Source organism: Streptomyces sp. CNZ301 (genome assembly GCF_004217425.1).
Genome location: NZ_SHLG01000001.1, coordinates 630,400 through 688,070 on the forward strand (window position 1 = coordinate 630,400; position 57,671 = coordinate 688,070).

Here is a 57,671-nt window from a genome sequence, read left to right on the forward strand (position 1 = left end):
GCCAGCCGCAGCGCGGTGAGCGGTGTGGTCTCGGCGGGCTTGAGCACGACCGCGTTGCCCGCGGCCAGCGCCGGTGCCGTCCCCCACGCCGCGACCGGCATGGGGAAGTTCCAGGGGGCGATGACGGCGACGACGCCGAGGGGTTCCGCGAAAGTGACGTCGATGCCTCCCGCGACCGGGATCTGGCGGCCGGTGAGCCGCTCCACGCCGCCGGCGGCGTAGTCGAGGAGATCGCGGACGTTGCCCGCCTCGAAGCGGGCATTGCCGACGGGGTGTCCGGCCTCCTGAACCTCCAGGGCGGCCAGTTCCTCGAGGTGTTCATCGACGGTGACGGCGAACCGGCGCAGCAGCCGGGCGCGTTCGCCGGGAGCCAGCGCCGCCCACGCGGTCTGCGCGTTCGCCGCCCGCCGCACGGCCGTGTCGACGTCGACCGGGCCGGCAGCGGTCACAGTGGTGATCAGTTCCTCGGTCGCGGGGTTGATGACCGGGAGTTCGTTCGTTTGGTGCTCGTCCTGCAAGACTCGTTCCTCACATGCGCTCGAAGGAGCGGAAGCGCTCCCAGTCCGTGACCGCCGTGTCGTACGCCTGCTGCTCGATGCGCGCCATGTTGAGGTAGTGCGCGACGACCTCCTCGCCGAACGCCTCGCGCGCGATGGCGCTTTGCTCCCACAGTTCGGCCGCCTCGCGCAGCGTGGCGGGCACGTGCGCGGCGTCCCCGGCGTAGGCGTTGCCGGTGCAGGCCTCCTCCAGCTCCAGCTTCTGGTCCACCCCGTGGAGCCCGGCGGCGATCATTCCTGCGGTCGCCAGGTACGGGTTGACGTCGCCGCCGGGGACCCGGTTCTCCAGCCGGTGGCTGTGCCCGTGCCCGATGATGCGCAGCGCGCACGTGCGGTTGTCGGGGCCCCAGGCGACGGCGGTGGGCGCGAACGAGCCGGGCTGGAACCGCTTGTAGGAGTTGATGTTCGGCGCGTAGAGCAGCGTGAACTCACGCAGGGCCGCGAGCTGTCCGGCCAGGAAGTGCCGCATGGTGTCGGACATGCCGTACGGCGCTTCGTCGTCGGCGAGGACGGGAGCGCCGTTCTCGTCGCGGAGCGAGAGATGGATGTGACAGGAATTGCCCTCGCGCTCGTTGAACTTGGCCATGAAGGTGAGCGCCTGGCCCGACTGCGCCGCGATCTCCTTGGCGCCCGTCTTGTAGACGACGTGCTGGTCGCACGTCGTGAGCGCCTCGTCGTACCGGAAGGCGATCTCGTGCTGGCCCAGGTTGCACTCGCCCTTCGCGGACTCGACCTTCATCCCGGCCGCGCCCATCTCGTTGCGGATGCGGCGCAGCAGCGGCTCGACGCGGCCGGTGCCGAGCATCGAGTAGTCGACGTTGTACTGGTTCACCGGGGTCAGGTCCCGGTAGGCCCTGTCCCACGCCTGCTCGTAGGTGTTCTGGAAGACCATGAACTCCAGCTCGGTGCCGGTGTACGCGCTCCAGCCGCGCTCGGCGAGACGGTCGAGCTGGCGGCGGAGGATCTGCCGCGGGGAGGCCACGACGGGAGAGCCGTCGTGCCACGTGAGGTCGGCGGTGATCATCACAGTGCCGGGGTTCCAGGGGACGACGCGCATGGTGCTGGTGTCGCCGTGCATGGCGAAGTCACCGTAACCGTGCTCCCAGGAGGACATGCTGTAGCCGTCGACGGTGTTCAGCTCGACGTCCACGGCGAGCAGGTAGTTGCAGCCTTCGGTTCCGTGCTCCAGTACCTCGTCCAGGAAGTGGCGCGCCGCGAACCGCTTGCCCTGCAGCCGCCCTTGCATGTCGGTGAAGGCCAGGGCGACGGTGTCGATCTCCTCCCGTTCGACGAGCACTCGCAGCTCGTCGACGGAGAGCAATGGTGTGCGTTCTGCCACGTCTGGCCTCCTGTCGGTCCTCCGGAAGTCATAAGGTAGTCCCGAAGACCATTGGTTCGGAAGGGGTTCGATGAGGGAGGGGCAGTGAGAGCCGAGAGCGCCCAACCGGAAAGCTCCGGCGGCCGGGCCGGGAACGACCCGCTCGCGGCTGTGCTGCGCCCCGTGCGGGCCGGCAACGGATTCGAGGAGGCTCTGGAGCAGATACTCCAGATCGTCCGGCTGGGCCTGGTCCCCGACGGCGAACGGCTCCCCGCCGAACGTGAACTGGCCGAACGCCTCGGTATCAGCCGCGTGATGCTCCGCGAAGTGCTCAAGGTACTCGCGGAACAAGGACTGGTGATCAGCCGGCGCGGCCGCTACGGCGGCACCTTCGTCCAGTATCCGCAGTCGCACTCCCCCGGTGCGGAGACACCGGAGACGGCGGAGTCACCGCCCCGCGGCGCGGCGGCGCACGAGGACGTGGACGTACAGGACACGCTGCGCTTCCGCGAGGTGCTCGAGACGGGCGCGGCCGAACTGTGCGCCTCCCGCGGCCTGGAGAAGGCCGAGGCCGCACAGTTGCGGGCGGCCCTGGACGCCACGCGGAACGCGGCCCTGGCCGACTACCGCCGCAGCGACACCCTCTTCCACCTCACCCTCGTCGAACTGGCGGGCTCCCCCACCCTCACGACGCAGTACGCGGCCGTGCGGGCCAAGGTCAACGACCTGCTGGGGCGCATCCCGCTGCTGGTGCGTAACCTGGAGCACGCCCAGCGCCAGCACGCGGAGCTCGTCGAGGCGGTCCTGGCCGGTGATCCGGAGCGGGCCCGCCGCGTCAGCCGCGAGCACTGCGCGGGCACCGCCGCGTTGTTGCGGGGCTTCCTCGCATGACCTCCGGCATGACGCCGCACGCACCCGTAATCCCCGCGTAACTCACCAGGGGTTGCGCTGCGGCCCGACTCGGGGCAAAGGTATGTAGCCACACCAATGCCGAGGGTAGGAGCGGTCATGGCCGATGGAACCAAGTCCTCGCAGTCGTCCTCCGATACCGGCCCGGAGAGCGCGGAGGCCTATCTCCAAGCCCGTTCTCTCCGGCGGGGCAGCGCCGGGTGGCTGCTGCTGACCGGGCTGGGGGTCGCGTACGTCGTCTCGGGCGACTACGCGGGCTGGAACTTCGGCCTCGCCGAAGGCGGTTTCGGGGGCCTGGCGATAGCCACCGTGCTCATGGGCGCGATGTACACCTGCCTGGTCTTCTCCCTCGCAGAGCTCTCCTCGATCCTGCCGACCGCGGGCGGCGGCTACGGCTTCGCCCGCCGGGCTCTGGGGACTTGGGGCGGTTTCCTGACCGGCACCGCCATCCTCATCGAGTACATCCTCGCCCCGGCGGCCATCGCCGTCTTCATCGGGGGCTACGTCGAATCGCTCGGCCTCTTCGGCATCGAGGCCGGCTGGCCCGTCTACCTCGTCTGCTTCGCGCTCTTCATCGGCATCCACCTGTGGGGCGTCGGTGAGGCGCTGCGCTTCAGCTTCATCGTCACCGGCATCGCGGTCGCGGCCCTGCTGGTCTTCTGCCTCGGCGCCTTCACGCACTTCGGCGGCGGTTCGGTCAACGACATCGCGGTCGACGGCGACGCCTTCGGCTCCAGCGCCTGGCTGCCGCTCGGCCTGCTCGGCATCTGGGCGGCGTTCCCCTTCGGCATGTGGTTCTTCCTGGGGGTCGAGGGAGTCCCGCTCGCCGCGGAGGAAGCCCGCGACCCGGTCCGTGCCATGCCCAAGGCGCTCGCATGGTCGATCGGCATCCTGGTGCTCCTGGCGCTCCTGACGCTGATCCCCGCTGCCGGAGCGGCCGGTTCGGACGCCATCAAGGACGCGGACAACCCCCTCGTCGCGGCTCTCCAGGCAGCGACCGGCGGCGAGCCCACGATGCTGAGCAGGATCGTCAACTACGCAGGGCTGGCGGGCCTGGTGGCCTCCTTCTTCTCCCTCATCTACGCGGGGTCCCGGCAGTTGTTCGCTCTCTCGCGCGCCGGGTACCTCCCCCGCTTCCTCTCCCTGACCAGCCGCCGCAAGGCCCCCTACCTCGGCCTGCTGGTGCCCGGCGTGATCGGCTTCGGTCTGGCCGCCTACACGGGCGACGGTGCGCGGATGCTGAACATCGCCGTCTTCGGCGCGGCCATCAGTTACGTGCTGATGTCCCTCTCGCACATCGTGCTGCGCCGCCGTGAGCCGGAGCTGCCCCGTCCGTACCGCACACCGGGCGGGCTGCTCACTTCTTCGGTGGCCTTCGTGCTCGCCTGTTCGGCCGTCGTGGCCACGTTCCTGGTGGACCCGACCGCGGCCGGGATCGCGCTGCTCCTGTACGTCGTGGCCGTCGCCTACTTCGCCTTCTACAGCCGTCACCACCTGGTGGCCGCTGCCCCCGAGGAGGAGTTCGCGGCGCTCGCGGCCGCCGAGGCGGAGCTGGAGCGGGACGCCGACGGCGGCGATCCGTCCCCTGCGCCGCACGCACGCTCCTGACACAGGTCCAGGTCCAGGTCCAGGTACGGGCCCGCTCCCGGCCCTGGCGGCCGCCGGCCCGTACCGGTCGGGCCGTGCCCGCTCGGCGCGCTCACCCCGGGAGCCGTGCGGGCACGCGGAAGCCCGCGCGGCCACGGGCACGTCACGCCCGTAGGCTGGAGGACCGGACAGGACCGGGTCCCAGGGCCCGATGCCGGGCACCGCGGCAGACGGGACGCCCGGAGACGACGAGATCCGCAGCCGGAGGCCTTACGCCATGCAGAGCCCGCTGATCGGCGTCAGCACGTACATGGAGAACGACGTCCGCTGGGGCGTCTGGCAGCACCGGGCCGCGGTGCTGCCGGCCGGGTACCACCGGCTCGTGCAGCGAGCGGGCGGATGCGCGCTGCTGCTGCCGCCCGACGCGGACGAGCAGGCCCACCGGATCGTGAGCAGGCTGGACGGGCTGGTGGTCTCCGGCGGGCCCGACGTCGAACCCGCCAGGTACGGCGCGGAGCGCGGCCCCGACTGCGGCCCGGCCGATCCCGAGCGCGACGCCTGGGAACTCGCCCTGACCCGGGCCGCGCTGGAGCAGGGCGTACCGCTGCTGGGGATCTGCCGGGGCATGCAGGTCCTCAACGTTTCGCTGGGCGGCACTCTCGTCCAGCACATGGAGGGTCACCGCGGCAGCCCGGGCACCTTCGCCGAGCACACGGTCCTGCCGGTGGCCGGTACACGGCTCGCGGAGGTGCTGCCGGAGCCCGTGTCCGTGCCGACGTACCACCACCAGGCTGTGGCACGGCTGGGCGACGGGCTCGTCCCCGGCGCGCATGCCGAGGACGGCACCGTCGAGGCGCTCGAACTGCCGCGCGGTGAGCACCCGTTCGTCCTCGCCGTCCAGTGGCACCCCGAAGAAGGCCGGGACGTGCGTGTGATGCGCGCCCTGGTGGAGGCGGTCCGGGCGGCGCCGGCGGAGCGGACGGCTCCGGCGGCAGGCTGAACCGGCGGCAGGCCGGACCGGCGGCAGGCTGAACGCGACCCCGTCCCGGCCCCCGCCGAAGCGCCCGGCGCACGGCCCGTCAGCCGAGTGCGGTCCGCAGCGCCCCCGCCAGTGCGGCAGGTGCCTCGGTGAGCGAGGGGCCGTACCAGGTCAGGAACCGCCCTCCGACGAGGGCGGCGGGCAGGCCGGGAAACGCCTCCGGGCCGTCCTGCGCGGTGAAGCGATAGGGCTCGTCCGGCAGTACGACCAGATCCGCGCGGCCGGGCTCGTTCAGCTCGCCGATCGGCACGCGTGGGTAGCGCTCGCCGTGCTGCCCGTAGACGTTGCGCACCCCGAGATGAGCCAGCAGCGCGCCCGCGAAGGTGTCACGGCCGAGCACCATCCACGGCTTGCGCCACACCGGCACGACGGCGCGCGCTTCGAACTCCGCACGCACCCCGCGCCAGGCGGTCTCCGCCTCGTCCAGCCAGCCGGGGCGCGCGAGCCCGCAGCCCCCGGTCAGTACCCGGTCCAGCTCGGCGAAGGCCTGCGGCAGCGTGCGTACTTCGGTGACGAGAACGTCCAGGCCCGCGGCGCGCAGCGCGGCGAGATCGGCCTCACGGTTCTCCTCCTCGTTGGCGACGACGAGGTCGGGTGCGAGGGAGACGATCTGCTCGACGTCCGGATTCTTGGTGCCGCGGACGCGGGGCACGTCCAGCCCGGGCGGGTGGCTGCACCAGTCGGTGGCGCCTGCGAGGATTCCGGGTTCCGTCACCGCCAGCGCCTCGGTCAGGGAGGGGACGAGGGAGACGACGCGTCGTACGGTGCCGGTACGTCTGTGCGCCATACCGGCACCGTACGCCCCCCGTGCGGCTCAAGGTGCCGCTGCCCCGTACGGCGGCCCCGCCAACCGGTGGTCGTCCGCCGGGTGTTCGCCGACGGGCCGGAGGCGCGTTCCTCGTACGGAGAAGAGAGTAGACCGGGCTCGGCCGATGAGGCAGGCCAATTTGCGCCACCCGTAGCCGTGGGCTGCGGGCGGTGCATCACCCCGGCCGCAGTGCCCCGCCCGTACGTCACGGCCCCGCCCGGTGCCCGCCCGGTGCCCTCTTCCGCGTCCGCTGTCGGAGGCGTACGGCATCATCGGGGCGTGACTACGACGACGGCACGACGCCTGATGCTTCTGGACACCTCGTCCCTCTACTTCCGTGCGTACTTCGGCGTGCCGGACTCGGTGAAGGCACCCGACGGCACCCCCGTCAACGCGGTGCGCGGACTGCTCGACTTCATCGCACGACTGGTGAGCAACCGTCATCCCGACTCGCTGGTGGCCTGCATGGACTTCGACTGGCGTCCCCAGTGGCGCGTCGACCTCATCCCCTCCTACAAGGCGCACCGCGTGGCCGAAGAGGTCGCCGCAGGTCCGGACGCCGAGGAGATCCCGGACACGCTCAGCCCGCAGGTGCCGGTCATCGACGAGGTGCTCGACGCGGTCGGTATCGCCCGCGTCGGCGCGGCCGGATTCGAGGCGGACGACATCATCGGAACCCTCACGGCCCGCGCCGACTCGCCCGTCGACATCGTCACGGGAGACCGTGACCTGTTCCAGCTGATCGACGACGACCGGGGTGTACGGGTGCTGTATCCGGTCAAGGGCGTGGGCACGCTCGACGTCTACGACGGCTCCGCCCTGCGCTCCAAGTACGGCGTGGACGGCTCGGGCTACGCCGATCTGGCCACGCTGCGCGGCGACCCGAGCGACGGGCTCCCCGGAGTGCAGGGCATCGGCGAGAAGACCGCCGCGAAACTGCTGGAGCGCTACGGCGACCTGGCCGGAATCGTCGCCGCCGCCGAGGACCCGGGGTCGGCGATCACCCCGGCCCAGCGCAAGCGTCTGGCCGAGGCCCGTCCGTATCTGGCCGTGGCACCGAAGGTGGTGCGGGTCGCGGGCGATGTGGCCCTTCCGGAGTTCGACGCCTCCGTGCCGTCGCGCCCGCGTGCCCCGCAGGCCCTCGACGCCCTCGCCGAGCGGTGGGGTCTCGGCGGCTCCCTGGAGCGGCTGCTGAACGTGCTGGCGGAGCGGGAAGGCTGACCGCGGCAGGGGTGGTGCGGGCCCGGGAGTCCCGAGAGCCCTGGTGGGCGGGCCGAGCGGTGCCGTGCGAAAGCCGGAGTGGTACGTTGACAACTTAGGCAACCCTAACCGCTCTGTCCCCATTGCTTCCGCGTATCTCCTGGAGTCCCACGTGGCAGACCGCACGGCCCGCACCAAGAACCAGGTCCACCACGCGCGCGTGGTCCGCACCGAGCAGCTGACCCCCCACATGGTGCGCGTCGTGCTCGGCGGTCCCGGTCTGGCCGGGTTCGAGGCCGGCGAGTACACGGATCACTACGTCAAGCTGCTCTTCCCCGTCCCCGGCGTGGAGTACCCCGAGCCGTTCGACATCGCCGCCGTACGCGCGGACTTCCCGCGCGACCAGTGGCCCGTCACCCGTACGTACACGGTGCGCTCCTGGGCACCCTCGGCGCGGGAGCTGACGCTCGACTTCGTCGTGCACGGTGACCAGGGGCTGGCCGGGCCGTGGGCGCGCGGTGCCCGGCCGGGCGACGAGATCCGCTTCCTCGGTCCGGGCGGCGCCTACTCCCCCTCCCCGCAGGCCGACTGGCATCTGCTCGCCGGCGACGAGAGCGCCCTCCCCGCCATCGCCGCGGCGCTCGAGAGCATGCCCGCCGACGCCACCGTGCGGGCGCTGATCGAGGTCGAGGGGCCCCAGGAGGAGCAGAAGCTGAGCGTGCCGGACACAGCCTGCGTGACATGGCTGCACCGGGGGGCGGCCCGGGTCGGCGAGAAACTGGTGGGGGCCGTGCGGGCACTGGAATTCCCGCCGGGAACGCCGCAGGCGTTCGTGCACGGCGAGGCCGGCTTCGTGAAGGATCTCCGCCGCCATCTGCGTCTCGAACGCGGCCTGGAACGCGAGCAGTTGTCCGTCTCCGGCTACTGGCGGCTCGGCCACGACGAGGACGGCTGGCAGGCGTCGAAGAAGGACTGGAAGGCGCAGGTCGAGGCCGAGCAGGAGTCCGCCACCGGCTCGCGACCCTGACCCGGGCGACCGGTTCCCTCCGCGCCGGGGGCCGCAGAGGAGAAGTTCACCTGCGGCCCGGCACACGGGCCGGGTCACGGTACGGGACGTGGGACGCAGTCCCGTCGCGGACGGACCGCTCGGAGCGGTACGCACACTCGGCTCACCCGCGGCACCGTCGCTCCGCGAGTTCCGTCGGAGAACGAGACGTCAGCGCTCCACCGGTCCGCGCGGGCACTCCGGTCCCGGCGCAGTGACCGGGTTGCACCTCACCGGCCCGCTGCCGCGCGGGAGTTCGGCCACGTAGTCGGAGCCGTAGCGGGCCGCGAGGCCCGGGGCGGGGAAGTCCGTCGAGACCATCTGGGCTCCTGAGGCCAGAGCGTCGCGGAGCATTCCCGTGTCGCCGCTCGAGGCCTGGTCGAGGGGCACGTCGGAGCGGGTCCGTACGAAGTATCCCTGCTTCACCAGGTTCCGGATGACGGTCCTGTTGGTGCCGGTCGGGTCGTTGACCTTCATGAACGCGGCGTCCGCGCGGCCCGGACCGGAATCGGTGAAGAGCGCCCGGCCCTGGAGGCTCTCCCGGCCGCCCGCCCGGTAGGCGTCCTGGAGTTTCCGGTCGTCGTTGTCCATCAGGAACATCACCTTGCCGCGGGCGGCGGACAGGCGCGGCCAGCCGTGCTTGCGTACGGACTCCCCCAGTGTTTCGCCGGGACGGCGGATGTCGTCGGCCGTGACGGTCGCCTCGTCGGGGAAGACGGTCCGGATCTCCGCGTCCAGCGCGTCCAGCGCGTCCAGCATCGCGGTGTCCCACGGCGGGCTCTTCGCGCCGCCGCGGGCCTCCATGTCCGGGTCCGTCTCCTTCAGTTCGAGCAGGATGGGGAGCGGCACATGGCCGGGGTGCCGCTCGGACCACGTCTTCACCTGCGTCAGGCAGCGCCTGAGCGTGACGCAGCTGCTGCGGTAGTCGAAGTCGGCCCAGTGCAGCACCTTGAAGCCCGCCTCGCGCAGATCCGGATCGTCCTGCGGCGGCAGACCGGCGTCCTTGCGGATCAGTGGATCTGCGTACAGACCACCGTCCGGGTCGGGGAAGACGTCCAGTTCGATGCCGCGTGCCTGCTGACGGGTGAACTGCACGGGCAGCGAGGCGTGACTGTAGAGGAGCGTACGGAAGTTCGGGTCGTGCTCCGCCATCAACTGCTGTTCGGCGAACGGCGCTTCGCGGTGGTAGCTGTTGTGGGTCGCCATCGCCTGGATCTGGGTGACACGCAGTCCGTCCGTCGCGGACCGCCCCTCGGCGGGCTGCGGGGCGGGGGCCGCCGACGACAGGGCGACAGCCGCGGCGAGGGCGGCGGCGGAGGCCGCCCATCGCCGGGCCCTCGCCCCGGGCGGGAGGACGGAGCCGGGACGGGGTCCGGCAGCGGATCCGGACGTGGTGCGCACATCGGCCTCCCGCGGGCATGAGAACGTCGGCGCGGTGTACATGCCCACGCGGCGCCCGAAGCCAACACGCCGGGCAGGCACGGCCGTTGAGCGGTGACGACGGTGCGTTCGGGGGCCGGGAACGCGGCCGGCCCCGGAACGCGGCGGCCGTCAGCCCACGCTTGTGTACGCGACGACCCCTCGCCGCATCGACTCCAGCGCCCTGTGCGCGTTCTTCGCCACATCGCCGCCTTCGGGCGCCGCGACCGCGATCTGCCCGAGCACGTCGATGCACTGCTTGCACCAGCGCACGAAGTCACCGGCCGGCATGTCGGCGTCGCGGAGCACCGAGTCCAGGCTGTCGCCCTCGGCCCACCGGTAGGCGGCCCACGCGAAGCCGAGGTCCGGCTCGCGCTGGCCGACGCCCTCGGTCTGGTTGATGCGGTGCTCCTCCTCAAGGGCGTCCAGGCGGCCCCAGATGCGCACCATCTCCTGGAGCGCGCCACGGGCCCCGCCGCCCGGCAGCTTCGGTGGCAGCGCATCGTCGGCAGCACGCGACTCGTACACCAACGCCGAGACGCAGGCGGCCAGTTCGGAAGGCGGCAGGCCCTCCCACACGCCGTCACGGAGACATTCGCTCGCCAGCAGGTCCAGTTCGCCGTAGAGCCGTGCCAGGCGCCGCCCGTCCTGCGTCACCTCGTCACCGCGGAGATAACCCAACTCCGTCAGCAGCGCGGAGACACGGTCGAAGGTGCGGGCGATGGTGTTGGTGCGGCCCTCGATCTTGCGCTCCAGCTGGCGCGTGTCCCGCCTGAGGCGGTGGTACCGCTCGGCCCAGCGGGCATGGTTCTCGCGCTCGTCGCATCCGTGGCACGGGTGGCGGCGGATCTCGGCGCGCAGCTGTGCGATCTCTTCGTCGTCGGCGGCGGCCGCGCGCTGCTTGCGGTGCCGGGGAGACGCGTGGTGCCCGGCCTTCGTACGCAGCGCGGAGGCCAGATCGCGGCGCGACTCGGGGCTGCGGGCGTTGAACGACCTCGGGATGCGCATCCGCTCCAGCGGCTCCACGGGCACGGGGAAGTCGATGGAGCCCAGCCGCTTCACCTGCCGCTGCGCCGTCAGCACGAGCGGACGCGGCCCGTCGTGGTGCCATCCCCGGCGCTCGGCCGGGCCCCGGCCGCCCGCGCCCGTCCCCGGGTCGAGAACGAGCGCCAGCCCTGCGAACTTGCCCGTCGGCACGTGGATGACGTCGCCGGGCTTCAGCTTCTCCAGTGCCGCGGCAGCCTGCGCCCTGCGCTGCACCGCGCCCTGCTTGGCGAGTTCCGTCTCACGGTCCTTCAGGCGCCGGCGCAGCCGCGAATACTCCTCGAAGTCGCCCAGGTGGCACGTCATGGACTCCCGATAGCCCTCCAGGCCCTCCTCGTTGCGCTGGACCTGCCGGGAGATGCCCACCACGGAGCGGTCGGCCTGGAATTGGGCGAAGGACGTCTCCAGCAGCTCACGCGAGGTGTGCCGCCCGAACTGCCCGACGAGATTGACCGCCATGTTGTACGAGGGCTTGAAGGAGGAGCGCAGCGGATACGTACGGGTCCCGGCCAGGCCGGCCAGCGCGGCCGGGTCCATGCCGCGCTGCCACAGGACCACCGCGTGGCCCTCGATGTCGATGCCGCGGCGCCCGGCCCTGCCCGTCAGCTGCGTGAACTCGCCGGGCGTGATGTCGGCGTGCTGCTCACCGTTCCACTTGACGAGCTTCTCCAGCACCACCGACCGCGCCGGCATGTTGATCCCGAGGGCGAGGGTCTCCGTCGCGAAGACGGCCTTGACCAGGCCCCGCACGAACAGCTCCTCGACTACCTCCTTGAAGGTGGGGAGCATGCCCGCGTGGTGCGCGGCGATGCCCCTCTCCAGGCCCTCCAGCCACTCGAAGTACCCCAGGACGTGAAGGTCGGTGTCGGGGATGTCGGCCGTGCGCTCCTCCACGATCTCGCGGACCCGTGCCCGCGCGGCGCTGTCGTTGAGCCGCAGCCCCGCGTAGAGGCACTGCTGAACCGCGGCCTCGCAGCCCGCGCGGCTGAAGATGAAGGTGATGGCGGGCAGCAGCCCCTCCGAGTCCAGCCTGTCGATGACCTCGGGGCGGCCCGGCGTCCATACGCGGGAGCGCTGCCGCCGCTCCCGTTCCCGGTCCGCTTCCCGGCGCGGGCTGCCGCGGCGGCGGTCCCGGGGGCCGGACAGGCGGCTGTTCTCCATGCGGGCCATGCGCACCAGGTCCGGGTTGACCTCGCGCTTGTCGCCCTTCTCCTCGAACAGGTCGTACATGCGCCGGCCGGCCAGCACGTGCTGCCAGAGAGGCACCGGGCGGTGCTCGGAGACGATCACCTCGGTGTGGCCGCGGACCGTGTCGAGCCAGTCCCCGAACTCCTCGGCGTTGGAGACCGTGGCCGAGAGCGAGACCAGCGTGACCGACTCGGGCAGGTGGATGATCACCTCTTCCCAGACCGCGCCGCGGAACCGGTCGGAGAGGTAGTGCACCTCGTCCATGACCACGTATCCGAGCCCGGACAGCGCCTGCGATCCCGCGTAGAGCATGTTCCGCAGGACCTCGGTCGTCATGACGATGACGGGGGCGTCGGCGTTGACGCTGTTGTCCCCGGTCAGCAGGCCCACACGGTCCGCACCGTGCCGTTTGGCCAGGTCGTTGTACTTCTGGTTGGAGAGGGCCTTGATCGGCGTCGTGTAGAAGCACTTGCGGCCCTGTGTGAGGGCGAGATGCACGGCGAACTCGCCGACGATCGTCTTGCCGGAGCCGGTCGGCGCCGCGACCAGCACTCCCTTTCCGGCTTCGAGGGCTCGGCACGCCTCGATCTGGAACTCGTCGAGATCGAAGTCGTACAGGTCACGGAACGGGGCGAGAGCGGTGGCCTGCTCGGCGGCGCGCAGCCGCGCCAGTGCATACCGCTCTGCGGGGGACAGGTCCTCGGTCATCGTGACTACGAGCCTACCGGCCACCCCCGACACCGCTCACGATCATTACTCCCCCACGAGCAGCCGGACCGCTCCCGGGACCACCCGCGCCGTCAGCGGCAGCGGGCCGAGCGGTTCGCCGTCCGCGTACCCCGTCACGTCCGGGGCCTCCAGCCGCACACTCCGGGCGCGGTACGTCGTGACGACGGGATGCGACAAGTGGGTGCCCTTGTAGACGCGGGGGAAGACGCGCAGCAGCGTCGCGCGGCTGCACTCCCCCACGACCGTGACGTCGAGGAGTCCGTCGTCCATCTCGGCACCGTGGCAGATGCGCATGCCGCCCCCGTACGAGGGGCCGTTGCCCACCGCCACGAGTGTGGCCGCGGTCTCCAACGGCTCGCCGTCGTCGAGCGTGATCCGGTACGGGAGGGGCTTGAAGGCGGCAAGTTCGGCGAGTATCGCCAGGTCGTACTTGATCTTGCCCGCGGGCCACCGCATCCGGTTGCCGCGGTCGTTGACGCGCGAATCGAAGCCCGAGGCAAGCACCGATCCGAACCAGCGTTCCCCGGCTCTGCCCAGGTCGATGCGTCGTTCGTGCCCGGCTTTGAGGGCCTCGGCGACGAGGCGTCCGGCCTCGGCGGGCTCCCGGACCGGCAGGCCGCTGGCGCGCGCGAAGTCGTTGCCGGTGCCCACGGCGACGACGCCGAGCGGGGTGTCCGTCCCGGCGACCGCCTGGAGCGCCAGGGAGGACATGCCGTCACCCCCGACGGCTATCAGCGCTCCGGTGCCCGCCTGTACCGCATCGCGCGCTCTCGCGAGCGCGTCGTCGGCGTCGTTGCCGACGACGGTGCGTACGGCGAACCCGGCCCGGCGCAGGGCGTCAGCGGCGGGCTGTGCGGCGCCGGCGCCACGGCCGCGACCCGCGGTGGGATTGACGAAAAGAGTGATCTCGCTGGTCACGCGCGGACCATACCCGCTCAGGTCGCGTCGCCGTAACCGTCCCGTCCCTGCGGGCCGTTTCCGTTCGCGCCCGGGCCGCCGCCGGACTCGGACTCCGGAAGCGCACGCGGCGCGGGGACGCTCTCGCCCTCCTCGATGGCGTCGGGGGCATCGATCCGGGCCGCCTCGTCGTCGTCCAGCCCCGCGTAGGGGTCGCTGCGCCCGCGGCGGCGGTCGTTGAGGAGACAGATCCCCACGGCCCCGAAGTAGAGCAGCACGATGGGCGCCGCCAGCGCCCCCATGGTGAGCGGGTCGCCCGTGGGCGTGGCGATGGCGGAGAAGACCGTGATGCACAGCACCATCACCCGCCACCAGCTCAGCAGCCGGCGTCCGCTGAGGATGCCGGTGAGGTTGAGCATCACCAGCAGCAGCGGGAGTTCGAAGGCGAGACCGAAGACGATCACGAGCCGCGTGACGATGTCGAGGAAGTCGTCCAGCGGGATCAGGTTGCCTGTCCCGTCGGGGGTGAAGTCGAGGAGTGTCGCGGCGGCCTTGGGCAGGATCAGGTACGCGAGATAGGCACCGCCGAGGAAGAGCGGGGCACCGGCGCCGACGAACGCGCGCGCGTACCTCTTCTCGTTCTTGTGCAGCCCGGGCGCGAGGAAGGCCCACAGCTGGTGCAGCCAGACCGGGGAGGCCGCGACCACGCCGACGGTCAGCGCGACCTTGAGCATGATCGTGAAGGGGGCGATCAGACCGTTGATGGTGATCTCGGCGCACGCCTCGCCGTCTTCTGCGGCGCGGCCGAAGCCCTCAGCGCAGCCCACGGACTCACGCACCGGATCGGTGAGGAAACCGGCGATGGGCTTGTAGTAGATCATCGCCACGACGGTTACGGCGAGGATCGCCAGCACCGCCTTCATCAGCCGGTTGCGCAGCTCCCGCAAATGCTCCGCGAGGGGCATCCGCCCCTCGGGGTCCTTCTCCCTCTTGCTGCCCTGTCTACGGGCCGACTTGAGCAACCCAGGTCCTCGTTGTCTGAAGTGTCCGGAATATCTGGAATGCCGGTCGTGCCGTGCGGCCGGAGGCCGGCGGCCGGCGGCGTCACACGGCGGTCAGGACTGGCTCTGCTGCTGGTTCTTGGTCGGCTCGGTGACGGGCCGTGAGCTGGCGACGTCCCCGGGGGCGGCCTGGATGGTCTTCGGTGCCTGCTGGGAGTCGGAGGTGCCGGCGTCGCTGTCGTCGCCGCCGTCCTTCTTCATCTGCTTGGCCTCGCTCTTGAGGATGCGGGCAGACTTGCCCAGTGAACGGGCCATGTCCGGAAGCTTCTTGGCGCCGAACAGCAGCAGGATGACCAGGACGATCAGAACGATCTCCAGGGGCTTCAGGTTGCCGATCATGTGCCACTACCTTCTCGCCGGGGCCGGCGTGTGTTCTTGCCTGCCGTATGAATCGGACGGACTGCGTCAAGCGAGTGCTCCAGCGATCGTAACCCTGGGCCGTGAACGACGGGCAATGCCCGTACTGCCATGAGGTTGCGCTCACCGGCCGCCAAGACGCGGCTCCGTGCAGCTTACCGCTCAAAGGTACGGGCCAGGCAGGGCGCCTGCGGCGCCCTCGCACATCACGGCCGTCGCCGGTCCGTTCGCGGTGCTGCGGCCTCCCCGTCTGTTGGCAGGTCACCGCTCACGTCGTCCGCGGGCCTCCCCGAGCGGGTCTCCGTGCACGTCACGCGCCGGACCCGCCCGTTCCGCCAGCGGTACGGCGGCGCGTTCGAGGTCCTCGGTTGCGAGGGTGATGCGCTCCGAACAGTCGCCCACGGCACGGGAGAACCGGCGCACCTCCAGCCCGACCCGGACGGCCAGCACACCGAGGACGGTGATTCCGCAGAAGGCGAGTGCGAGAAAGAACATGGGCCAGAGCATGGGCCGAGCCTAGTGGGAACAGCGGAGATGCTCCGCGCGCACTCTCACTCCCCGTACGCCGCGAGCGCCGTGCGCGCGGCCTCGCGCGCGCTGTCGGCGAGTTCGCGCGGAGCCACGATCCTCCCGTCGCGGCCCAGCCGCAGCGCCAGCCGCCGCAGCGAAGCCGGGTCGGGCGTGCGGAGGGTGACGCGCAGCCCCCCGTCCGGCAGTTCCACGGCGCTGTCGTACGGGTAGTACTCGGCGACCCAGCGGCCCCCCGGGCCGACCTCGACGACCACCTCGGGGTCCTCCGCCGAGGGCTGGACGAGTCCTTCGCTCAGATCACGCAGCTCCACCGGAGGCGGGTTTGCCGGTTCCTCCAGCAGACGGATCTCAGCGACCCTGTCCAGACGGAAGGTGCGCCGCGCCTCCGAGAGACGGCACCAGGCCTCCAGATAGGTGTGCCCGACGGCGAACAGACGGATGGGGTCGACCTCGCGCTCCGTGAGTTCGTCCCGCGCCGGCGAGTAGTAACGCAGCCACAGCCTGCGCCGCTCGGCGATGGCGCGGTCCACGTCGGCGAAGACCCCGCCCTCCGACTCGAACGTGACCGACAGCCGCGAACTGGCGCCCGCGCTCTCCCCCGCCGCCTCCTCCAGCTTGGCGGTGGCGCGCCGCAGCGCCTCCCGGTCGCTCTCCCGCAGCCCCGGCAGGGTGGCCACGGCGCGGGCCGCGACGAGCAGCGCGGTCGCCTCGTCGGAGGCGAGGCGGAGCGGCTGCGCGGTGTCGCTGCCGAGGGCGTCGGCGTTGCGCCACCAGATGCGCTCGCCGTCCGTGTCGATCTCCAGAAGGTCGCCGCCGCGGAAGCTCGTGCCGCACATGGGCAGGACGTCGAGATCGGAGATCAGCTCGTCGGCCGTGATGCCGAAGGCGCGGGCCACGTCGTCGATGCGGGCACCCGGGCGGTCCCGGAGGTATGTGACCAGGGACAGCATCCGGCGGGTCTGGTCGATGGCATTCGGTGCCATGGTCTGTGCTCCCCCTCAGCCCTTGGCGACGGCGCGAAGACGGTCGACGACTTCGGCCCGTAGTTCCGCAGGCTCCAGCACGATCACGTCAGGCCCGAACTCCACCAGCCAGGCGTCCAGTCCGTGACCGTACGGGATCTCCAACTCCTCCCATCCGTCCGGCAGTTCCCGGACCTCGGTGGCGCGGGACCGCAGCGGGTACCCGGCGCCCGCGCGCAGCCGGATGCGCGCGCTGCGCGAAGCGCTCTCCCCGGCCCAGCGCTCGACCGTCTCCCGTACGGTCACCTGGTCGGGTACCGGGGCGGTGAACGCGGCGGCCCGGGAGCGTACGGGCCCCGTGATGCGGGAGAGGCGGAAGACCCGCTCGGCCTGCCGCTCGCGGTCGAAGCCCGCGAGATACCAGTGGCCGCGCCAGCACTCCAGCGTCCAGGGCTCGACCTGACGTCGCTCGGGGCGGGCCGCGTTGGACTTGCGGTAGTCGAAGACGACGGGACGGCGGTCCCGGCAGGCCAGCATCAACGGCTCGAACGCGGCCTCGCGGACGGGGATGTGAGGCTCCAACGTGCTGTGTGCGACGGCCGGTCCGTCCTCTCCTCCGCCGTCGTCGTGCTGAGGCATGCCGCCGGCCGCCCGCAGCTTCTGCAGCGCACCGCTCGCGGCGCCCGCGAGACGTGCCTGCTGCCAGACACGGGCGGCGAGGCCGAGGGCGGTTGCCTCCTCGGCGTCGAGGGCGATGGGCGGGAGCCGGTTGCTGTCGCGCTGGGCGCGGTAGCCGATGTCACCGTCCAGGCCCTCGACGGTGTCGATCACAAGGCCGAGCTCGCGCAGGTCGTCCTTGTCGCGCTCGAACATCCTGTTGAAGGCCTCGTCGCCCGCGGCTTCGAGGTATGCCTCGATCGAGGTACGCAGCTCGCGCTTCGTCAGCGGGCGCCGGGTCCCGAGCAGGCACAGCGCCAGATTCATCAGCCGCTCGGCCTTGGCAATCGCCATGGGCTCCCTCGTGCTCCCCGTACTTCTCGTACTGCTCTGTGCTCTTCTCGGCAATTGACCGTACCGCTAGCCGGGTTCCCCGCAAAAGCAAGACCGGGGGCCTCGCCCGCAGGCGGGACCCCCGGAAGAAGCCGCGACGCGGCCGGCTCAGACGGAGACGAGGTCGCAGACGAAGATCAGCGTCTCGTTCGGCTTGATACGGCCACCGCCCGCACCCTGCTCCCCGTAGGCGAGGTGCGCGGGAATGGTCAGCCGGCGGCGCCCGCCGACCTTCATGCCCTGCACACCGCGGTCCCAGCCGGGGATGACCTGGCCCGCACCGAGCTGGAACTGCAGCGGCTTGCCGCGGTTCCAGCTGGCGTCGAACTCCTCGCCGCTGGAGAAGGAGACGCCCACGTAGTGCACGGAGACGTTGTCACCGGCCTTGGCCTCGGGCCCGTCGCCCTCCCAGAGATCCACGATCTCCAGATCGGCAGGCGGCGCACCCTCGGGGAAGTCGACCTCGGGCTTGTCGATGCTCACGAAATGGCTCCTAGCAACGATTCATTCGGACAACCGCGCCAGTCTGTCACGGCGCGTGGACTCAGTTGACGTCCAGCACGTCCACCGAGAAGACCACGCCGGAGGAGAACTGCTTCTGCTGCTGCTTCGGAAACTCGCTCTTCGGCACGGAGACCACGACACGGCTGCCGGCCTTTTTGCCCTTGAGCGCCTCCGCCCAGCCGGGGATCTTGGCCACCGGGATCTCCTGCGGCCCGCCCTGCGCCCAGGTGTCGTCGAGCTGCTTACCGCCCTTCCACAGCTTGGCCGTGAACTGGGTCAGGACGGTGCTCTTCTCGGTGACCTTCTTGCCGTCACCCTCGATGATCGTCTCGTCGAGCAGCTTGTCCGGGGCCTTGTCCACGCCCTTGGGCATGGTGATCTCAGGGGCCTTGTTCTTCTCGATCTTGGTGCTCACCTCGGGCAGCTCGGGGTTGTGCTCACCCTTCACCGGCTTGCCGTCGATCTCGCTCGGCATGATCTTCTTGAGGTCCACGACGAAGACCAGCGTGGAGTTCTTCGGGATCGTCGGGGGCTGACCCTGCTTGCCGTAGCCCTTCGCCGGGGGCACCACCATCTCGACGCGGCTGCCGATCTTCTTGCCCACCAGGGCTTCGTCCCAGCCCTTGATGACCTTGCCGGTGCCGATCTGGAACGTGGCCGGCTGGCCCCGCTTCCAGCTGCTGTCGAACTCCTTGCCCTGCCACAGCTGCCCGAGGTAGTCGGCGTTGAGCGAGTCGCCCTTCTTGACCTTCTGCCCCTTGCCCTCCTTGAGGACCTTGACCTTGAGGTCCTTCGGGGGCTTCCCCTTCCCCTTGGCCACCTTGGGCTTCTTGTCCGCGGCACCGGTGACCTGCGGAGGCTGCCCGTTCTGGTCCTCGTCGCTGCCGCAGGCGGCGACCGAGGCGATCAGCGCCGGCACGACCAGAGCCGCGGCGAAGCGGCGCACGGAAATCTTCCTGGGGCGGGGGGTCGTTCCCCGAGGGGTCTGCAGCATTGTGTCCAACTCGCGGTATAGGGATGTCCGGACGGGAGCAACCCTACGGCCCCGCCCGGACATCCCGTCCCCCGTTGACACGTCTCACATACCGGCGATGAGCTTCTCCACACGCTCGTCGACCGAACGGAAGGGGTCCTTGCACAGGACGGTGCGCTGCGCCTGGTCGTTGAGCTTGAGGTGGACCCAGTCGACGGTGAAGTCCCGGCGCTGTTCCTGGGCCCGCCTGATGAAGTCGCCACGCAGCCGCGCCCGCGTGGTCTGCGGCGGCACCGACTTGCCCTCGAAGATCTTCAGATCGTTGCAGATCCGGGCAGCCTGGCCGTTGCGTTCCAGCAGGTAGTAGAGCCCTCGGCGGCGGTGGATGTCGTGGTACGCGAGGTCTATCTGAGCGATGCGCGGGTGCGACATCGTGAGGTTGTTCTTGGCCCGGTAACGCTCGATCAGCTGGTACTTCATGACCCAGTCGATCTCCGTGTTGATCTTGTCGAGTTCCTGGGTGCGGATCGCGTCGAGAGAGCGGCCCCACAGCTCCAGTACGCGCTCCACACGGCCCGTGCGGATGCCGCGCCTGTCGCAGAAGTCCAGCGCCTTCTCGAAGTACTCCTGCTGCACCTCGAGCGCCGAGGCCTCCCTGCCGCTCGCCAGGCGCACCTTGCGCTGACCGGTGATGTCGTGGCTGACCTCCCGGATGGCCCTGATCGGGTTCTCCAGCGTCAGATCCCGCATCACAGTGCCGGCCTCGATCATGCGCAGCACGAGGTCGGTCGCGCCGACCTTGAGCAGCATGGTCGTCTCGGACATGTTGGAGTCACCCACGATGACGTGGAGGCGGCGGTAGCGCTCCGCGTCGGCATGCGGCTCGTCACGGGTGTTGATGATCGGACGGGACCGGGTGGTCGCGGAACTGACGCCCTCCCAGATGTGTTCCGCGCGCTGGCTGACGCAGTAGACGGCCCCCCGGGGCGTCTGCAGCACCTTGCCCGCGCCGCACACGAGCTGACGCGTGACGAGGAAGGGGATGAGCACGTCGGCCAGGCGCGAGAACTCCCCGTGCCGGGCCACGAGATAGTTCTCGTGACAGCCGTAGGAGTTTCCCGCCGAGTCGGTGTTGTTCTTGAAGAGAAAGACGTCGCCCGCGATTCCTTCCTCGTGCAGGCGCCGTTCGGCATCGACGAGGAGACCCTCGAGGATGCGCTCGCCGGCCTTGTCGTGGGTGACCAGTTCGGTCACGTTGTCGCACTCGGGGGTCGCGTATTCGGGGTGGGAGCCCACGTCCAGATAGAGGCGGGCGCCGTTGCGCAGAAAGACGTTGCTGCTGCGGCCCCATGACACGACACGGCGGAAGAGGTACCGCGCCACTTCGTCGGGGGACAGGCGGCGCTGGCCCCGGAACGTACACGTGACGCCGTACTCGTTCTCAAGCCCGAAGATTCGGCGGTCCATGACTGAACATTACGCCTGACGGCCTGTTCTGAAACCGGGTTCGGGGGCAGCATTGCGATCATTTTCCGCCTCCGTGACCGGGGGCGACGCATGATCCGGGCCTGCTGCCGGGCCCACCACAGGCGCGCTGCGGGAACCCCCCGGAACGGCCGAAAACGCCCGTCGGGTCAGCAGCAGCACGAGGAACGCCGCCAGCCCTCCCCCGCCCACGACGGCAAAGCCCGCGGACGCGCCGCCCCACTCGATGACGGGGCCCACCAGCCCCGTACCGGCCGCAGCTCCGACACCGAATGTCGTGACCAGCCAGGAGAAGGCCTCGGTGACCGTGCCGGAGGGAGCGTGACGGTCCACGACCACGAACGCGCAGGCGAGCGCCGGAGCGAGAAAGACCCCGGACAGGCAGGCCAGGGCCGTCATCGCGATCACCCCCGGGACGAGGACCAGCGGCAGGTAGCCCGCGGCAAGGGCGAGAACAAGCCATACGAGCCTGCGTTCCGGGGCGCCCGGCCAGTGCCGCGCTCCGTAGACGACGCCGCCAGCGAGCGCGCCGAAGCCCAGCGCCGAGAGCAGATAGCTGGAGCTCAGGGCCTCGCCGTGCTCGTCGGCGTAACTCACGGACGCGACCGCGACGGCGCCAAGTGCCAGCCCGACGAAGAAGAAGGTGCCGAGCAGGGCCAGCAGCCCCGGCGAGCGCAGCGCCCCCAGCCAGTGGGGTTCGCGTGGAGCCGACTTCCATGCCCGCGAGGGCGGCGAGACGACGACCGAGAGCGCGCCGAGGACGCCGAGCGCGTTGATGACCAGCAGGGCAGCGGCCTCGTTCCAGAGAGCGACGAGCAACGTCACGAGCAACGGCCCGACGGCGAACATCACTTCCTGGGCGACGGCGTCCAGCGCGTACGCCCGGTGCACCTTGCCCGGGCCCTTGAGCACGCTGGGCCACAGGGCGCGCAGCCCGCCCTCGAGCGGCGGAGTGCACACTCCGGCGATGAACACACCCGCGGTCGCGGCCCACACCGGATCGGTGCCGGCGGCCGTGAGCAGCAGCATGCCCAGCGCCGAGAGCACGGCTGCGGGAAACATCACCAGTGGCTGCCCATGGAGGTCGACGAGGCGTCCCAGCATCGGCTGACCCACGGCGGTCGCGAGTCCGTATACGGCTGAGAGGACGCCGGCAAGCGTGTAACTCCCGCCCTCGGCGCGGGTGAAGAGCACGATCGCCAGTGGACCCGTGGCATTGGGAAGCCTGCCCGTCAGCGTGCCCGCGAGCAGTCGCATCGCGTGCCGGGCACGGAGCAGTTCGGCATAGCCCATCGCCACGGTCCCCACTCCTTCCGGCGGCCCGGCGGTCCAGGCAAGCACGTTTTACGTATAACGTCAGTCGTCATACGTACCATGTCGCTGACCCACGGTCCACCCCGGGCACCGGCCACGGGCGGCGAAGGAGCGGTACGGATGGCGAGCACGCGGCGGCCCGGCACTTCGGGCCGGCCGAGCACGGGGACGCCCGAGGGGCGTCCCACCAGCCGTGACGTCGCCCGGCGTGCGAACGTCTCACAGGCGACGGTCTCCCTCGTGCTGGGCGGCAAATGGCAGGGCCGGGTGTCTCCTCGCACGGCCGAAACCGTGAGGGCCGCCGCACAGGCACTCGGCTACCGCCCCAATCTGTCCGCCCGGAGCCTGCGGCTGGGGCGGACCCGTACGGCCCTCCTCGTCGTGCCCGCCCTCACACACGACTACTTCGCGCGGGTGCACGCCGGTGCCTCACGAACGGCCGCCGAACACGACTTCGGCGTGGTCCTCTACCCCTCCCCCGAGGGCACCGGGCCGGCCGTCGACCCGTTCGGCTCCGCCCGGGCGGCGCTGGACGGCGTGATCGCCTCCTCGATGGCTCCGGACGCGCTGGCGGCGCTTCGCGAGGGCGGACTGCCACTGGTGATGCTGGACACCGACCCGGAGGGTGACCGCACCACTGCCACGGTCAACCTCGATATCGCCGACGGCATGCGGCAAGTGGCCGGGCATCTCCTCGGCCTCGGTCACCGGCGCCTGGCGCATATCGCGGCGGACGTGGACACCTGGACCTTCGGCGAACGCGCCCGCGCACTGGCGCAGGCGGTGGCCCGGGCACCGGGAGCGGAGCTGCGGACCGAGCCCAGCGACCTCAGCGTCGAGGACGCCCTCCGCGCCGCCACCCGGGCCCTCTCCGGCGACCCGCGGCCCACGGCGCTGATCTGTGACGACGACCTGCTGGCGGCCGGCGCGTGCAAGGCGGCGCGGCGTCTGGGGCTTCGCCTGCCGGAGGACGTCTCGGTGACGGGCTTCGACGATCTGAGCCTGGCGACCGCGCTGGAACCGGAGTTGACGACCGTGCGGCTGCCCGCAGAGGAGGTCGGTGCGGCAGGAATGCGCGCGCTCCTGGACGTCCTGGCGGGCCGGGAGGCCGACGCGCCCGTGCTCCCCGTAGAGCTGGTACGCCGTGGTTCCACAGCCGGGCCACCCGCCGGCGCCTGACCGCGAAGCCGCGAACGGGCACGGACCTCGCCGAGTGCCGGTCCGGTACCCGGTGATCACCGGCCGGACGCTCAACAACGCGTGCCCCGCAGGGTGTTGACCCTGCGGGGCACGCGTATGAAAGGAGTGGGGCGCTCCGCGCTACTCCTCCGAGTCGCCCTCGGAGGATTCCTCCGCGTCACCGCCGGAAGAGGGCGAGCTGGAACCGCTCGTGCTCTCGTCCTCCCCCAGCAGACGCCGCAGCTGACTGCCCAGCACTCGCTTGAACTTGCGCTGCTGGATCCGGGTGCGGTCGAGGAGCGCGACCTCCAGCTGATCGGCGGTCACCTCACGTTCCCCGCCGTTGTTGTCACGCGCCAGGGACTCCTTGCCGAGCTTGACGGCCTCGGCCAGCGTCATGTCGTCACGGTGGCGCTGTTCCAGGTAGCTGTTGATCTGGTCCGAGTTCCCGCCCACCGCGAGCGATCCGTGCTCGTCCACGATGGAGCCGTCGTGGGGAAGCCGGTAGATCTGGTCGTCCTCAGGAGCGGGGCCGACCTCGGCGACGATCAGTTCCACCTCGTACGGCTTCTCCGCCGCGCTGGAGAAGATCGTCCCCAGTGTCTGGGCATAGACGTTCGCGAGACCACGGGCCGTCACATCGGCGCGGTCGTAGGTGAATCCGCGAAGATCCGCGTAACGGACGCCGCCGATGCGCAGATTCTCGAACTCGTTGTACTTGCCCACCGCCGCGAACGCGATGCGGTCGTAGATCTCGCTGATCTTGTGGAGAGAACGCGAGGGATTCTCCGCGACGAACACGATGCCGTCGGTGTACTGCAGCACGACCACGCTGCGGCCCCGGGCGATGCCCTTGCGGGCATACTCGGCGCGGTCCGCCATGGCCTGCTGTGGTGAGACGTAGAACGGCGTCGACACCGGCTATCCGTCCCTTCCTTCTCCTGTCAGAGGGCGCTGAAGGCCCCGTGGCCTTCGTCAGGTGAGCGGGGCCTGCGGCCCGTTGGGCTGCTGGAGCCGGCCCTCGTGCATCGTGCGCACGAGCCCGGAGACTTCCTCCTCGGACAGCCTCCGGCAGCCCTCGTCGGAGATGACCGTGAGCGTCGGATAGATCTTGCGCGTCATGTCCGGGCCGCCCGTCGCCGAGTCGTCGTCGGCGGCGTCGTAGAGAGCCTGCAGCGCCACCGTGCAGACCTGCTCCTCCGTCAGGTCCTCCCGGTGCAGCTTCTTCAAGGAGCCGCGCGCGAAGACCGAGCCGGAACCGACGGCGGTGAAGCCCACCTCCTCGGAGCGGCCGCCCGTGACGTCGTAGGAGAAGATGCGGCCCTTCTCCCGGTCCACGTCGTAGCCCGCGAAGACCGGGACGACGGCGAGGCCCTGCAGTGCCATGCCGAGATTGCTGCGGATCATGGTGGACAGGCGGTTGGCCTTGCCCTCCAGCGACAGCGTCGAGCCCTCGACCTTCTCGAAGTGCTCCAGCTCCAGTTGGAAGAGCTTCACCATCTCCACCGCGAGCCCTGCTGTGCCCGCGATGCCGACGGCCGAGTACTCGTCGGCCGGGAAGACCTTCTCGATGTCCCGCTGCGCGATGACGTTGCCCATCGTGGCGCGGCGGTCGCCCGCGAGCACCACACCGCCCGAGTACGTCGCCGCGACGATGGTCGTCCCGTGCGGAGCCTGAACGGGACCCTCGACGGCGGGCAGGCGCCGGCTGCCGGGCAGCACCCCAGGAGCGTGCTCGGACAGGAAGTCCATGAACGAGGACGAGCCAGGCGTCAGGAAGGCAGCGGGCAGACGCCCTGTGTCACGAGTGTTGGCTTCCACACGTTTCCTTCCACAGATCGGAAGTCGGTTCAGAAGAGATCTTGGAATACTGCACGGACCATACCCTCAGGCCCGGAAGTCATCCGTCCTGCGCCCCCGAGGCCCGGGGACGCAGGACGGTGATCACGCGATTACTCTCCGCCCTTCTGAACGAAGGACCGCACGAAGTCCTCGGCATTCTCCTCGAGGACGTCGTCGATCTCGTCCAGGACGGAGTCCACATCGTCCGAGAGTGCTTCCTGGCGCTCCTTGAGGTCCTCGGAGACCTGTGCCTCGTCAGTCTGTTCCTCGGTTTCCTCGGTCTGGCGGGTGGCCTTCTGCTGCCCACCGCCGGTGTCCTTGGTCGCCATATCCTCACCCCGCTCGGTTCGGTGTACGCGTGACGTACAAGATCAGACCCTACAAGCAGGGACTGACATCGGCCCTTCACTTCTCCAACGTCGGAGTACCACCTCGGTGATTCCCGCATGCGGCACGGAATAGCCGTATCTCAGCCTCCGGAAAGCACTCTCACCAGCTCCTCGGCGCTGCGGCAGCGGTCCAGGAGCTCCTTGACGTGGTCCCGGGTGCCACGCAGAGGCTCCAGAGTGGGCACTCGTTGCAGAGAGTCACGCCCCGGCAGGTCGAAGATGACGGAGTCCCACGATGCGGCGGCCACGTCGTCCGCGTACTGCTCCAGGCAGCGGCCGCGGAAGTAGGCGCGGGTGTCCTCCGGCGGCTTGCCGACGGCCCGCAGGATGTCTTCCTCCTCGAGCAGCCGCTGGATGTTGCCCCGGTTCGCCAGGCGGTTGTAAAGACCCTTGTCGGGACGTACGTCCGCGTACTGCAGGTCCACCAGGTGCAGCCGTGCCGCGTCCCAGCCGAGCCGGTCACGGCGGCGGTAGCCCTCCATGAGCTCGCGCTTGGCGACCCAGTCCAGCTCCCCCGAGAGGCTCATCGGGTCCTGCTCCAGCCTCGTCAGGACGTCTTCCCAGCGGGTGAGCACGTCCTGGGTCTGCTTGTCGGCGTCGGCGCCCCAGCGCTCCTCGACGTACTTGCGCGCGAGCTCGCAGTACTCCATCTGGAGCTGCACACCGGTGAGCGTACGTCCGCTGCGCAGCGTGATCAGCCGGCCCAGCGTCGGGTCGTGCGAGACCTGGTGCAGCGTACGGACGGGCTGGTCAACGGCGAGGTCCACCGCGATGAAGTTGTCCTCGATCATCGACAGGACGAGCGCCGTCGTGCCGAGCTTGAGGTACGTGGAGATCTCCGAGAGGTTCGCATCGCCGATGATCACGTGCAGGCGGCGGTACTTCTCGGCGTCCGCGTGCGGCTCGTCCCTGGTGTTGATGATCGGCCGCTTCAGCGTCGTCTCGAGACCGACCTCGACCTCGAAGTAATCGGCTCTCTGGGAGAGCTGGAACCCGTGCTCGCTGCCGTCCTGCCCCAGGCCGACGCGGCCGGCGCCGCAGACCACCTGGCGGGAGACGAAGAAGGGCGTCAGGTGGCGCACGATGTCGGAGAACGGCGTCTCCCGCTTCATCAGGTAGTTCTCGTGCGTGCCGTACGAGGCGCCCTTGTTGTCGGTGTTGTTCTTGTAGAGGTGGATCGGCTGTGTGCCGGGGACCTCGGCCGCGCGCTCGGCGGCCTCCGCCATGATGCGCTCCCCTGCCTTGTCCCACAGGACGGCGTCCATGGGGCTGGTCACCTCGGGCGCGCTGTACTCGGGGTGGGCGTGGTCGACGTAGAGACGGGCGCCGTTGGTGAGGATCACGTTGGCCAGGCCGATGTCCTCGTCAGTGAGCTGGCTGGCGTCGGCGGACTCCCGTGCCAGGTCGAAGCCACGGGCGTCCCGCAGCGGGTTCTCCTCCTCGAAGTCCCAGCGGGCACGGCGTGCCCTGTGCATCGCCGCGGCGTAGGCGTTGACGATCTGGGACGAGGTGAGCATGGCATTGGCGTTGGGGTGACCGGGTACGGAGATCCCGTACTCCGTCTCGATTCCCATCACTCGCCGTACGGTCATGCGGCCCTCCTTGCCCGGTGGCTTCCCGCCTGTGGGCCGCCACTCAAGTCCCGCTGCGCATCCGCCCCGTCTGCGGTCCTTCCCTCAGCACTGCGCGTAGCGGCACTACGGACGAGCCTAGAACCCACGGGCTGAAGTCGGGAGATCACTCAGCGGACTTCCTAGGACTACTCAAAAAGGATCCGGCCACGGACGCCCTCCCCTGCCTTCGGCGGGGGTCCACCAGGGGCATCCGCAGCCGGATCGCTGTCTGCTTACAGGTACTGACCGGTGTTGGCCACAGTGTCGATGGAACGGCCCGTGTCCGCGCCCTGCTTTCCGGTGACCAGCGTGCGGATGTAGACGATCCGCTCGCCCTTCTTGCCGGAGATGCGGGCCCAGTCGTCGGGGTTGGTGGTGTTCGGCAGGTCCTCGTTCTCCTTGAACTCGTCCACGCACGCGGCGAGCAGGTGGGAGACGCGCAGACCCTTCTGGTTCTGGTCCAGGTAGGCCTTGATCGCCATCTTCTTCGCCCGGCCGACGATGTTCTCGATCATGGCGCCGGAGTTGAAGTCCTTGAAGTAGAGCACTTCCTTGTCACCATTGGCGTAGGTGACCTCCAGGAAGCGGTTCTCCTCGGACTCCGCGTACATCTGCTCCACGACGGACTGGATCATGGCGTCGCACGCGGCATTGGCGTTGCCGCCGTGCTCCGCGACGTCGTCCGCGTGCAGCGGGAGGTTCGCGGTGAGGTACTTCGAGAAGATGTCCTTGGCGGCCTCGGCGTCCGGACGCTCGATCTTGATCTTCACGTCGAGACGGCCGGGGCGGAGGATCGCCGGGTCGATCATGTCCTCGCGGTTGGAGGCGCCGATCACGATGACGTTCTCCAGGCCCTCCACACCGTCGATCTCGGAGAGCAGCTGCGGGACGATCGTGTTCTCCACGTCCGAGCTGACACCCGAGCCGCGGGTGCGGAAGAGGGAATCCATCTCGTCGAAGAAGACGATGACGGGCGTGCCCTCGCTCGCCTTCTCCCTGGCCCGCTGGAAGACGAGGCGGATGTGCCGCTCCGTCTCGCCCACGTACTTGTTGAGCAGCTCCGGGCCCTTGATGTTGAGGAAGTAGCTCTTGCCCTGGGGCTTGCCCGTGACTTCGGCCACCTTCTTTGCCAGCGAGTTGGCGACGGCCTTGGCGATCAAGGTCTTGCCGCAACCGGGCGGCCCGTAGAGCAGCACGCCCTTGGGCGGGCGCAGTTCGTGCTCCTTGAAGAGATCCGGGTGCAGGTAGGGCAGTTCCACGGCGTCGCGGATCTGCTCGATCTGGCCGCGCAGGCCACCGATCTTCTGGTAGTCGATGTCGGGGACCTCTTCGAGGACGAGCTCCTCGACCTCGCTCTTGGGCACGACCTCGAAGACGTAACCGGAACGCGGCTCCAGCAGCAGGGCGTCGCCCGCACGGAGCGTGGTCTCCAGCAGGGGCTCGGCGAGGCGCACGACCCGCTCCTCGTCGGTGTGGCCGACGACCAGGGCGCGCTCACCGTCCTCGAGGACCTCCTTGAGCATGACGATGTCGCCGGCGGTCTCGAACTCCATGGCCTCGACCACGTTAAGCGCCTCGTTGAGCATCAGCTCCTGGCCGCGCCGGAGCTCCTCGAGCTCGACGCTGGGGCTGACGTTCACGCGGAGCTTGCGTCCACCGGTGAAGATGTCGGCGGTGCTGTCCTCGTTCGCCTTGAGGAAGACTCCGAAGCCGGCCGGCGGCTGCGCGAGTCGGTCGACCTCTTCCTTGAGCGCCACGATCTGATCGCGCGCCTCACGGAGAGTGTTGGAAAGTCGTTCGTTCTGCGCTGAGACCCCGGCCAGATTCGTCTGAAGCTCGACGATCCGCTCTTCAAGAATCCGGGTGTGCCGCGGAGAGTCGGCGAGCTTGCGGCGCAGGACGGCGATCTCCTGCTCCAGGTACGCCACCTGGCCGGACGGGTCTTCGGAACCCCGACCGGGCCGGATGCCGCGGTTGATGTCGTCGTCGTGGGCTGCCACGGTCCTCACCTCCTCCAGGGGGAGCTGGACGCTTCCTGACCCTACCTGGGCGGGTACAGGTTGAAACCCTAGATCACAAAGACGGGCACGGTGTGTCTGATCTTCACCCTTGCGCGCTCCCTCACGCCAGGGGAATACCCACCCATGACCATCCGAAAGCGGCCGGTTGTAGGGTCGGAACGGTCAACACCCCAACATGGACAGCAGCTTTCCATCACGAACGCAGGAACGGCAGGCGACAGGATGAGCACCGGCAACGAGGCACTCGAGGTCTGGATCGACCAGGATCTGTGCACCGGAGACGGTATCTGCGCGCAGTACGCACCTGAGGTGTTCGAGCTGGACATCGACGGCTTGGCCTATGTGAAGAGCGCCGACGACGAGCTTCTCCAGGACAAGGGAGCGACGACTCCCGTGCCCCTTCCGCTCCTCGACGACGTCGTGGACTCGGCCAAGGAGTGCCCCGGGGACTGCATCCATGTCCGCCGTGTTTCGGACAGTGTTGAAGTCTACGGCCCCGACGCCGAGTAGCGCGGTGAGTGACGGACACTCACGCTGGGTTCCCGAAGGGCGGGACGGGACACGGTCCGTTACGGCTCAGATGCTCTCCGGGCTGCCTGGGACGGGGGCTGCCCTGAGCGCGAACTTGCCGTCCTTCCACTCCCACTTCACCTTCCGCTGCCTGTCCGGGCAGCAGCTCGGAACCGACGGTGAGGAATAGCCCAGCAGCTTGGCCGAGACCGTACGGCCGCTGACTCGGAGATCCTGGACCGTCATCCGTTCCTTGGTGCGCAGCATGGTTGCGACCACGCGGGGCGCCTGCCCGGGGCGGCCCCCGGAGGCCAGCACGAAGAGCGCGTTGGGCGGGGAGCCCGTACCCGAGTGGCAGCGCACCGACGCGACGGTTTCCTGGCGTCCGTCGCCGTCGAAGTCGGCGGAGCCCTTGTCGACGACGTCGACAGGGACGGACGGACTGCCGCAATCGACGGGAAAGTCGGCCTTCTTCGGGTCCGGCGCGGGGCCCGAGGCGGCTGTGGTGGGAGTGGGCTGTGCGCTGGCGCCCGTGGGCTGGACGAGGGCCGAGGCTCCGACGACGGCGGCGAGGGCCACGGCGGTGCTCAGCCAGTGCACCATGCGGGTACGGGTGTGCGGCAGTTCCGTCACGCCGGGTGACTCCTGTGAGAAGTGTGCTTGGGGGTGCCCAGCATCGTGCCACACGTCACACCGCACCGGAACGGGCGGGACTGCGGTTGTGCGCAGGACTGCTGACGCGACGTCAGCGAGAATTCTCCAACGGGTGTGCCTCGTCAGGGTGTTGAGGCACACCCTGACGAGGCGGGCGCCTTTGCGTGCATGTTCGGGCCGGGTCCCGCACAGCGGCAGCGCGGGACCGGCGGCCCCAACGGGCGGCTCAGGAACGGCCCGAGGTGCTGCCGGGTCCCGTGTAGTCCTCCCCGTAGGCGCCCTTGGCGGGACGGCGTCGGCGCAGAGGCGGCTCGACGCCGTCCGCGAGACGGCGCGCGGTGAGCAGGAAGCCGGTGTGCCCGATCATGCGGTGGTCGGGGCGCACGGCCAGGCCCTCCACATGCCAGTTGCGCACCATCGTCTCCCACGCCTGCGGCTCGTTGAACGTGCCGTGTTCGCGGATCGACTCGACCATGCGGGCCAGTTGCGTCGTGGTGGCGACGTAGCTGCACAGGATGCCGCCGGGCACGAGCGCCTTGGAAACGGCCTCCAAGCACTCCCACGGGGCGAGCATGTCGAGGATGACGCGGTCGACGTCGCTGTCCGAGAGCTGGTCCTGGAGGTCTCCGACGGTGAGCGTCCAGGCGGGGTGCGGTTCGCCGAAGTAGCGCTCGACGTTCTGCCGTGCGATGTCCGCGAAGTCCGCGCGCCGCTCGTAGCTGTGCAGCATGCCGCTGTCGCCGATGGCGCGCAGCAGGAACATGCTCAGCGACCCGGACCCCACGCCTGCCTCCACGACCCGCGCACCGGGGAAGATGTCGGCCATGGCGAGGACTTGGCCCGCGTCCTTGGGATAGACGACGGCGGCGCCGCGCGGCATTGACAGGACGTAGTCGGGGAGCAGGGGGCGCAGCGCGAGGTAGGCGACGTTTCCCGTGGTACGGACGACACTGCCCTCGGGAGCGCCGATCAGCTCGTCGTGCGGGAAGGCTCCCTTGTGGGTGTGGAAGCTCTTTCCCTCTTCGAGCGTGAACGTGTAGTGGCGTCCCTTGGGATCGGTGAGCTGGACCTGGTCCCCGACCTTGAAGGGCCCGCGACGGCGGGCTGCACCGGTCGGTTCGGACATGTGCACAGACTAACGGGTCTGGTCAGGGCCTCACGCCGAGGGCTTGGCCATCGCCGCGACGAAGGCACGCTCGACGTCTCCGGCGGAGAGCACTCCGTAGATCTCGCCGGTCTCCTCGACCACCAGGTACTCGGTCGCAGGCGTGGCACGCAGATACTCCAGCAGCTCCTCGCCCGCCAGCTCCGCGGGGACGCGCATCCCCTCCCTCAGCTCCTGGGCGAGGCTGGAGACCGCGACCCACGGGCGGCGGTGCGAGGGGACTCCGGCGATGGCGGCCTCCCGCACGAGCGAGACGGGACCGCCTGCGCCGTCGACGACGACCAGGGCGCGGGCTCCGGCGTCGTTGGCGCGGCGCAGCGCCTCCGAGAGCGGAGTGTCGGTGGGTACGGGGACGGCGCGCCTGGTGAGCTTGCGTGCCCGCAGGTCCGGGAGGTGTTCGCGCAGCCGCGCCATGCGGAGGCTGTTGCCGGCGCCGGTCCAGATGATGGCGGCAAGGATCGCGGCGAGCAGCGCGTCCATGATCGAGTCGACGCCGCCGATGGTCTCCTGCGTGAATCCGCCCGCATGCGTGGCGAGCGGCAGCCCGATCAGGACGGCGATCGCCAGGGCGCGGCCGATCCAGGCGGCGAAGACGGTGCCCGTCATGGGACGGCCGCTCAGCTTCCACACGAGGGCGCGCAGCATCCGGCCGCCGTCCAGGGGCAGTCCGGGGAGAAGGTTGAAGGCCGCCACGATCAGGTTGGAGATCATCAGGCCGGCCAGCAGCACCCCCGGAACGGTGCCGGGCCGCACGGCCTGCATCCCCCCGTAGAAGACCCCGGCGAGCACGAGGGAGAGCAGCGGCCCGACGAAGGCGAGGACGAATTCACGGCCCGGGCTCTCGGCCTCCTTCTCGATCTCGGAGACCCCGCCGAAGAACTGGAGCTGGATGCGCCGCACGGGCAGCTTGAAGCGCAGCGCGGCGATTGTGTGGGCGAGTTCGTGGACGAGGACCGAGGCGTAGAAGGCGACGGCGAAGAAGAGCGCGATGAGGTAGCGCACAGCGCCGAGATGAGGCAGGACGCGGTCGAGCTGGCCGCCGAAGACCCAGGTGATGAGGGCGGCGACGAGGAACCAGCTCGGCGCAACGTAGACGGGGACGCCGAACGGGCGGCCCATCAGGATGCCGCCTCCGAACGGGCGTGCGCGACGGGGCTTGTCGGGGCCCAGGGCCCGCGGACCGGGCGACGCGGCACCGGTACGCGCACGGCCCTGAGCGGAGTCAGCGTCATGGGCCGCGTCGTAGGGCGGGTCGGAGGGCGCGCCGTAGGGCGGGTCGGGTGCCCGGCCGTCGTCGGAAGGGGTGCCGGACGTGGGTGCGGGTGCGGGGCGCGGCTCGGGCTCGCCCTTCGCGCCGTTGCCGGCGCCCGGGGCGGAACGGTCCGCGGGCGCCGCTTCACCACTGGTTGCGGGTGCGGGCTCCTCGACGGCGGCCGTCCCGGCCCCCTGTTCGGGTCCGGGGTCCGTCCTGTCCTGGGCCTTCGTGCGCGTGTCGTCCTTCGTCCCGCCCGGCGCGGAGATGTCCGCCGGCGGACCGTCCGGGTACGACGGGACGTCCGGACGGTCCGGGAGAGATGCCGTGCCCTCCCCCGCCGTTCCGGAATCACCGGAGCCGCTCCAAGGCGGCCTGCCGCCGTTTTCCGTCTCCGCCACGGGTTCCCCTCTGCTGCTGCTTCGCACTCCGCTGCGCTGCCGTTTCCCCGGCTGGCGTGCAGGGCGAGTGCGCCGTCTTCGATGGTATGCGTCCGTTGTCGGTGCGGGGCCCTAGGGTCGTACGTCATGACCACCCGCGTCGCATCGCCGCCGAACTCCCTCTCACCGTCCCGCGCCAGCGACTTCATGCAGTGCCCGCTGCTCTACCGCTTCCGGGTGATCGACAAACTGCCCGAGAAACCTTCCGCGGCCGCCACGCGCGGAACGGTCGTACACGCCGTCCTTGAGCGGTTGTTCGACTCCCCCGCGGATCAGCGCAGCCTGCCGCGCGCCCGCTCGCTCGTCACCCGCGAGTGGGAGCGCCTGCTGGCCAAGAGGCCGGAGTTGAAGGAGCTGTTCGCGGAGGACGGGCAGGAGGCGCTGGACGGCACCCGGCTCGCTGCCTGGCTCGCGGATGCGGAGGCACTCGTCGAGCGGTGGTTCTCGCTGGAGGACCCCACTCGTCTGGAGCCCGCGGAGCGGGAGTTGATGGTCGAGGCGCGACTGGATTCGGGGCTGCGGCTGCGCGGCATCATCGACCGCGTCGACGTCGCACCCACCGGCGAGGTACGGATCGTCGACTACAAGACGGGCAAGGCCCCGCCCCCGCAGTTCTCCGACGGGCCGCTCTTCCAGATGAAGTTCTACGCGCTGGTGGTGTGGCGGCTGCGCGGCATCGTCCCCCGCCGTCTCCAACTGGTCTTCCTGGGCAGCGGAGATGTGCTGACGTACGACCCCGGCGAGGAGGACCTGCTCCGCGTCGAGCGCAAGCTGCTGGCCCTGTGGGAGGCGATCACGAGGGCGACGGAGACGGGCGACTGGCGGCCCAGCCCGGGCAGGCTCTGCGACTGGTGCGACCACCAGGCGCACTGCCCGGAATTCGGTGGCTCTCCCCCGCCCTACCCGCTCACTGTGCAACCGCGGCTGCCCGAGCAGCGCGAGGACGGGGCAGGGGACGGGGCAGGGGACGCCGCGGCCGGAGATTAGGCAAGAATGGGGCCTGTCCGTGCCACCCGTCCGAGGAGATCCCGTGGCTATCCGCGTCCTGTTGGTCGACGACCAGCCGCTGCTGCGCACCGGCTTCCGCATGATCCTCGAGGCGGAACAGGACCTCGCCGTGGTCGGTGAGGCGGGCGACGGGCTTCAGGCGCTGGACCAGGTGCGGGCGTTGCAGCCCGATGTGGTGCTGATGGACATCCGCATGCCGAGGATGGACGGGGTGGAGGCCACGCGCCGCATCACCGGGCCGGCGAAGGACGGGCCGGCGAAAGTGCTCGTGCTGACCACCTTCGACCTCGACGAGTACGTGGTCGAGGCGCTGCGTGCCGGCGCCAGCGGCTTCCTGCTCAAGGACGCGCCGGCCCCGGAGCTCGTGCAGGCGATCCGCGTGGTCGCCGCCGGCGAGGCCATGCTGGCTCCGAGCGTCACGCGCCGCCTGCTCGACAAGTACGCGGGGAAGCTCCCCTCGGGCGAGGAGCCCGTGCCGGACGCCCTCCACCAGCTGACGGAGCGTGAGGTGGAGGTGCTGAAGCTGGTGGCGCGCGGCCTGTCGAACTCGGAGATCGCCGCCGACCTCTTCGTCAGCGAGACGACGGTCAAGACGCACGTCGGGCACGTGCTGACCAAGCTGGGTCTGCGTGACCGCGTGCAGGCCGCGGTGTACGCGTACGAGAGCGGGCTGGTGCGGCCCGGCGCGTGACGCCGCGCCCTACTCAGGGCGGGCACCTCACGCGCGGGGCCGCGCCCGCGGTCCCTCCGCCGTCAGCTGTCGGCGTTGCGGCCCAGTTCCCACAGCTGCAGCACCGACGAGGAGTTGAGCGCCCACTCCGCGCCCGTGATGTCGTCCCGTGCCGCGATGTACTGCTTGCCCTGCCACAGCGGCAGCACCGGCACCTCGTCGGCCACGATGTCCTGCGCGCGGGCGAAGCCTGCCTCGGTGCGGACGCGGTCGGTCTTCTGCCGGGTCTGCGGGATCACCTGGTTCCGTATCTCGGAACTGACGTAAGGGGTGTTGAGGAAGTTGTTCCGTTCGAAGAAGGGCGCGATGTAGTTGTCGGCGTCCGGGAAGTCGGGGAACCAGCCGTAGCCGTAGATCTGGTACTTCCCCTTGAGCGCGTCCGTCCGGTAGGTGTCCCACGGAAGGCCCCGCATCTCGACGGCGAACAGGCCGCTGTCCTCGAGCTGCTTCTTCAGCTGGCGGAACTCCTTGGCGGTGACGCTGCCGTAGTGGTCGGTGGTGTAGGCGAGCTCGACCTTCACCGGCGGGACGAGGCCCGCGTTGCGCAGGGTGCGCCGTGCGGAGTCGGTGCCGGACTCGCCGTACTTGTTGAAGAAGGAGTTGCGGTGCCCGGGCACGCCTGAGGGCACCAGGGAGTAGAGCGGCTCGGCGGTCCGTTCGTAGACGTCGCGCACCAGCGACTCACGGTCGATGACCTTCGCCATGGCCCGCCGCACCGCGAGGCGGCCCGCCGTCTCGTCGTCGGTGTTGAAGACGAGATAGCGGATCTCCTGGCCCGGCTGCTGCACGAGGCTGATGTTGTCCTCGGGCGCGGATTCGAGCCTGTCCACCTGCTTCGGGGAGATGGTGCGGTTCATCACGTCGATGTCTCCCGCGCGCAGCGCCTTCTCCATGGCGCCGGAGTCGCGGAAGGAGCGCAGTTCGACCTTTTCGCTGCGGACCTTGAGTCCGCCCTTGTAGCCGGGGTTGCGGGTGAAGACGGTCTTGCCCTCGTCCGCGTCGACTTCGAGCGTGTACGGGCCGGAACCGACCGTCTTGAAGCCCTTTGCAAGGCCGTTCTCGGGATAACTCTCCTCGTCGACGATCGAGGCGGCCGGGGTGGCGATCTTGAACGGGAAGGTGGCGTCCGGCTTGCGCAGCTGGAAGACGATCTCGCGGTCGCTGGTGGCCTTGACCTTGGATATCCCGCTGAGCAGCGAGGCGGGCCCGTTGGCGAAGCGGATGCGCAGGGTCCGGGCAATGGAGAACTCGACGTCCCGGGCGTCGAGTTTGTGCCCGTTGGAGAAGGTCAGGTCCTTGCGCAGGGTGCAGCGGTACTGCTCGTTCTGCGCGTCGGTGAATCCGCAGCTCTCCGCCGCGTCCCTGACGGGCCGTGTGCCGGAGCGCGGCATCCGCAGCAGCGTCTGGAAGGCGTTGCGCATGACGTTCCAGGAGGTGACGTCGTACGCCGCCGCCGGGTCCAGCGGCGCGGGCGAGTCCTTCGAGAGGGCGAACGTGTCGGTGGTGCCGACGACGACGGCCGGGGCGTCGCTTCCGGTGACCTCGCCGCACGCGGTGAGCAGGGACGCCAGGAGCCCGGCCACGGCCGTCACCGCCCAGGGTCTGAACTTCATCGGGCACGGTCCTCTCGGCCGGCCGCACCGGTCGCGGCACGGAGGACCTGACAGGCCGTTAACGGACTCGGCCGGCCGTTCCTGAACGTGCCGCCTCCACAACGGACTTGGAGCCCGATGAGGATCACCTCCGGTGTTTCGCCGTACGGACCGCGCGGCGCGGCGCGTCCCCGGGGCCCTGATGCCGGGGGACGCGGCCAGAGCGGCAGCCACGGCACGGCGACGGAGCCCGCCGCGTACCGAAGAGGCCGGTGGTCCGGCACCGACGCGAAGTGCTCGTGAATGTCACAGCGCCGGTAACGCCGCGTCAAGAGGGCGGAGCCACGTATTCATCAACGGCAGCCGCCCCGACCTCCGTTGCTGCGGCGGCAGAAGCCCCGCACAGGCGCCGCGGAGCGATCCCGCACCCCCGGGGGCCGGGACCGCGCGGGAAGCCTCAGGAGACGCTCTGGTGGGCCATCAGGACCAGGGAACGCAGGAAGGCGAGATTCACTTCTTCGAGCGATTCCACGACGGTGCGCCCTGCGGCGGCCTCGATCGGTGTCACGGAGGGCACCGCCACCACCCGGCACCCGGCGGCCTCCGCCGAGGCGACTCCGGTCACGGTGTCCTCGATGACGGCGCAGCGCGCCGGGTCGGCGCCAAGGCGCGCCGCAGCCGTCAGGTAGGGGTCGGGGTGCGGCTTGGTGCGGGTCAGCTCGTCCCCGGCGACGGTGAGGTGGAAGTGCTCCCTGCCGAGGGAGACGAGCATCTCGTCGACGACCTCGCGGTGCGACGCGGAGACCAGCGCGGTGGGCACACCGTGCAGCGAGAGCTCGGTGAGGAGCCGCCGGGCGCCCGGGACGAGCTGAACGCCGCGCCGCAGCCGCTCGATGAACTTCTCGTTGAGCAGGACGGTCAGCTCCTCGACCGTGATGTCGGCCTTGGTCGCCTCGATGAGGAAGCCCGCGCTGCGGGTCATCGGGCCGCCCACGACGACCTCACGCCATTCGTCCTTCAGTACGTGTCCCAGCTCCGCGAATGCCTCACTCTCGGCGTCCCACCAGAAGCCTTCCGTGTCGACCAGGGTGCCGTCCATGTCGAGGAGCACCGCCTGCAGCGACGAGCCTTCGGCCGTAAGAGTGCCGAGTGCGGGGATGGAGCTGGTCATCCGCGTACACCTCCGTGAGGGACAACAAGGCCGGCCGCCCGCCCCACAGGAGCGAACGACCGGCCTGTACCGGATCGACCATTCTACGACGGTCCGGCCGGACCCGTTATCGGGCGTTGAAGTACTTGGCCTCCGGATGGTGGATGACGATGGCGTCCGTGGACTGCTCGGGGTGCAGCTGGAACTCCTCCGACAGCTCCACACCGATGCGCTCCGGCTGCAGCAGGTCCGCGATCTTCGCCCGGTCCTCCAGGTTGGGGCAGGCCCCGTAGCCGAGGCTGAAGCGGGCGCCGCGGTACTTCAGGGCGAACATGTCGGCCATCGCGGCCGGGTCCTCCGCGGCGATGTCCAGCTCGGCACGGACACGGGCGTGCCAGTACTCGGCGAGGGCCTCCGCGAGCTGGACGGACAGGCCGTGCAGCTCCAGGTAGTCCCGGTAGGAGTCGCTCGCGAAGAGCTCCGCCGTGACCTCGCCGATCTTCGAGCCGACGGTGACGACCTGCAGCCCGACCACGTCCTTCTCGCCGGACTCCTCCGGGCGGAAGAAGTCCGCGAGGCACAGCCGCCTTCCCCGCCGCTGCCGCGGGAAAGTGAAGCGGGTGCGCTCACTGCCGTCCTCGTTGAGCAGGATCAGGTCGTCGCCCTTGGAGACGCACGGGTAGTAGCCGTAGACGACGGCCGCCTCCAGCATGTTCTCCGTGTGCAGCCGGTCCAGCAGACCGCGCAGGCGGGGACGTCCGTCGGTCTCCACCAGCTCCTCGTAGCCGGGGCCCTCGCCGGTGCGGGATTCCTTCAGGCCCCACTGGCCCTTGAAGAGCGCGCCCTCGTCGATCCAGGACGCGTAGTCCTTCAGGCCGATGCCCTTCACGACGCGGCTGCCCCAGAAGGGCGGCGTCGGCACCGGGTTGTCGGTGGCGACGTCGGAGCGCACCGACCCGTCGTTGACCTCCTCCTCCGGCACCTCACCGGCGGCGGACGAGGGGCGCTTGGGCACGCGGCGCTGCTTCAGCGGCGGCAGCTCCGCCCCGGGGACGCCGCGTTTGACGCCGATGAGCGCGTCCATCAGACGAAGGCCCTCGAAGGCGTCGCGCGCGTAGCGGACCTCGCCCTCGTAGATCTCGTGCAGGTCCTGCTCGACGTAGGCGCGCGTGAGCGCGGCACCGCCGAGGATGACCGGGAAGTCCGCGGCCATCTGGCGCTGGTTCAGCTCCTCCAGGTTCTCCTTCATGATCACCGTGGACTTCACCAGCAGGCCGGACATGCCGATGACGTCGGCCTTGTTCTCCTCGGCCGCGTCGAGGATGGCGCCGACGGGCTGCTTGATGCCCAGATTGACCACGTTGTAGCCGTTGTTGGACAGGATGATGTCGACGAGGTTCTTGCCGATGTCGTGCACGTCGCCGCGGACCGTGGCCAGGACGATGGTGCCCTTGCCCTCGTCGTCGGTCTTCTCCATGTGCGGTTCGAGATGGGCGACCGCGGTCTTCATCACCTCTGCCGACTGGAGCACGAACGGCAGCTGCATCTTGCCCGCGCCGAAGAGCTCACCGACGACCTTCATGCCCGCGAGGAGGGTGTCGTTGACGATGTCGAGCGCGGGACGCTCCTCCAGCGCCGCGTTCAAGTCGTCTTCCAGTCCGTTGCGTTCGCCGTCGATGATGCGCCGCTGGAGGCGCTCGTCCAGCGGAAGCGCCGCAAGCTCCTCGGCTTTGCCGGCCTTCATCGCCTTGGTGTCGACGCCCTCGAAGAGCTCCAGGAGCCGCTGGAGCGGGTCGTAGCCCTCCCTGCGCCTGTCGTAGATCAGGTCGAGCGCGGTGGTGACCTGCTCCTCCTCCAGACGTGCGATCGGCAGGATCTTGCTGGCGTGCACGATCGCCGAGTCCAGGCCTGCCTTGACGCATTCGTCGAGGAAGACGGAGTTGAGGACGATGCGCGCTGCCGGGTTGAGCCCGAAGGAGATGTTGGACAGGCCGAGCGTGGTCTGCACGTCCGGGCGGCGCTTCTTCAACTCCCGGATGGCCTCGATGGTGTTGATGCCGTCCTTGCGGGACTCTTCCTGGCCCGTGCAGATGGTGAACGTCAGGCAGTCGATGAGGATGCTCGACTCGGCGATGCCGTAGTTCGTGGTCAGGTCGTCGATGATGCGCTCGGCGATGGCGACCTTGTTCTCGGCGGTGCGGGCCTGGCCCTCCTCGTCGATGGTCAGGGCCATCAGGGCGGCGCCGTGCTCACGGGCCAGGGTGGCGACGCGGGCGAAGCGGGACTCGGGGCCGTCCCCGTCCTCGTAGTTGACGGAGTTGATGACGGCGCGGCCGCCGAGCTTCTCCAACCCGGCCTGGATCACCGGGACTTCGGTGGAGTCGAGCACGAGCGGCAGGGTGGAGGACGTCGCGAAGCGCCCGGCGAGTTCCTGCATGTCGGCGACACCGTCGCGGCCCACGTAGTCGACGCAGAGGTCGAGCATGTGGGCGCCCTCGCGGATCTGGTCCCTGGCCATCTCGACGCAGTCGTCCCAGCGGCCGTCGAGCATCGCCTCGCGGAACTTCTTCGAACCGTTGGCGTTCGTACGCTCACCGATCGCCAGGTACGAGGTGTCCTGGCGGAAGGGGATCATCTGGTAGAGGGATGCGGCGGCCGGCTCGGGCTGGGGCGTGCGCGGGGCGGGTTCCTTGCCGCGTACCCGCTCGACCAGCTGGCGCAGGTGTTCGGGCGTGGTGCCGCAGCAGCCGCCGACGAGGGAGAGGCCGTAGTCACGGACGAAGCCCTCGTGGGCGTCGCACAGCTCCTCGGGTGTGAGCGGGTAGTGGGCACCGTCCTTGCCCAGTACGGGCAGGCCGGCGTTGGGCATGCAGGCAATCGGCACCTGGGCGTGCTGCGCGAGGTAGCGCAGGTGCTCGCTCATCTCGGCGGGACCCGTGGCGCAGTTGAGGCCGATCATGTCGATGCCCAGCGGCTCGAGCGCCGTGAGGGCCGCGCCGATCTCGGAGCCCAGCAGCATCGTGCCGGTGGTCTCGACGGTCACGGAGCAGATCAGCGGCAGGTCGTGGGCCCCTGCGACGTCCATGGCACGGCGGGCGCCGATGACGGCCGCCTTGGTCTGCAGCAGGTCCTGCGTGGTCTCCACGAGCAGTGCGTCGGCACCGCCGGCGATCATGCCTTCGGCGTTCTGCTGGTATGCGTCGCGCAGCGTGGCGTACGGGGCGTGGCCAAGTGTCGGCAGCTTGGTGCCGGGGCCCATCGAGCCCAGCACCCAGCGCGGGCGGCCGTCGGCCTCGAACTCGTCCGCGACGTCACGGGCGATGCGGGTGCCTTTCTCGGAGAGTTCGAAGACGCGGTCGGTGATGTCGTACTCGCCCAGGGCGGCGTGGTTGGCGCCGAAGGTGTTGGTCTCGACGCAGTCCACGCCGGCTTCGAAGTACTCGGTGTGGACGGACCGCACGATGTCGGGGCGCGTCACGTTGAGGATCTCGTTGCAGCCTTCGAGCTGCTGGAAGTCGTCGAGGGACGGGTCCTGCGCCTGAATCATGGTGCCCATCGCGCCGTCTGCGACGATCACGCGCTCCGTGAGCGCCTTGCGAAGAGCTGCTCCCCGCGGGAAGGCGGAATCGGGCGTACTGCTCGGCGAGGCCATGAAGGGTTCTCCCTAGAGTGCGACGGCTGTCGGCTATGCGTCCCGTCACTCCGCTGAGGACGGCGCACCTGATCAGGGTATCGGGCGAGCACAAGTGCGCAGCCGGGCATTCCACGCAGCGGGACGGGACGGGACGCGTTCCACGCAGCGAGAAGGGGTGGGGGACGCAGTTCCAGCAACCGGAGGGGACGGGCGGGGACCGGGAACGGAGGGGCGGGGAGTCGCGGAGCGGCACCGTCCGTCACCTGGGCCTGAGCGCCTCGCAGGGGCGCGAAGACCATCCGGAGCGCTCACCCAGCAGTGGGACCGGGCTACCGTCCGTCGACATCAAGCGATACCGTTCGGCATTGTCGAACCCAATTCAGAGCGGCCCGTTGCGAGCAGGTCAGGGAGGTGCCCGGTGGCCCGGACCATCCAGTCCCTCGAGCGCGCTGCAGCCGTGCTGCGTCTCCTGGCGGGCGGTGAACGCAGGCTCGGCCTGTCCGACATCGCCTCGTCCATGGATCTCCCGAAGGGCACCGCCCACGGCCTGCTGCGCACCCTCCAGCAGGAGGGCTTCGTCGAGCAGGACGAGGCCACCGGCAAGTACCAGCTGGGCGCGGAGCTCCTGCGGCTCGGCACCAGCTATCTGGACGTGCACGAGCTGCGCTCCCGGGCCCTGGTCTGGGCGGACGACCTGGCGCGGTCCAGCGGGGAGAGCGTCTACCTCGGCGTTCTGCACCAACAGGGCGTGCTGATCGTGCATCACGTCTTCCGGCCGGACAACAGCCGCCAGGTGCTGGAGGTCGGCGCGATGCAGCCGCTGCACAGCACGGCGCTGGGCAAGGTGCTCTCCGCGTTCGACCCCGTGGCGCACAGCGAGGCGGTGGACGGCGAGCGCCGGCACTTCACGGAGCGCACGGTCACCTCCCTCGAGGAGTTCGAGGGCGTACTGAAGGTGACGCGGGCCCGCGGCTGGGCCGCCGACGTGGAGGAGACGTGGGAGGGACTGGCGTCGATCGCGGCGCCGATCCTCGACCGCCGGCGCATGCCGGTCGGCGCGGTCGGCGTCACCGGTGCGGTGGAGCGGGTCTGCGAGGACGTCGCGGCCGGGACGGTGGGTGTGGGCGCGACCGCCGCGCCGGCCGCCAATGGAACCGGCGGTCTCGCCGGCGAGCCGGAGCTGAGGCCGCTGCTCGTCGCCGCCGTACGCGACTGCGCCCGCGCCGTCTCGAGGGATCTGGGCGCCCGCCGGTTCTGAGCAGCGCTCCCCGTGCGGCGGCACCCGGCGAGCCGGGTGCCGCGAGGAGCGCCGGCGCGGCACCGGCGCCACCCCCTGCCCGGAGTTGATCTCCCCTGCACAGCGGGACTGCCGGAGTCCTCGGTCACACCCCTTGACGGGACGACGACCAGGGAGAAAACTGCCCATTCGGCGGTCGGCATTGTCGAACGATGGACGGAACCGACCCGCCCTCCCCATCTGGACAAGACAAAGGAGTCGCGGGTGTCCAGCTCCGACATCTTCTTCAGCGAAGTCACAGGTACCGCTCTGCTGATCCTGCTCGGCGGCGGCGTCTGCGCCGCCGTGACCTTCAAGCGCTCCAAGGCGTTCAACGCCGGCTGGGTCGCCATCGCCTTCGGCTGGGGCTTCGGCGTCCTGACCGGCGGCTACGTGGCCCAGGTATCCGGTGCCCACCTCAATCCGGCGGTGACGCTGGCCCTCGCGATCGAGGGAACGACCCCGTGGGGCGACGTACCGCTCTACTGGTTCGGCGAAACGCTCGGCGCCATGATCGGCGCGGTGCTGGTGTGGCTCGTGTACTACGGCCAGTTCCACGCGGACCTCAAGGAACCGGAGATGGCCGAGCGCAAGGGTGAGAACCCCGGCCCCGTGCACGGCATCTTCTTCACCTCCCCCGAGATCCGGAACACCTGGCAGAACGTCGTCACCGAGACCATCGCCACGTTCGCTCTCGTCATCGCGATCCTCAACCTCGGACTGACCAAGGGTGTCGGGGTCAGCGGCACGGGCGTACTGATCGTGGCACTGGTCGTCGTGGGCATCGGCCTGTCGCTCGGCGGCCCGACGGGATACGCCATCAACCCCGCACGTGACCTCGGTCCCCGAATCGTGCACGCCCTCCTGCCGCTGCCCAACAAGGGCGGTTCCGGCTGGTCCTACTCCTGGATACCGGTCGTGGCCCCGCTGATCGGCGCCGCGCTGGCCGCCGGCCTGCACCAGGTCGCGTTCGCCTGAGCCCGTTGCTGCCGGGCCGCCCGGCCCGGCAGCCTGCGGGCACGGCCCGGGACGTCCCCGGCCCGATGGCCGAGAGCCCCAACCCACCCAGATCACCTTGGAGCAGGACATGAGTGAGACCGAGAACCAGTCCGCGGGCGCTTCCACGCACGGCGAGGGCCCCTTCATCGCCGCCATCGACCAGGGCACGACCTCCAGCCGCTGCATCGTCTTCGACAAGGACGGCCGCATCGTCGCCGTCGACCAGAAGGAGCACGAGCAGATATTTCCGAAGCCGGGCTGGGTCGAGCACGACGCCGCCGAGATCTGGACCAACGTCCAGCAGGTGGTGACGGGCGCCCTCGACCAGGCCGGCATCACCAAGTCCGACGTGGTGGCCCTCGGCATCACCAACCAGCGCGAGACGACGCTGCTGTGGGACAAGGCGACCGGCGAGCCGGTGCACAACGCGCTGGTCTGGCAGGACACCCGCACGGACGCGCTCTGCCGCGAGCTGGGCCGCAACGTCGGCCAGGACCGCTTCCGCCGCGAGACCGGCCTGCCGCTCGCCTCCTACTTCTCCGGACCGAAGATCCGCTGGCTGCTCGACAACGTCGACGGACTGCGTGAGCGGGCCGAGCGCGGCGAACTCCTCTTCGGAACCATGGATTCCTGGGTCATCTGGAACCTCACCGGCGGACCGGACGGCGGGCGTCACGTGACCGACGTGACGAACGCCTCGCGCACCATGCTGATGAACCTGCGCTCCATGAAGTGGGACGAGAAGATCTGCGACTCCATGGGTGTCCCCATGTCGCTGCTGCCCGAAATCCGTTCCTCCGCCGAGGTCTACGGGGAGGCGAAAGGAGCGCTCGCCGGAGTGCCGGTGGCCTCGGCCCTCGGCGACCAGCAGGCCGCGCTGTTCGGCCAGACCTGCTTCTCCGAGGGCGAGGCGAAGTCCACCTACGGCACGGGAACGTTCCTCCTGCTCAACACCGGCCACGAGGCGGTCAATTCGTACAACGGGCTGCTGACGACGGTCGGTTACCGCATCGGTGACGAACAGCCCGTCTACGCCCTGGAAGGCGCCATCGCCGTCACCGGTTCGCTGGTGCAGTGGATGCGCGACCAGATGGGCCTCATCAGCACCGCGGCGGAGATCGAGACCCTCGCCAGCTCCGTCGAGGACAACGGCGGCGCCTACTTCGTACCGGCGTTCTCCGGCCTGTTCGCACCGTACTGGCGCGACGACGCGCGCGGCGTGATAGCCGGCCTCACCCGGTACGTGACCAAGGCGCACCTCGCCCGCGCGGTCCTGGAGGCGACCGCATGGCAGACGCGCGAGATCGTCGACGCGATGCAGAAGGACTCCGGGGTCGAACTGACGGCGCTGAAGGTCGACGGCGGCATGACGTCCAACAACCTGCTGATGCAGACGATGTCGGACTTCCTCGACGCACCGGTCGTACGGCCGATGGTCGCGGAGACCACCTGCCTCGGCGCGGCGTACGCGGCAGGGCTCGCCGTCGGATTCTGGTCCGACACCGAAGAGCTGCGCGCCAACTGGAAGCGGGCGGCGGAATGGACGCCCGACATGGATGCGGCCGATCGCGACCGCGAGTACAAGAACTGGCTCAAGGCCGTCCAGCGGACCATGGGCTGGATCGAAGAGGAGAACTGAACGACATGAACACCCTGCAGAGCGTCCCCACCCTCGGGACGCATCCGGCTGCCGGCGGCAATCCCAGCCGTGCCGAGACCAGGGAGCTGCTCGCGGGAGCAACGTACGACCTGCTCGTGATCGGCGGCGGCATCCTCGGAACCTCGGTGGCCTGGCACGCCGCGCAGTCGGGACTGCGGGTGGCGATGGTGGATGCCGGCGACTTCGCCGGCGCCACCTCCTCCGCCTCCTCCAAGCTGGTGCACGGCGGGCTGCGCTATCTGCAGACCGGAGCGGTGAAGCTGGTGGCGGAGAACCACCACGAGCGGCGGGTGCTGGCCAAGGACGTGGCCCCGCACCTGGTCAACCCGCTCAAGTTCTATCTGCCCGTCTACAAGGGCGGGCCGCACGGTGCGGCGAAGCTGGGCGCCGGCGTCTTCGCCTACAGCGCGCTCTCCGCGTTCGGCGACGGCGTCGGGCGTCTGGTGTCGCCGTCCCGTGCTGCGGCGGACAATCCCGGGCTGCGCACGGAGAACCTGAGGGCGGTCGCGGTCTACGGCGATCACCAGATGAACGACTCGCGCATGGCCGTCATGACGGTTCGCGCCGCCGTCGACTCGGGTGCGGTGGTGCTCAACCACGCGGAGGTCACGGATCTGCGCCGCACCTGCGGCCGGGTCACCGGCGCCGAGCTGCGCGACCGCGTCGACGGCAGCGAGTTCGGCGTCGACGCCCGGCTGGTCCTCAACGCAACCGGTCCGTGGGTGGACCACCTGCGCAGGCTGGAGGACAAGGGCGCGGCTCCCAGCGTCCGGCTCTCCAAGGGCGCGCACCTGGTGCTGCGCCGCAAGGCGCCCTGGCGGGCGGCGATGGCGACGCCGATCGACAAGTACCGCATCACCTTCGCGCTTCCGTGGGAGGACCAGCTGCTGCTGGGCACCACCGACGAGGTCTACGAGGGTGACCCGGGCGACGTCACCGCCACCGAGGCCGACATCCAGCAGATCCTCGACGAGGCCGCCTTCTCGGTGCGGGAGGAGCACCTTTCCCGCGACCTGATCAGCTACGCCTTCGCGGGTCTGCGCGTGCTGCCGGGCGGCCCCGGCGGTGTGACGGCGGCGAAGCGGGAGACGGTCGTCAGCGAGGGCATCGGAGGGATGCTCTCGGTCGCGGGCGGCAAGTGGACGACGTACCGGCACATCGGACGCGCCGTGATGGACAAGCTGGCGAAGCTGCCCGGAGGTTCCATCGGACAGGACATGGAACCGGTACGGGAACTGGTACGCCGCACTCCGCTTCCCGGCATCTCCAATCCGAACGCCGTCGCTCACCGGCTGCTGGTCGACCGCGAACGTGAACCGGGGCCGCGCATGGACCCGATGACCGCTCGTCATCTGGCCACCCACTACGGCTCGCTCTCCTTCGACATCGCACGGCGGGTCAATGAGGACCCGTCGCTGGGCGAGCGCATCCACCCGGACGGGCCGGAGATCTGGGCCCAGGTCGTCCACGCGCGGGACCGGGAATGGGCGGAGACCGTGGACGACGTGCTGCGGCGGCGCACCACCCTCACGATCCGCGGTCTGGACACCGAAGAGGTGCGTGAGCGTGTCGGGGCACTGCTCGCGCAGCGCGGCAGCTGACCCTCCGGGACAGCGCGGCAACCGAGCCGCACGCAAGAGGGGGCGGAGCGCGCCCTCGTGCGGCCGTGACGGGACCGCACGGGGACGCACGCGGGCGGGTCACGCCGAGGGCGGGGCCCGCCCGCCGTCCTCCCCTCGGCCCCGGCCCGGCCCGTCCTTCCCGTCCTTTCCGTCCTTCCCGTCCTTCCCGTCCTCCCCGTCCTTCCCGTCCCGGCAGGTCAGCCCTCGGCGCCCGCGCCGCCGGGTTCGAGCCAGACCGCGGTGTCGGGTTCGAGCAGGCCCATGTGCGGGCGGGGGCCCGGCCGGCCGGGAGCGCCCGGTGAGCCGTCGCTCGCGAGCAGCGGCACGGCGCCGTCCGGCAGCGGCACGGGCCGACCGGAGAGGTTGACCCGGCACTCGAACAACCCGCCCCTGCGGAAGGCGAGTTCACCCTCGGCCGCGTGCAGCCACTCCAGGCGGTCGCCACCCGGCCGGCCGCGGAAACCGCGGCGCAGTTCCAGCGCGGTGCGGTACAGCTCGAGGAAGGAGCCCTCCACGCCGCTCTGCGCCTCGGCCGAGTGGGCTCCCCACCCCTCGGGCTGCGGGAGCCAGCTGCCGCCGGGGCCGAACCCGTAGGAGGGCCCCTCCTGGCACCACGGCAGCGGTACACGGCAGCCGTCCCGGCCCTTCTGCGTGCACCCCGTGCGTTCCCACATGGGGTCTCGCAGCGCTTCGGCCGGCAGGTCCGCGACCTCCGGCAGCCCCAGCTCCTCGCCCTGGTACAGGTATGCGGTGCCGGGCAGGGCCAGGGTGAGCAGGGCGGCCGCGCGGGCGCGGCGCCGGCCGAGTCCCACGTCGGCAGCGGGCTCGCGCCCGTCACCGACAAGCCACTCGGCGAAGTCGGTGCCCTCCGGCAGGCCGTAGCGGGTGGCGTGGCGCACCACGTCGTGGTTGGAGAGAACCCAGGTCGGCAGGGTGCCGACGGAGCGTGCGCCCTCGAGGGACTCGTCGATGACGCTGCGGAAGGACTTCGCGTCCCAGGGGCAGCGCAGATGGAAGAAGTTGAAGGCCTGGTGGAGTTCGTCGGGGCGGGTGTAGAGCGGCAGCCGGGCGGCGCTGACGCCCGCTTCGGCGACGGCGATGCGGGCCGGCTCGTAGCAGTCGAGGATCTTCCGCCAGGAGCGGTAGACCTCGTGGACCTCGTCGCGGTCCCAGAAGGGGTGATCGTCGCCCTGCGGCGGCGAGTTGAGGGGGGCGGCGTCGTTCCCGAAGGTGTGGCGCAGAGGCGGTACGAGGTCCTTGCGCAGGCCGTGCGCCACATCGACGCGGAAGCCGTCGACGCCGAGGTCCAGCCAGAAGCGCAGTGTGCGCTCGAAGTCCGCGGCGACCTCCGGGTTCTCCCAGTTCAGGTCGGGCTGTTCGGCGGCGAATATGTGCATGTACCACTGCCCGTCCGGAGTCCTGGTCCAGGCGGGGCCGCCGAACTTGGACTGCCAGTCCGCGGGCGGCTCACTTCCGTCGGGCCGGCTGCCGTCGCGGAAGTGGAAGCGGTCCCGGGCCGGTGAACCGGGCGGGGACGCCAACGCCTCCTCGAACCAGGGGTGTTGGTCGGAGCAGTGGTTCGGGACGATATCGATGATGACCTTCAGGCCGTGCCCGTGGGCGCGCGAGAGGAGGTCACGGAAATCGTCGAGGGTTCCGTGGCGCGGGTCGACACCGCGGTAGTCGGAGACGTCGTAGCCTCCGTCCGCCCACGGCGAGGGGTAGAACGGCGTCAGCCAGACCGCGTCGACGCCGAGCTCCGCCAGGTGACCCAGGCGGTCGGCGGCACCGCGCAGGTCGCCCATGCCGTCGCCGTCGGAGTCGGCGAAGCTGGGCACGTAGATCTGGTAGACGACGGCGTCACGCCACCAGTCGTCGGTTGTTTCGATGGGCTGTCGGAGCGTGCGGGCTGTCACGTTGTCCTCTCACGAAGCGGCGCAGTCGGCGGCCCGCTCGTCCGTCCGGACGCGGACCATGCCGACGGGCACTGTACGTACACCGCCGCCGTCCGCCCGAGGCGGCTGCCGCGTCCGAACCCCATGAGGAATGCCGTGCAGGTCATGGCGAGGGCCCGCGCAGCGGCGGGCTTCCGCTGACTCGGGACGTACGGGTGCGGCCAGGGCTGCGGTCCGCGCGTGCTCACGCCGTAGGCTGGTTGCCGCACGGAACCGAACGGCAGCCGGGTGCGCGTCATCGCACACCACCCGGCCGGAAGGAGGCGCTGGGTGATCGAGCTCGAGGGAGTTCCCGAGCTGGTCGACCCGGTCATGGTGGCCGCGTTCGAAGGCTGGAACGACGCCGGCGACGCAGCCTCCACCGCGGTCGGGCACATGGAGCGGGAGTGGAAGGGCGAGGTCTTCGCGGCGCTGGACGCGGAGGACTACTACGACTTCCAGGTCAACCGGCCGCAGGTGTGGCTGGACGGCGGCTCGCGCAAGATCACATGGCCGACGACCCGGCTGGCCGTCGTACGCGTCGACGACGCGGGCGGCAAGGGAAGACCACGTGACCTGGTGCTGGTGCGCGGCATCGAGCCGAGCATGCGCTGGCGCTCCTTCTGCAACGAGATCCTGGGCTTCGCGCACGAGTTGGGCGTCGAGATGGTGGTCGTCCTGGGAGCGCTGCTGGGCGACACCCCGCACACCAGGCCCGTCCCGGTGACGGGCGTGACGTCCGATCCGGACCTGGCACGCACCATGAATCTCGAGGAGTCGAGGTACGAGGGGCCGACGGGCATCGTCGGCATCCTCCAGGAGGCGTGCACCCACGCCGGTGTCCCGGCGGTGAGCCTGTGGGCGTCGGTGCCGCACTACGTCTCCCAGCCGCCCAACCCGAAGGCCACGCTGGCCCTGATCAACAGGCTCGAGGATCTGCTCGGGCTGAACGTGCCGCTGGGCGAACTCCAGGAAGACGCGCGGGCCTGGCAGCTGGGCGTGGACCAACTCGCCGCCGAGGACAGCGAGGTGGCGGAGTACGTGCAGTCGCTGGAGGAGGCACGGGACACGGCCGAGCTGCCGGAGGCCTCCGGTGAGGCCATCGCGAAGGAGTTCGAGCGGTATCTGCGGCGGCGTGACGACGGCCCGGGGACCGGGATGGGCGGCAACGCCCGGGAATCCGGGGCGGGTTCGCCCCCCGCCTTCGGCGGCGAGGCCCCGAGGCGCGGTTCGGGGGGCGGACGCTCCCGTCCTGCGAAGCCCTCTGCCAAGGGCGGCGCCGCCGAGGGCCCGAAGGACGACGGCGAGGACGACGAGGGTCCGCGCGGGGAGCAGGGCAACCGGGACGCTGAAGACCCGGAAACGGGGACCGGCAAGGAAGCCGGTACGGGCGAGGACGCACATGCGGACAAGCACCCACGCACGGACAAGGACGCACGTACGGACGAGGACGCACGCACCGACGAGGACGCCGGGGCCGACGAGGACGCAGGGTCCGGCAAGCCGGCGAAGCCTGCCAGGCGCACCCGCGGCGCCTCCACCCGCTCCGGCAGCACCGGCGGAGCCGGCAAGGGGGGCTCTGGCAACAAGAGCGGCACGAGCGGCAGGAGCGGCGGCAGCACCGAAAAGGGCGCCCCGAGCACCGGCCGGACCGGCCGCAGACGCAAGCCGGCGGCAGACGCCTCCAAGAACGAGGCCGAGGAGCGGAACGCCAAGAACGACGCCGACGGCGGCAACGCGAAGAAGGGGAAGCCTGAGGCGTCCTCCGACGGGGGCCACGGCGAGAGCGGTGACGGCGGCGGGAGCGGGAAGGACGCCCGGAGCCGCAACGACGGCAAGGACCGCAAGAGCGGCGACAAGAACAGCGACAAGAACAGCGGCAACAGCAAGGACACCGGCGAGGAGTGAGCGCCGGACGCACCGGAAGGGCCGCCCCGCACATCCGGCAGGGCGGCCCTTCCGCGTGAAGGCCGAGACAGAGGCGGCGACACGGGCCGCACGCTGGGGCGCGGCCTACAGCGCGACCCCCAGGAGCGCGTCGACCGCTCGCGAGACCATGCCGGGAGCACTCTCGTCCGTGCCGCCTCCGGCTTCCTGCGCAGCCGCCCAGCGGTCGACTGCGGCAAGCGCGGCCGGTGAGTCGAGATCGTCCGCGAGTGCGGCGCGGATCTCCTCCAGGACGTCGTCGGCCGGCGGACCGTCGGGCCGTGAGACGGCGGCCCGCCAGCGCGCGAGCCTCGCACGGGCCTCGTCGAGACCGGCCGTCGTGTACTCCCAGTCCGACCGGTAGTGATGGGCGAGCAGCGTGAGGCGGATCGCGGCGGGGTCGACGCCCTCACGTCGCAGCTGTGAGACGAAGACCAGATTGCCCTTGGACTTCGACATCTTCTCGCCGTCCAGGCCGACCATCCCGGCGTGCACGTACGTCTGCGCGAAGGGGTGTTCGCCGGTCAGCGCCTGCGCGTGCGAGGCGCCCATCTCGTGGTGCGGGAAGGCCAGGTCGGAGCCGCCGCCCTGCACGTCGAAGCCCATGCCCAGGTGCTCCAGGGCGATGGCCACACACTCGATGTGCCAGCCGGGGCGGCCCGGGCCGAGCGATGCGCCGTCCCACTGCGGTTCGCCTTCACGGGCGGCGCGCCACAGCATCGGGTCGAGCGGACTCTTCTTGCCGGGGCGTTCCGGGTCGCCGCCGCGCTCGGCGGACAGGAGCCGCATGGTCTGCGCGTCGAGGCGGGAGACCTCGCCGAAGTGGGTGTCCGCGTCGACGGAGAAGTAGATGTCCCCGTCCAGTTCGTACGCGGCCCCCTGGTCCCGCAGTCGCTCGACGAGCGGGACCACGCGCGGAATCGATTCGACCGCGCCGACGAACTGACGCGGAGGCAGAATCCGCAGAGCCGTCATGTCCTCCCGGAAGAGCGAGGTCTCGCGCTCCGCAAGCGCCGCCCACTCCTCGCCGGTGGCGTGTGCCCGCTCCAGGAGCGGATCGTCGATGTCGGTGACGTTCTGGATGTAGTGAACCTGCCGCTTGTTGTCGAGCCACACGCGCTGTACCAGGTCGAAGGCGTTGTACGTGGCAGCGTGCCCAAGATGGGTGGCGTCGTACGGGGTGATCCCGCAGACGTACAGGCGGGCGACGGGGCCGGGGACCAGAGTGGCGCGGCCGTCCCTCGCGGTGTCGTGGATCTCGAGGTCGCGACCCTCGCCAGGCAGGGCGGGGACCTCGGAAGCGGGCCAGGCATGCATTCCTTGAGCCTAACCCGACCAGGGATGCGCCGTTCGAACGGGACTGCCGCACTCGGTCTCTTGCCTGCGGAGACGGCCGGACAGGCGCTCTTGACCGGTCACGGCCGCGCTGTTGTGCGTCAGACGGGCGGCCACGGGATCGCCGGCCAGTCGCCGCTGGGCAGCGGGTGGCGGCCGGAGCTGATCAGTCCGTCTATCCGCTTGCGCAGGGCCTCGACTTCGGCCGCTGTGATCAGTTCTGACAGGCGCACGGCGAGCGGCGCGCTCTCCTCGACCGCCGTGGCGAGCGCGCGCAGCGTGGCCGTCGCCTCCGCCGTCAGCTCCTCCCCCGCCCAACCCCACAGCAGGGTGCGGAGCTTGTCGTCCACGTGGAAGGAGACGCCGTGGTCGATGGCGTACAGCGCACCGGTGGGCAGGGTCAGCAGATGGCCGCCCTTGCGGTCGCCGTTGTTGATGACGGCGTCGATGACGGCCAGGCGGCGCAGTCGGTCGTCGTCGGCGTGAACGAGCAGCGCGGGCCGCGCGCTTCCGGTGTCGACGTGTCCGACGGGCTTCCAGCCCTCCCCCGGCTCGTCGCCCTCCACGACGGCGAGCAGCTCCTCGCCGCCGCGGCCGTCGTCCGGGCCGGTGGTCTCGCCGGCCGGGCCGCTCGCGTCCGGCCGCCCGGTGCCGGCTGCGTCCGTGGCGTCCGTGCCGGCTTCGGCGTCACCGTCGTGATCCCTGTCGCCGTCTTCCGCGGCTCCGCCGGCGGGTTCGCTGCCCGGCAGCGGCCCCACCCAGGCCTGGCACATCCCCTCTCCGTACGGGCCCTCCCGTAGCACCGTCGCCGGGATCAGGTCCCATCCGGTGGCGCGGGAGATCTCGTACGCGGCCACCTCGCGCTGTGCGAGCGTGCCGTCGGGGAAGTCCCACAGCGGACGTTCGCCCGCAACCGGCTTGTAGACGCACGGAACCCGGCGTCCCTCGTGCTCGACCTCGCCGAAGAGGACGGCGTTCGAGGCCTGCCGGATCTGCCCGAGCACGGACAGCGTGCCGAACTCCAGGAGGGAGCGCGTCTCCTCGGCCGCGGGCGCGAGGGCCGCCGCATCCGGCGGCGGATGACCGGAATCGGCTGCCTGGTTCATTCGCCGCGCCGGTATCCGTTCTGACGCGGGCACACATGGCCCTCCGGGTCGAGCGGGAGGCTGCACAGCGGGCACGGCGGGCGGCCGGCGTTGACGACCTCGAGCGCGCGCTTGGCGAACGACCGGGCCATGGTGCCCTCCAGCCGTACACGCAGCATGGGCGGCCCGTTCTCGTCGTCCTGGAGCAGTCGTTCCTCGGCGTCGGCGAGATCCTCGTCGGAGTCGGCCTCCAGTTCGACGACGGCCTGTGCCTCGACGACCATCCGTTCGCCGTCGCCGTCCCATGCGAGCGCCATGGTGCCGACGCGGAACTCCTCCTCGACGGGGGTCTCCAGAGGCTCCGTGTCGTCGAGTTCGGACGGCGCGACGGCCGGCACGGGTGCGTTGCCGCCGGAGCGCCGCACCACCTCGTCCAGCAGTTCGTCGATCCGCTCGGCCAGCGCCTCGACCTGCGCCTTCTCCAGAGCGACACTGGTGGTCCGGCCCGAGGCCGACGCCTGGAGATAAAAGGTGCGCCGCCCTGGCAGCCCGACGGTACCGGCGATGAATCGGTCCGGCGGGTCGTAGAGGAACACCTGACGGGACACGTCCTGCTCCGTTGTCGTCGACGTCTATTCGGTCTACGGCACCCTACTGCCCGTGCCGATCTTCCTGCTCAGGCTCCGCCCCCGACGGTGGCATCGCTGCCGTGGCCGGGTGCCGTGTCCTGCACACCCGCACGGCCCTCCTGTGCGTCTTCCCCGCCGGCCCCGTCTGCCTCGCCGGACGGCGGCTCCGGCGGTACGAGAGTGCCCAGTTCGCCGGTCTCGCCCAGCCGCAGCAGAAAGGGCCGCAGCGGCGTGTAGCGGATGACGGTGAGCGAGCACGGGCCGACGGCGATGCGCTGGAAGAGGTCCAGATGCATCCCGAGGGCGTCCGCGACGACCGACTTGATGATGTCCCCGTGCGAGCACATCGCGTACAGCGCGTCCGCCCCGTACTCGGCCTCGATGCGCACGTTCCACTCGCGTACGGCCTCCACGGCACGCGCCTGCATGCCCCGCATCGACTCCCCGCCGGGGAAGGCCGCCGCCGAGGGATGCTGCTGCACGGTCGTCATCAGCGGCTCCTCGGCGAGCTCGGCCAGTTTGCGGCCGCTCCAGTCGCCGTAGTCGCACTCGGAGATGCGCTCCTCCATGTGCACCGGGAGGTCCGGCAGTGCCTCGGCCAGGGGTTCGACGGTCTCGCGGCACCGGAGCAGAGGAGAGCTGACGACGGCCGCCAGCGGCAGGGCGTCCAGCCGCCCGGGAAGCTCTCCGGCCTGGGCCCGGCCGTGCTCGTCGAGGGCCACTCCCGGGGTGCGGCCCGCGAGCAGTCCCGAGGTGTTGGCGGTGGAACGGCCGTGCCGTACGAGGATGAGCGTGGGCATGCCTGCCAGCGTAAGTGAGCGTTCCACGGGGCCGGGCGGTGGTTGCATCGGCGGCTTCGGGGCACAATGACCAGTCGTGATCGTGGACTGCGCCATCTACCGGGACGGGCGCCGCATGGAGCGCGTGTCCGACTATTCCGACGCCCTCGACGAGGCCAGGACGAGCGGCGACGCCTTTCTGTGGATAGGGCTGCACGAGCCGACCGAGTCCGAATTCGATCTCGTCAGCAGCGAGTTCGGACTGCACCCGCTCGCCGTCGAGGACGCGCTCCACGCGCACCAGCGCCCGAAGCTCGAGGTCTACGCGGACTCGCTGTTCCTGGTTCTGAAGCCCGTCTGCTACGACCAGTCCACCGCCACCCTCTCCACCGGCGAACTCATGCTGTTCGTCGGCGACTCGTTCGTGGTTTCGGTGCGTCACGGGGAGACCAATCCGCTCGGTGCGGTGCGCGAGCGGCTGGAGCGCGAACCGGAGGTCCTCAAGCACGGTCCGACCGCCGTGATGTACGCGGTCAGCGACGCGATCGTGGACCAGTACGTCGAGGTGGGGGCCGATCTCCAGGTCGGCCTCGACGGGCTGGAGGAGGAGGTCTTCGCTCCGGAGGCCCAGGCCGCCCGGGACACCGCCGGCCGCATCTACACCTTCAAGCGGCAGGTCCTGGGCTTCCGCCGGGCCACCGGTCCGCTCGCCGAGCCCCTGGACCGGCTGATGCGTCCCGGCGTGCCGTTCGTCCACGACGACTCGCGGCCCTTCTTCCGGGACGTGAGCGACCACCTGACCCGCGTCAACGAACAGGTGGACGGCCTCGACCGGCTGCTGTCGGACATACTCAACGCGAACCTGGCGCAGATGTCCGTCCGGCAGAACGACAACATGCGGAAGATCTCTGCCTGGGCGGCCATGTTCGCCATCCCGACGGCCATCGCCGGGATCTACGGCATGAACTTCGAGCACATGCCGGAGCTGAGCCACCCCTGGGCCTACCCGGCCGTGCTGGTGGCCATCCTGACGGCATGTCTGCTGCTCTACCGCGTCTTCAAGCGCCGCGGCTGGATGTGAGGACTGGGCGTCTCGTGCTCCGCCCGGACGTGAACGGCCCTCACACAGGAGAAAGTGCCGCGTAACCCTTGCGCCCCGCGGCGCGTTGAGCTGCGTAGCGGCCGTGGCGGGGAAGACCCCCGAGCCCCCTCCACGGCCGTCGGCATGCCCGCAGGGCGCCGCTACGAGGCCGCTACCGGGCCACTCCCGCCCGCTCCAGCGCTTCGACTCCCGCCCGCAACCCCGCGATGCGCTCCTCCAGGGTGAAACCGGCGGGAGCGAGGGAGAGCGTGGTCACTCCGGCCTCGGCGTAGGCACGCATCCGGTCGGCGATGCGGTCGACGGGACCGACGAGGGTGGTGGAGTCGATGAGTTCGTGCGGCACCGCCGCTGCCGCCGCGTCCTTCTCCCCCGCCAGGTACTTGTCCTGGATCTCGGCGGCCTCCTTCTCGTATCCCATCCGCTGTGCCAGCCGGTTGTAGAAGTTCTGCTTGCGGCTGCCCATCCCGCCGACGTAGAGCGCCGTGTACGGGCGGAACTGGTCGGCCAGCGCGTGGACGTCGTCCCCCACGGCCATCGGGACGGTCGGGCAGACGTCGAAGTCCCCGAGCCCCCCGCTCCCGCCGGTGCCCGTGCCGGCCTTCTCCCGTCCGGCCCGCAGGTGCCGCAGCGTGGTCTCCTCGGCGTGCTCGGGCGAGAAGAAGATCAGCAGCGCGCCGTCGGCGATCTCGCCCGTCTGCTCGAGGTTCTTGGGGCCGATCGCCGCGATGTAGAGCGGGATCTCCTCGCGCACCGGGTGCACGGTGAGCTTGATGGGCTTCCCCGGCCCGTCGGGCAGCGGCAGGGTCCAGTGCCGGCCCTGGTGGCTGAGGCGCTCGCGGGACATGGCCTTGCGGATGATCTCCACGTACTCGCGGGTGCGGGAGAGCGGCTTGTCGAACTTCACGCCGTACCAGCCCTCGGAGACCTGCGGCCCGGAGACGCCCAGGCCCAGCCGGAAGCGCCCGCCGGAGAGCGAGTCGAGGGTGGCCGCCGTCATGGCTGTCATGGCTGGTGTACGGGCGGGGATCTGGAAGATGCCGGAGCCGACGTCGATGCGTTCGGTCTGGGCTGCCACCCAGGACAGGACGGTGGGAGCGTCCGAGCCGTAGGCCTCGGCGGCCCAGCACACGGAGTAGCCCAGGCGGTCCGCCTCCTGCGCGACGGCGAGGTTGTCCGCGTCCATCCCCGCACCCCAGTAGCCGAGGTTGATACCAAGCCGCATACGGGCCCCCTTACTGATCAGTAACGTCACTGTCCCCGGGACTCTAGCGCGGGCCCGCAAGTAACCTCAACGCCCATGGAGGCAAGGCACCTCGGCCGTACCGGCCTGCGCGTATCCCGAATCGGCCTCGGCACCCTCACCTGGGCCCGGGACACCGGCGAGAGGGACGCGGCAGATCAGCTCAAGACGTTCTGGGAAGCAGGCGGCACGCTGGTCGACACGGCCGACGTCTACGCGGACGGCGGTGCCGAATATCTCCTGGGCAGGCTGCTGGAAGGGCTCGTACCGCGGCGCGACGTGGTGGTCGCCACCAAGGCCGGAAGCGTTCCCGACCCCTACCGACGCTTCGACTGCTCACGCGGGCATCTGCTCGCCGCCCTCGACGCATCCCTGGAGAGGCTGCGCACCGACTACGTCGACCTGTGGCAGGTGCACGCCTTCGATGCGGCGACGCCGCTCGACGAGACCCTCCAGGCCCTGGACATCGCGGTCAGCACCGGCCGCGCTCGCTACGTGGGGATCTCCAACTTCAGCGGATGGCAGCTCGCCAAGGCCGCCACCTGGCAGCTCGCGGCTCCCGGAGCGCGCGCCCGGCTGGCGAGCACGCAGATGGAGTACTCGCTGCTCCAGCGCGGCGTGGAGCGTGAACTGCTGCCCGCCGCACTCGACTTGGGCCTCGGACTGCTTCCCTCCTCACCGCTGGGGCGGGGCGTGCTCACAGGCAAGTACCGCCGCACCGAGCCGCCGGAGGACTCCCGCGGAGCCTCCGAGCACTTGGCGCCCTTCGTCGCCCCGTACCTCGACGAGACCGCAGGGCTGATCGTCGACGCCGTCACCACCGCGGCGGACGGGCTGGCCGTCTCCCCCCTGCAGGTCGCCCTGGCCTGGGTACGGGACCGACCGGGCGTCACGGCGCCGGTCGTCGGGGCGCGCACGGCCGCGCAGC

The 57,671-nt window shown here is 70.4% G+C and carries 47 protein-coding genes and 1 pseudogene (2 of these 48 only partly in view); 16 read left to right on the plus strand and 32 right to left on the minus strand.

The annotated features are described in order from the left end of the window. Both EV375_RS02810 and EV375_RS02815 read right to left on the minus strand, forming a co-directional pair. Positions 1-518: the start of an aldehyde dehydrogenase family protein gene (locus EV375_RS02810; RefSeq protein WP_130298035.1), read on the minus strand. 868 nt of this gene lie to the left of the window's left edge; 518 of the gene's 1,386 nt are visible here — the first part of the coding sequence; the start codon lies at positions 516-518; its stop codon lies beyond the left edge, outside the window. A gap of 10 nt (positions 519-528) precedes the next feature. Beyond that, the gene (locus tag EV375_RS02815) at positions 529-1,896 is read right to left on the minus strand and encodes a glutamine synthetase family protein (protein ID WP_130298036.1); all 1,368 of its coding nucleotides are present in this window, start codon (positions 1,894-1,896) and stop codon (positions 529-531) included. 84 nt (positions 1,897-1,980) lie between these two features. On the opposite strand from EV375_RS02815, the gene EV375_RS02820 reads away from it, so the two are divergent. The 3 genes from EV375_RS02820 to EV375_RS02830 all read left to right on the plus strand — a co-directional run bounded on the left by EV375_RS02820 (position 1,981) and on the right by EV375_RS02830 (position 5,371). Continuing rightward, the gene (locus EV375_RS02820) at positions 1,981-2,766 is read left to right on the plus strand and encodes an FCD domain-containing protein (protein WP_130298037.1); all 786 of its coding nucleotides are present in this window, start codon (positions 1,981-1,983) and stop codon (positions 2,764-2,766) included. Between the two features lie 117 nt (positions 2,767-2,883). Next, positions 2,884-4,392 (plus strand): ethanolamine permease, encoded by a 1,509-nt coding sequence (gene eat, locus EV375_RS02825; RefSeq protein ID WP_130298038.1) that lies wholly within the window; start codon positions 2,884-2,886, stop codon positions 4,390-4,392. A 256-nt stretch (positions 4,393-4,648) separates the two neighbouring features. Further along, positions 4,649-5,371 (plus strand): gamma-glutamyl-gamma-aminobutyrate hydrolase family protein, encoded by a 723-nt coding sequence (locus EV375_RS02830; RefSeq protein WP_130298039.1) that lies wholly within the window; start codon positions 4,649-4,651, stop codon positions 5,369-5,371. Positions 5,372-5,450: 79 nt separating this feature from the next. On the opposite strand, the gene EV375_RS02835 is transcribed toward EV375_RS02830, so the two are convergent. Next, the gene (locus EV375_RS02835; RefSeq protein ID WP_130298040.1) at positions 5,451-6,197 is read right to left on the minus strand and encodes a helical backbone metal receptor; all 747 of its coding nucleotides are present in this window, start codon (positions 6,195-6,197) and stop codon (positions 5,451-5,453) included. Between the two features lie 327 nt (positions 6,198-6,524). On the opposite strand from EV375_RS02835, the gene EV375_RS02840 reads away from it, so the two are divergent. Together EV375_RS02840 and EV375_RS02845 are read left to right on the plus strand one after the other, a co-directional pair. Continuing rightward, positions 6,525-7,439 (plus strand): 5'-3' exonuclease, encoded by a 915-nt coding sequence (locus tag EV375_RS02840; RefSeq protein WP_130301553.1) that lies wholly within the window; start codon positions 6,525-6,527, stop codon positions 7,437-7,439. 151 nt (positions 7,440-7,590) lie between these two features. After that, positions 7,591-8,445, plus strand: coding sequence for a siderophore-interacting protein (locus tag EV375_RS02845; protein WP_130298041.1), 855 nt, complete (start codon positions 7,591-7,593; stop codon positions 8,443-8,445). A 189-nt stretch (positions 8,446-8,634) separates the two neighbouring features. Here the strand turns inward: EV375_RS02845 and EV375_RS02850 are convergent, their stop codons facing one another. The 12 genes from EV375_RS02850 to EV375_RS02905 form a co-directional block, all read right to left on the minus strand. Further along, positions 8,635-9,864 (minus strand): phosphatidylinositol-specific phospholipase C1-like protein, encoded by a 1,230-nt coding sequence (locus EV375_RS02850; protein ID WP_486588242.1) that lies wholly within the window; start codon positions 9,862-9,864, stop codon positions 8,635-8,637. Between the two features lie 150 nt (positions 9,865-10,014). Further along, positions 10,015-12,822, minus strand: a complete 2,808-nt coding sequence (locus tag EV375_RS02855) for a DEAD/DEAH box helicase (RefSeq protein ID WP_130298043.1) — start codon at positions 12,820-12,822, stop codon at positions 10,015-10,017. Positions 12,823-12,867: 45 nt separating this feature from the next. After that, positions 12,868-13,761: a diacylglycerol kinase gene (locus EV375_RS02860; protein WP_130298044.1), complete on the minus strand. Its 894-nt coding sequence runs from the start codon at positions 13,759-13,761 to the stop codon at positions 12,868-12,870. Positions 13,762-13,778: 17 nt separating this feature from the next. Beyond that, complete coding sequence (gene tatC, locus EV375_RS02865) at positions 13,779-14,762, minus strand: twin-arginine translocase subunit TatC (RefSeq protein WP_130298045.1); 984 nt, start codon at positions 14,760-14,762, stop codon at positions 13,779-13,781. A gap of 93 nt (positions 14,763-14,855) precedes the next feature. Beyond that, positions 14,856-15,140, minus strand: a complete 285-nt coding sequence (gene tatA, locus EV375_RS02870; RefSeq protein WP_055488329.1) for a Sec-independent protein translocase subunit TatA — start codon at positions 15,138-15,140, stop codon at positions 14,856-14,858. Positions 15,141-15,419: 279 nt separating this feature from the next. Continuing rightward, the gene (locus EV375_RS02875; protein ID WP_130298046.1) at positions 15,420-15,665 is read right to left on the minus strand and encodes a hypothetical protein; all 246 of its coding nucleotides are present in this window, start codon (positions 15,663-15,665) and stop codon (positions 15,420-15,422) included. 44 nt (positions 15,666-15,709) lie between these two features. Further along, positions 15,710-16,672 carry a WYL domain-containing protein gene (locus EV375_RS02880; protein WP_130298047.1) on the minus strand — a complete coding sequence of 321 codons (963 nt, stop codon included), beginning with the start codon at positions 16,670-16,672 and terminating at the stop codon, positions 15,710-15,712. A gap of 15 nt (positions 16,673-16,687) precedes the next feature. Beyond that, positions 16,688-17,662 (minus strand): WYL domain-containing protein, encoded by a 975-nt coding sequence (locus EV375_RS02885; RefSeq protein WP_130298048.1) that lies wholly within the window; start codon positions 17,660-17,662, stop codon positions 16,688-16,690. Between the two features lie 147 nt (positions 17,663-17,809). Further along, positions 17,810-18,184 carry an FKBP-type peptidyl-prolyl cis-trans isomerase gene (locus EV375_RS02890; RefSeq protein WP_055488325.1) on the minus strand — a complete coding sequence of 125 codons (375 nt, stop codon included), beginning with the start codon at positions 18,182-18,184 and terminating at the stop codon, positions 17,810-17,812. Between the two features lie 61 nt (positions 18,185-18,245). After that, positions 18,246-19,151: an FKBP-type peptidyl-prolyl cis-trans isomerase gene (locus EV375_RS02895; RefSeq protein WP_486588243.1), complete on the minus strand. Its 906-nt coding sequence runs from the start codon at positions 19,149-19,151 to the stop codon at positions 18,246-18,248. A gap of 132 nt (positions 19,152-19,283) precedes the next feature. Then, on the minus strand, positions 19,284-20,645 hold the full coding sequence (pafA, locus tag EV375_RS02900; protein ID WP_055488324.1) for a Pup--protein ligase: 1,362 nt from the start codon (positions 20,643-20,645) through the stop codon (positions 19,284-19,286). 9 nt (positions 20,646-20,654) lie between these two features. Beyond that, positions 20,655-21,962 (minus strand): MFS transporter, encoded by a 1,308-nt coding sequence (locus tag EV375_RS02905; protein ID WP_130298050.1) that lies wholly within the window; start codon positions 21,960-21,962, stop codon positions 20,655-20,657. A gap of 135 nt (positions 21,963-22,097) precedes the next feature. Here EV375_RS02905 and EV375_RS02910 point away from each other — a divergent pair, with 135 nt between their 5' ends. Beyond that, the gene (locus EV375_RS02910) at positions 22,098-23,156 is read left to right on the plus strand and encodes a LacI family DNA-binding transcriptional regulator (protein ID WP_130298051.1); all 1,059 of its coding nucleotides are present in this window, start codon (positions 22,098-22,100) and stop codon (positions 23,154-23,156) included. A gap of 141 nt (positions 23,157-23,297) precedes the next feature. Here EV375_RS02910 and prcA read toward each other — a convergent pair whose 3' ends face one another. The 5 genes from prcA to arc form a co-directional block, all read right to left on the minus strand. Then, entirely contained in the window at positions 23,298-24,074 is a 777-nt protein-coding gene (prcA, locus tag EV375_RS02915; RefSeq protein WP_130298052.1) for a proteasome subunit alpha, read from the minus strand. Positions 24,075-24,131: 57 nt separating this feature from the next. Continuing rightward, entirely contained in the window at positions 24,132-24,977 is an 846-nt protein-coding gene (prcB, locus tag EV375_RS02920) for a proteasome subunit beta (RefSeq protein WP_130298053.1), read from the minus strand. 131 nt (positions 24,978-25,108) lie between these two features. Beyond that, positions 25,109-25,327 (minus strand): ubiquitin-like protein Pup, encoded by a 219-nt coding sequence (locus EV375_RS02925; RefSeq protein ID WP_055488319.1) that lies wholly within the window; start codon positions 25,325-25,327, stop codon positions 25,109-25,111. A 140-nt stretch (positions 25,328-25,467) separates the two neighbouring features. Further along, entirely contained in the window at positions 25,468-26,979 is a 1,512-nt protein-coding gene (gene dop / locus EV375_RS02930; RefSeq protein ID WP_130298054.1) for a depupylase/deamidase Dop, read from the minus strand. 254 nt (positions 26,980-27,233) lie between these two features. Beyond that, positions 27,234-29,000: a proteasome ATPase gene (arc, locus tag EV375_RS02935; RefSeq protein WP_130298055.1), complete on the minus strand. Its 1,767-nt coding sequence runs from the start codon at positions 28,998-29,000 to the stop codon at positions 27,234-27,236. A gap of 243 nt (positions 29,001-29,243) precedes the next feature. On the opposite strand from arc, the gene EV375_RS02940 reads away from it, so the two are divergent. Further along, positions 29,244-29,531 (plus strand): ferredoxin, encoded by a 288-nt coding sequence (locus EV375_RS02940; protein WP_055488316.1) that lies wholly within the window; start codon positions 29,244-29,246, stop codon positions 29,529-29,531. Positions 29,532-29,597: 66 nt separating this feature from the next. Here EV375_RS02940 and EV375_RS02945 read toward each other — a convergent pair whose 3' ends face one another. The 3 genes from EV375_RS02945 to EV375_RS02955 all read right to left on the minus strand — a co-directional run bounded on the left by EV375_RS02945 (position 29,598) and on the right by EV375_RS02955 (position 33,003). Then, on the minus strand, positions 29,598-30,164 hold the full coding sequence (locus EV375_RS02945) for an NHL repeat-containing protein (RefSeq protein WP_207227969.1): 567 nt from the start codon (positions 30,162-30,164) through the stop codon (positions 29,598-29,600). A gap of 247 nt (positions 30,165-30,411) precedes the next feature. Continuing rightward, positions 30,412-31,311 (minus strand): tRNA (adenine-N1)-methyltransferase, encoded by a 900-nt coding sequence (locus tag EV375_RS02950; protein ID WP_130298056.1) that lies wholly within the window; start codon positions 31,309-31,311, stop codon positions 30,412-30,414. 30 nt (positions 31,312-31,341) lie between these two features. Then, positions 31,342-33,003: a site-2 protease family protein gene (locus EV375_RS02955; protein WP_165434668.1), complete on the minus strand. Its 1,662-nt coding sequence runs from the start codon at positions 33,001-33,003 to the stop codon at positions 31,342-31,344. Positions 33,004-33,129: 126 nt separating this feature from the next. On the opposite strand from EV375_RS02955, the gene EV375_RS02960 reads away from it, so the two are divergent. Then, entirely contained in the window at positions 33,130-34,029 is a 900-nt protein-coding gene (locus tag EV375_RS02960; RefSeq protein ID WP_130298057.1) for a RecB family exonuclease, read from the plus strand. 43 nt (positions 34,030-34,072) lie between these two features. Further along, on the plus strand, positions 34,073-34,741 hold the full coding sequence (locus tag EV375_RS02965) for a response regulator transcription factor (protein ID WP_130298058.1): 669 nt from the start codon (positions 34,073-34,075) through the stop codon (positions 34,739-34,741). A gap of 62 nt (positions 34,742-34,803) precedes the next feature. Here EV375_RS02965 and EV375_RS02970 read toward each other — a convergent pair whose 3' ends face one another. The 3 genes from EV375_RS02970 to metH all read right to left on the minus strand — a co-directional run bounded on the left by EV375_RS02970 (position 34,804) and on the right by metH (position 41,174). Next, entirely contained in the window at positions 34,804-36,393 is a 1,590-nt protein-coding gene (locus EV375_RS02970) for an ABC transporter substrate-binding protein (protein ID WP_130298059.1), read from the minus strand. 436 nt (positions 36,394-36,829) lie between these two features. Beyond that, complete coding sequence (locus EV375_RS02975; RefSeq protein ID WP_130298060.1) at positions 36,830-37,543, minus strand: HAD family hydrolase; 714 nt, start codon at positions 37,541-37,543, stop codon at positions 36,830-36,832. 106 nt (positions 37,544-37,649) lie between these two features. Next, complete coding sequence (gene metH / locus EV375_RS02980) at positions 37,650-41,174, minus strand: methionine synthase (RefSeq protein ID WP_130298061.1); 3,525 nt, start codon at positions 41,172-41,174, stop codon at positions 37,650-37,652. Between the two features lie 400 nt (positions 41,175-41,574). Here metH and EV375_RS02985 point away from each other — a divergent pair, with 400 nt between their 5' ends. From EV375_RS02985 to EV375_RS03000, 4 genes are all read left to right on the plus strand, one after another. Beyond that, positions 41,575-42,414, plus strand: a complete 840-nt coding sequence (locus tag EV375_RS02985; protein ID WP_130298062.1) for an IclR family transcriptional regulator — start codon at positions 41,575-41,577, stop codon at positions 42,412-42,414. Positions 42,415-42,657: 243 nt separating this feature from the next. After that, on the plus strand, positions 42,658-43,410 hold the full coding sequence (locus tag EV375_RS02990; protein ID WP_130298063.1) for an MIP/aquaporin family protein: 753 nt from the start codon (positions 42,658-42,660) through the stop codon (positions 43,408-43,410). Positions 43,411-43,519: 109 nt separating this feature from the next. After that, positions 43,520-45,070 carry a glycerol kinase GlpK gene (glpK, locus tag EV375_RS02995; RefSeq protein WP_130298064.1) on the plus strand — a complete coding sequence of 517 codons (1,551 nt, stop codon included), beginning with the start codon at positions 43,520-43,522 and terminating at the stop codon, positions 45,068-45,070. A gap of 5 nt (positions 45,071-45,075) precedes the next feature. After that, on the plus strand, positions 45,076-46,692 hold the full coding sequence (locus EV375_RS03000) for a glycerol-3-phosphate dehydrogenase/oxidase (protein ID WP_130298065.1): 1,617 nt from the start codon (positions 45,076-45,078) through the stop codon (positions 46,690-46,692). A 218-nt stretch (positions 46,693-46,910) separates the two neighbouring features. On the opposite strand, the gene EV375_RS03010 is transcribed toward EV375_RS03000, so the two are convergent. Continuing rightward, positions 46,911-48,629 (minus strand): glycoside hydrolase family 13 protein, encoded by a 1,719-nt coding sequence (locus tag EV375_RS03010; RefSeq protein WP_486588244.1) that lies wholly within the window; start codon positions 48,627-48,629, stop codon positions 46,911-46,913. 309 nt (positions 48,630-48,938) lie between these two features. On the opposite strand from EV375_RS03010, the pseudogene EV375_RS03015 reads away from it, so the two are divergent. Further along, positions 48,939-50,144, plus strand: a pseudogene (locus EV375_RS03015) (PAC2 family protein); the annotation flags it as partial. A 516-nt stretch (positions 50,145-50,660) separates the two neighbouring features. On the opposite strand, the gene mshC reads toward EV375_RS03015, so the two are convergent. The 4 genes from mshC to EV375_RS03035 all read right to left on the minus strand — a co-directional run bounded on the left by mshC (position 50,661) and on the right by EV375_RS03035 (position 54,422). Then, positions 50,661-51,890, minus strand: coding sequence for a cysteine--1-D-myo-inosityl 2-amino-2-deoxy-alpha-D-glucopyranoside ligase (mshC, locus tag EV375_RS03020; RefSeq protein ID WP_130298066.1), 1,230 nt, complete (start codon positions 51,888-51,890; stop codon positions 50,661-50,663). 119 nt (positions 51,891-52,009) lie between these two features. Next, a complete protein-coding gene (locus EV375_RS03025; protein WP_486588245.1) occupies positions 52,010-53,047 on the minus strand; it encodes an SCO1664 family protein in 1,038 nt (345 codons plus the stop codon). After that, positions 53,011-53,601, minus strand: a complete 591-nt coding sequence (locus EV375_RS03030; RefSeq protein WP_055488301.1) for a DUF3090 domain-containing protein — start codon at positions 53,599-53,601, stop codon at positions 53,011-53,013. Before EV375_RS03030 ends, EV375_RS03025 begins: the two co-directional genes overlap by 37 nt. A gap of 68 nt (positions 53,602-53,669) precedes the next feature. Beyond that, positions 53,670-54,422 carry a histidine phosphatase family protein gene (locus EV375_RS03035; RefSeq protein ID WP_130298068.1) on the minus strand — a complete coding sequence of 251 codons (753 nt, stop codon included), beginning with the start codon at positions 54,420-54,422 and terminating at the stop codon, positions 53,670-53,672. A gap of 76 nt (positions 54,423-54,498) precedes the next feature. Here EV375_RS03035 and corA point away from each other — a divergent pair, with 76 nt between their 5' ends. Then, complete coding sequence (gene corA, locus EV375_RS03040; RefSeq protein ID WP_130298069.1) at positions 54,499-55,482, plus strand: magnesium/cobalt transporter CorA; 984 nt, start codon at positions 54,499-54,501, stop codon at positions 55,480-55,482. Between the two features lie 172 nt (positions 55,483-55,654). Here corA and EV375_RS03045 read toward each other — a convergent pair whose 3' ends face one another. Continuing rightward, positions 55,655-56,725 carry an LLM class F420-dependent oxidoreductase gene (locus EV375_RS03045; protein ID WP_130298070.1) on the minus strand — a complete coding sequence of 357 codons (1,071 nt, stop codon included), beginning with the start codon at positions 56,723-56,725 and terminating at the stop codon, positions 55,655-55,657. 75 nt (positions 56,726-56,800) lie between these two features. On the opposite strand from EV375_RS03045, the gene EV375_RS03050 reads away from it, so the two are divergent. After that, positions 56,801-57,671, plus strand: partial view of an aldo/keto reductase gene (locus tag EV375_RS03050; RefSeq protein WP_130298071.1) — the 5' portion only. The gene runs 116 nt beyond the window's last position; the window shows 871 of its 987 coding nt (coding positions 1-871); it begins with the start codon at positions 56,801-56,803; its stop codon lies off the right edge, out of view.

Bases quoted from the DNA above. Each gene is read 5' to 3' on its own strand.
- EV375_RS02835 (WP_130298040.1), bottom strand. From the start codon at position 6,197: ATGGCGCACAGACGTACCGGCACCGTACGACGCGTCGTCTCCCTCGTC.
- EV375_RS03045 (WP_130298070.1), bottom strand. From the start codon at position 56,725: ATGCGGCTTGGTATCAACCTCGGCTACTGGGGTGCGGGGATGGACGCG.
- EV375_RS02960 (WP_130298057.1), top strand. From the start codon at position 33,130: ATGACCACCCGCGTCGCATCGCCGCCGAACTCCCTCTCACCGTCCCGC.
- EV375_RS02830 (WP_130298039.1), top strand. From the start codon at position 4,649: ATGCAGAGCCCGCTGATCGGCGTCAGCACGTACATGGAGAACGACGTC.
- EV375_RS02925 (WP_055488319.1), bottom strand. From the start codon at position 25,327: ATGGCGACCAAGGACACCGGCGGTGGGCAGCAGAAGGCCACCCGCCAG.
- EV375_RS02875 (WP_130298046.1), bottom strand. From the start codon at position 15,665: ATGCTCTGGCCCATGTTCTTTCTCGCACTCGCCTTCTGCGGAATCACC.
- EV375_RS02970 (WP_130298059.1), bottom strand. From the start codon at position 36,393: ATGAAGTTCAGACCCTGGGCGGTGACGGCCGTGGCCGGGCTCCTGGCG.
- EV375_RS02855 (WP_130298043.1), bottom strand. From the start codon at position 12,822: ATGACCGAGGACCTGTCCCCCGCAGAGCGGTATGCACTGGCGCGGCTG.
- glpK (WP_130298064.1), top strand. From the start codon at position 43,520: ATGAGTGAGACCGAGAACCAGTCCGCGGGCGCTTCCACGCACGGCGAG.
- EV375_RS02975 (WP_130298060.1), bottom strand. From the start codon at position 37,543: ATGACCAGCTCCATCCCCGCACTCGGCACTCTTACGGCCGAAGGCTCG.
- EV375_RS02910 (WP_130298051.1), top strand. From the start codon at position 22,098: ATGGCGAGCACGCGGCGGCCCGGCACTTCGGGCCGGCCGAGCACGGGG.
- tatA (WP_055488329.1), bottom strand. From the start codon at position 15,140: ATGATCGGCAACCTGAAGCCCCTGGAGATCGTTCTGATCGTCCTGGTC.
- metH (WP_130298061.1), bottom strand. From the start codon at position 41,174: ATGGCCTCGCCGAGCAGTACGCCCGATTCCGCCTTCCCGCGGGGAGCA.
- pafA (WP_055488324.1), bottom strand. From the start codon at position 20,645: ATGGACCGCCGAATCTTCGGGCTTGAGAACGAGTACGGCGTCACGTGT.
- EV375_RS02885 (WP_130298048.1), bottom strand. From the start codon at position 17,662: ATGGCGATTGCCAAGGCCGAGCGGCTGATGAATCTGGCGCTGTGCCTG.
- EV375_RS02880 (WP_130298047.1), bottom strand. From the start codon at position 16,672: ATGGCACCGAATGCCATCGACCAGACCCGCCGGATGCTGTCCCTGGTC.
- dop (WP_130298054.1), bottom strand. From the start codon at position 26,979: ATGACCGTACGGCGAGTGATGGGAATCGAGACGGAGTACGGGATCTCC.
- EV375_RS02950 (WP_130298056.1), bottom strand. From the start codon at position 31,311: ATGTCCGAACCGACCGGTGCAGCCCGCCGTCGCGGGCCCTTCAAGGTC.
- EV375_RS03000 (WP_130298065.1), top strand. From the start codon at position 45,076: ATGAACACCCTGCAGAGCGTCCCCACCCTCGGGACGCATCCGGCTGCC.
- EV375_RS02840 (WP_130301553.1), top strand. From the start codon at position 6,525: ATGCTTCTGGACACCTCGTCCCTCTACTTCCGTGCGTACTTCGGCGTG.
- mshC (WP_130298066.1), bottom strand. From the start codon at position 51,890: ATGCATGCCTGGCCCGCTTCCGAGGTCCCCGCCCTGCCTGGCGAGGGT.
- EV375_RS03035 (WP_130298068.1), bottom strand. From the start codon at position 54,422: ATGCCCACGCTCATCCTCGTACGGCACGGCCGTTCCACCGCCAACACC.
- EV375_RS02940 (WP_055488316.1), top strand. From the start codon at position 29,244: ATGAGCACCGGCAACGAGGCACTCGAGGTCTGGATCGACCAGGATCTG.
- eat (WP_130298038.1), top strand. From the start codon at position 2,884: ATGGCCGATGGAACCAAGTCCTCGCAGTCGTCCTCCGATACCGGCCCG.